Origin of the sequence: Vallicoccus soli (assembly GCF_003594885.1) — a bacterium.
Lineage (GTDB): Bacteria > Actinomycetota > Actinomycetes > Motilibacterales > Motilibacteraceae > Vallicoccus > Vallicoccus soli.
The window spans coordinates 1-52534 of record NZ_QZEZ01000014.1; the positions used below are offsets into that span (position 1 = coordinate 1).

Consider the following 52534-nt stretch of genomic DNA (forward strand, 5'->3'; position numbering starts at 1 on the left):
TCCGGGTCGTCCGGGTCGTCCGGGTCGTCCGGGTCGTCCGGGTCGTCCGGGTCGTCCGGGTCGGGCAACCCGTGGGTGCGCTCGTGAGCGACCACTCGGACGACACCGCCCGTTGGGCCGAGGCCGACGAGCTAGCGGATCGGGCCGGGGCGTTGGACGACGTCGAGGAACTGGTCGAGGTCGACCTGGACGGCCCCGACGACTACCCGGACCCGGACGGCGACCCGTACGGACCTACGTCGGCGAGGACCGGGAGCATCGGCGCCGAGGCCGGGGGAGAGGAGCCGCAGCTCTACTACCCGACGCTCGACGTGTTCGTGCGCGAGCTGTTGGCCCCCACGTACCGGCGGGTGATCGACGGCCGCCACCGCAGCTGGTGCCCGCAATGGTGGCGCCACGGCGAAGCGATCGCCCGCCTCGAGGCGCTGTGGCGAGCCTGGGAGCACCTGCGCCACGACCCGGCTATCGGGGCGTCGTCGTGGTTCCGCGATCACGCCGACCCTCACATGGCCGTCCTGTTCGACCCCGACGCCGGCCCGTTCAAGTACTGCACCAGCGAGCAGGGACACAGCCCTCGCCTGCAGCCACTTCCACTCGATGCGCCCCCCGAGGGGCTCTTCCAACTACCTACACCATGAGTTTAGGCGGACTGGAGTCAGACGCACGACGTGTACCACAGTAGTTGATTGCGAGCGCGGGGAACTCAGACTGGTGTGGAACCCTCGCACACAGTGGCCGTTCTCCCAACGTTTCACTCTTGCGACCTCCATCTCGTCACGAAGGCTCCCGACATGCCGCGTGGATCCCCTTACCGGCAGATCGTGCCGTAGTGGGCGTGCTCGGACCGCTATGCCTACGGCACGGACGACCATCGCTTCGCCTTGGCCAACGCACTTGCCGCCGGAGTGGACCAGATGACGCAATGGCGCGTACGGCTGCCGGAGGTTGCGGCACACTCGCAGTGCTAGCTTTGCGCCCTTTGGAGGGGGAGCAGTGATTGATAGGGCGACGACCGTTGTTCTAGGCACGGCGCTGATCGCTACGGCCTCGGCGGCGCTCGCCTTAACTACACAGGGAGGCGACGCAGCCTCAGTTTCTTCGCCTCCTGCGACTGACGGTCGGGCAACCGCCCTGGCTCCCGAGGAGATCCTATTCAGAGCCACCACCGGCGTTAGCTATCTGTTCGGCGGGGACGACTTTGGGTCGCAGAAGGAGCCGGACCCCGCGTCGCTACTCGTACTCACGCGGGGATGTCCACCGAGCGATGCACACCTGACAGCCTTCGACGGCCGCGGCTCTATGGGCGACGCCACGAACGGCCAGGACAGAGTCCTCGTTGACGTAAAAGGCGCCACCCTATTATTGAGGCCCAGCACGGAGAAGGAGTTAACACCTGAGGAGCGAAGCAACGGCATCTGCTCCGTCACCCTTGAGCCACGCGAGCGCCTTGTGAGCCTTCAAGCAGCGGGCAAAGGGCTAGTACTACTTAGCGATAGTGCGCCGGCGGACGCCGCCGCAGCTAAGGCCGTTCTGTGGAAGTACAGGACACAGGTCACCTCCACACCGCAGGTCTTCTTTCTGGCGCTACTTGTTGGCTTAGGGCTCCCGCCCCTCGTCCTCATTGCCGGCGAGATAGGTGCGAACAGGGGATTCAAGTGGCTCAAGACCGCGAAGGAGAACCCGGAGGTAGGGACGCAGGAAGCTGATGGCCTTTTCCAGGGGGAGAACGCCCCGTTGGCCGCCCTCAGCGCGTTGGCGGCCCTGGGCGTCGTGCTCTTTAATGAAGGCGGGCTCTTCCGTAGGGCGTCCAGCCCGTATGACGTCACCGGTGCCCTCGTCCTTGTGGCAGTTGCGACCGCACTTGGCGCCGCCGCTCTTCTTGTCGTTGCGGCCAAGCGACGACACCGAAGCGGTGGGATTGCCTATCGCTGGCTACTAGTCGGGGGGTGGCTGCACGTCAGCGGCGCCGCTGTTTCGGCTTTCGCCCTGACTATAGTCGTTGCTCATATGGTGCGAGCTGAGGACCGCCAACCAGTCCCATGGTGGGCGCTTGTTGCTGTGATAGTTCTGTGCTGGCTCGGTGGTCGACCGCTGACGAGAGTGATTGAACAGCCGAGCCCTGAGACTACGACGCGCATCCGCGCCTTGCAAGAGGCGATTTCACAGGCAGATGAAGCGGCACATGAGGCAAGCATGGCTGAAGCGGCAACGACCCGTGCGCGTAGCCTTTTTCGCGCGCGTGTCGACAATGGCAAGGTCACCGGAGAGATCGCCCTTGTAAGGAGTGCGGCGACGAGGGCGGTGGGGTGTGCCGAGGACAGCGCGAGGTCAGCAACAAAGGTTCTGGAACCCAAGCGGAAGGCTGAACTGGCACAAATGCTTGACCTCGCCCGTCAGGCAGCAGGCGAGGCAGACAAGGCGCGCGTTGCCGCCCTGGGCCTTGACTTGTTTGACGGCAGGCAGCTTAACCGGGCGACCCTCCAACAGGCAGTCGGGGAGGCAAGATCCGCGACAAGCGAGGCGGGTGGTCTCCTGCAGAAGGCTGCGACCAAGATCGAGCGGCTGCCCGGGTTCGGTTCCAGCCAGTTACCACGGGCACTCAGCGCAGTCACTGCTGCAAGGGACTCCGCGTTCTCTGCGATGGCCGACGCCGAAGAAATCTGTGGTGCCCTAGACGAAGAGGCCCCGCTTCCTGATGATGCGGTCGAGGAGCACATTGGGGAACTCTCGGAGAAGCTTACGGAGCTCGTGCGGGGGACCGACGAGGCTATCGCGCAGATACGTCGCTATTGGCCGGTACTTTCTGATCCGAAGCTGGAGCGCGCAATCTCGTACGCTCAAGAGGCTGCGAGGGAGTCGGGGCTGGCCGATCAGGCAGCAAGGGAAGCGGAGCAGCGGCTGCGGGCGCGGGAGGGTGTGGATGAGAGTTTGCGCTCCGCACACTGGAGAGCAACGAGGGCGGGCAGATTCGCCCGAGAAGTCGGCGAGTCCCTCAGACAAGATTGAGCAGGCAGGGCGCGGGACTTGGGGCCGGGGGTTTGCGCAGGAGGCAGGGGTTCGCGGCCGAAAGCATCTCGTCGTCGCCGTCGCTCAGCCGCGCGCCGACCAGGGTGACCCTCCGTGCGTTCAGATCCGCGAACTGCGCGTCCACCCGCCGAGCTTGGGGGGTATCGCTTGGGCATGATGTTGAACCCTTGAAGCGAGGCCGCAGTCTCATAGGCGGAGAAGTCAACTCAACTTTGGGCAGTCCCAGTGCCCCATGGCGACTCCCTCCCTGAGGCGAGCTTCTGGACCCTCTCCACCCGACTCCCTTGAAAGACGGTTCGCCCACTGGACAGTTGGGTGCCGCGGGTGGCCCCGCGGTCGGGGGCTCACGCCAGCAACGCGGGCAGCAGCGAGCTCGCCTGCTTCCGGCGAGGGGCTTGACCATCGCTAGGTAGGGCTTAGTTGGTGTAGCAGGCGACGGCACAGCGGGCAGCCCGCCAGTTGAAGGCGCGGCTGACCATCACGTCAATGCGACCGGCTGTTCGGTTCCGTGGTTCTACTTCGCGACCAACGCAGAGAGGAGCGCTTGCAGTCTTGTCCTGCCAAGTTGACCCCTAGCGAGCCCGTGCTTCCGCATCTCGCCGATAATTTGTCTTATGTCAGGCTAAACTCTTCCTGCCTGCCCTCGCCGCCGGCATCGCTGCGCCCTCCTCCGACCGCGCCGGCCGGCCGGGCTGGTCCGCGCTGCTGGAGCCCGGTCGAGCAGTTGGTGGAGCGCTCGGCGGTATCCGCTCTCGTCTGCTCACCTCGGTCGAGCGGCGAGGACGCCGCTCAGGTGGCGGATCTGCGCGACGCGCTCGGTGGCGGCGGCCCCGGACCGCAGCGCCAGCACCTCCTCGCCGGCCTTTAGGAACATCCACCCGTCCGAGGACCACACTGGGCGAGTGGGACCGCCCGTGGGTCCGGGCAGGAGCTCGAGCGGGGTTCCGCCGCCGATCCGCGCGAGGTACGTGCGGCCCGCGGTGCCGTCCTGAGCTGCCCGCAGGGTCTGCGTGAACGCGACGACCGTCCGGCAGTCCGCGGACGCGAACAACCCACCGGGCAGGATCAGCCCCTCAGGGAGCGGCACCCGGCCCAGCGGCTTCCCGCTGTCGGCGTCGACGACCTCGATCGGGTCGACCGGACCGCGGCTGTAGTCCCGCCCGGGCGGCGAGCCGGTCGTCACCAAGCAGCCGTCGCCCACTGCTGCGACCTCCCGCCCGCGCGGGAGCATCCGCCGCGCCCGCGGCGTCGTGAGGACCGCTCCCCCACGTTGGTCGTCATACATGTGGAGCGTGCGCCCGTCGGCCGACGCCGAGTCGCCAGCCGCGCCCGGGTCGGTCCGAGACTGCGCCAGTGCCTCCTCGTCATCGAGGACCGGGCCGAGCCGCCCCGAGTCCACGTCGTACCAGCGGTGGTCGGCGATGTCGTAGTCGTTGCCGGTCGAGATCGCCACGAGAAGGCGGTGGTGCGTGGGCACGGCCGGGCGCACGGGCTCCTCCTGCACCCAGACCCAGCCGGCGACAACGACCGCGACCAGCACCGCGCCGGAAGCCCTGAGCGCCGAGCGTCCTCGGTGTCGGTCTCTGGCTCCCGACTCCCCGCTGGCGCTCATCACCCGGCGACCATAGCCGGGGGTGTCTCCCGCCGTCCCGACGCCGGACCGACCCGTTACACCCCAGACGGCGGGGCGCCTGCGCCGTGCGAGTGAGGCTCAGCCAGTCCGACGTCGCACTCGGACAGGGAGCAACCATCCTGCGTCGCGTCCCAGCCCATCGTGAAGATCCACGTTCCGCTCGGAACTAGCTCCGGCACCTGTGGCATGGACGACGCGACGGGAGCTTGGACGAACTGGACGAGGTGACGCCTCACGGATCGCAGTTCAGGAGAGGCGGCAGGACGGCGGCTTCGGAGCGAAGCGCCAAGACGCACCCTCGCTCCGAGTCGCCGCCCCTCCAAACCCTAGAAGAGGTCGAAACCCTCACCGTCAAGCTCGGCGGCGCCTCGGGCAGCTCGAGCCACTTCCTGGTGCGGGTAATCGGCTACTTCACCAAGACCGGCACCACCGGCGGGCAGAACAGCGACGCCGCGGCGGTGCAGTACCCGGTGCTGGCGGACCCGACGGTGCGCGGCGCCGGCAGCAGCGACCCGCAGGGCGGCGCTGGGCAGGTCACCGGCGAGGGCGCCTCGTCCAGCGCCGGCGGTGGGGGCGTGTTCGGGTGCGGCGCGGCGTTGCACGAGGTGGACAACTCCACGTGCCAGGGCGGGTCGGTGAACTCGCTTTCCGGGGAGTTCGTGCTCACCGACGTCGACCTGACCCGCCCTGGTCGCGGTCTGGGCTTCGGGTTCAGCCGCGCGTACCGCTCCGGGCGCACCACGGCCGGGCCGATGGGCCCGGGCTGGACCCACTCGTACAACACCCGGATGAACCGCTCGAGCACCGGCGACGTCAGCGTGGACTCCGGCGACGGGCAGTCGCTGAAGTTCACCAAGACCGGCACGACCACCTTCTCCGCGCCGGCCGAGGCCCGCTCCACGATGCGGATCAGCGACTCCTTCTGGGAGCTCACCCAGCGCAACCAGGTCGTGTCCCGCTTCAACGCGCGGCAGTGTCTCCTTGCGCGTATCCCGAACGCCGCGCGTCGAAGGTTATCAGCGTACCTACCGACCTCAATTAGTTGGCTGACAGCTGACATGGATGATATGCGAATGGCGCATTTCTTGCTAGGATGACTCGTATGTCTTCCCTTGGGCCTCGTGGCACTCTTGTAACACGCACTGTCCTGTACGGCTCGATCGCCGCAGCGTTCGGTGGAGTACTCCTCTTTCGATCGAATGACGGGTTCGATTGGCCGCCGAGCGCGGGTGAAGTGCTTACTCTTGTCGTGGTAGCGCTGCTTGTTGGATTTGTCGGCGCCGCCGGGGAATCGTGGGGTCGAACCTCGGGAAAACGGTAAGCCACTCTTTCGCCTCGCGCCGCACCCACAGCCCGCGGCGCGAGGTGCGAGGTGCGAGGTGCGGGGTGCGAGGTGCGCGAGCGTCCTCGAGTAGCTGTATATAGTCGCGGACAGGGTGGCTGGCTCGATCTCTGAATCGCCGGCTGGCGCAAACGTGCCAAGTCGAGCAGCGCGGTCTGTGGCAGGTTCAGGGACCGAGCGTCTCGCTGCGTTGTCTTGCCCTGGCGGCTCCAGACCGGCTCCCCTTGCGGGCCCGGGGAGCCTCTGCGGGCGCCTGAGCCACCGCATCACAAGGCGGCCGGGCCTGGAAGGTGTCAGCCAGCACCCGGGCCTGCACCACCTCCGCTTGGGCGACACCCTTCAGCGACGCCGACAAGCCGCGGCGGCGCTCCGCGGTGTCGTACGCCGCGTCACCGGCCGGCTGGAGTGACCCCGCGCGCTCCTGCTCCCCCGCACCCTCGGCGCTGTCGGCGCGGTCGGCGTCGACGAGCAGTCGGGCCGCCTCGCTCTCCTCGCGGCCGACCTGCCGGCGCTGGGTGCCGACCTCGCCCTCGGCGATCCCGCGCCGTGCCAGCGCCTCGCGCACTGCGGCCGGGTCGGCGCCGGGGGCGTCGACGCCGACGCCGTACCGCTCGTGAACCTCCTGGCGGATGCGTTCGGCGGCGCGGTGCGCGTCGGGGTCGATCCGCTCCCACGCCCGGGCGGTCTCCCACGCCTGGGCGACGTCCTGCGGCTGGGCGCGGTCCCACCACTCCGAGCGCTGCACCGGAGCCAGCTGGGCCCGGGCCGCGGAGCGCTCCGCGGCGAGGCGCGCGGCGAGCTCGCGGGCCTGCTGCTCGCTGGCGGCGCGGGCCTCCTGGGCGGCCTGCTCCCGCGCCCGGGCAATGACCTCAGCTACCCGGCCTGCTGCGGTCAGCCCCACTCGCAGCATGTCGTCGAACGTCTCGCCCATGCCGTCGCTCTCACCAGACCACTCGGCCACGATCCCTCCTCCCGCGCGCGTGCGCGCTCATCGCCCTGCTCATCGCTCGGTCTCGTTGCCCCGGTCGGCCCTTCGCCCGGGTGCTCCGGGTCGGCCGGGGCGCTGGCCCGCCCCGAGCCGCGCAGCCGGTTGGGGCGGCCACAGCCGGTTCGGGATCGGCGCACCGGACTCTCTCTGCTTCCCGGATTCGTCGGTTGGCTCGAGCGGCACCCGGCTCCCCATCGGGACCTGCCCGGCCCGCGCCACCCGCAGCGCCTCGGCGGCCTCCTCGTCGACGCCCAGCCGCAGCCCTTCCCCGTCCCGGCGGGCAGCCGCGGCCGCTGGCTGGTCGACGGCTCGGCCGCTGGGCTGGTGGGTCGGCACCGGGGGGAGCGCGTCGCGGACCTGCACCAGCTGGTGGCTGAGCACGGACACGAGCTCCTGCGCCCGGGTCGCCTCCTGCATGGCGGTGTGCGCCTGCCGGACCGCGATCGCGGTGTGTGCCAGCTGGCGCAACATCACCGCCTGTGCGACGGTGCCGCGCCCGCCACGCGCCGCGGAGGCGAACAGCAGCGCGGCGCCCTTCGCCGACGGCAGCGGGGCGGTCCCGAGCTGTGGTCCCTGCCGCACCTGGTGCGCGGGCAGCTGCGCGGACTTCGCCAGCGCGTCCGCCGTGGCGGCCAGCGGCCCCGGAGTGGCTTCGACCGCGGTCGACCAGGCGGCGAACGCCCCGGAGGTCTCCCGCGCGACGTGCGCCCAGGTGACCCGGTCGTGCGCGGGGACGTCGGCGAGGCGCTGGCGCAGCTCGGCGACCTCGCGGGCGTAGCGGCGCCACAGCTGCGGGTCCGGCTCGGACGCTTCCCGGCCCGGCTGCACGACCCGCCGCCCGCGCTTAGCGGCGTTCCACTCCGCCGCCGCCGCCGTGGCGTACTGCGGGCTGTCCGGCCAATCCACGCGCAGCCGCGGCAGAGTCAGGTCGCGGGCCAGGTGCCCGCCGCCGTACCAGATCGGCCGCTCTCTCAGGCCCACTCCTGCCGACGTCCGGGCCGGGCCGGCGGGTCGCTGGGCGACGGAGTAGCCCACCACGACGTCGGCGCGGCCGGAGGCGTACCGGGGGCGGGCGAGCAGCCCGGCGCGGCGCAGCCGGCGCACGAACTCCGCCTCATCGCCCGCGGCGGCGGCGCAGCCGCGCACCGTGCGGGCCAGCGACGCGCGCACCGGCTCCGGTGCGCCGGTGCGCTGGGCCTTGGCCAGCTCCGCCGGCTTCGCCCCCCGCGTAGCGTGCCCGGCGCCGCGGCTCTCCAGCACCTGCAGTCCGTGCTTGCGCTCGAGCTCCCCGGCCAGGCGCTGCGCGCTCGGCCGGTCGTTCCACACGCTGGCCTTGGTGCCGTCCTCCCGCACCAGCGACACCGCGACGTGCACGTGGTCGTTGCCGTTGGACGACAGGCCGTGGCGCACCGCGACCCACCGGCACGGCGCCTTCCCCTGCCCCGACGTGCCCCATCCGGTGTCGCCGGTGAAGCCCATGCCGTCGACGAAGTCGTGCGCGATCGCGGCCCACTGCTCGTCGCTGAGCTGCCCCTCCTCAGCGCGCAGGCTCAGCGAGCAGTGCCACACCGAACCCCCGGGCACGTCGACGTCGTACATGCGCCGCGGCGCGTCCAACTCCCGCGCGATCCGCAGCGCGTCCTCGCGGCTGAGCTCGGTGTCGTCGTGCCACGCCATCACCGCCGGGTCACCGGCGACCAGGTGCGGCTCGGTGTGCTCGTTGTGCCGTCCCGGGCCGGCCAGGTACACCAGCAGACCGCTCATCCGCTCACCGCGGGTGATGTTCGGCATCACGACCGAACCACCCCGCACACGCCCCATGCCGAGCCCCAGGCACCCGCCGCTGTCATACCTTCGCGACCTTCTCCATGGCGTCGTCGAGGCGCTCGACGACCCGGCGCACCGCCTGCAACGTGGCGTGCGCGTCAGCCGGGAACTCCTCGCCGGCGTTGGCGTGCCGGGCGATCTGGTTGACGTTGTTCGACACCGCCGCGAGCAGCCGCCGGATCGCGAACATCTCCGCCAACGCGTCCCGCCGCTGCGTCGGCGTGACCACTCCCCCAGCCGCCAGTCCGGCCGCCCCAGTCGCCCCAGCCGCGCCGACGGCTCCGCCAACACCTGCGCTGGTGTGCAGCGTCAACGCCGCCTCGATCAACAGCCGCGGCACCGTCACCCGCTGCGCCTCCGCCGCCTGCACCAGCCGCGCCTCCTCCTCCGGAGTCACCAACACCCGGTGACTGTGCCGCCGCCCACCGGCCACATTCGCGCGCCGCCGACGACCGAACCGGCTCCGCTTCGGCGTCCCGACATCAGCACCGTCAGGGGCGCCAGCGGGGGCATCGGCAGGGGCATCCGCCGGCGTCTCGTCGGACACGACACCACCCTCCCGCCCAGTGCTGTTCCCCGCCCGGGCACGTCTCAGCCCAGCGCAGCGACCCCGCCTCCGCGCGGGGACTCACACGCCAGTGTGCCCGGCCTCGACACCCTGTGTCGAGGCCGGCCTACGTTTACGGCATGTAAATGCATAGCTTGCTCTGCCAAGAGGCCGCCAGGGTTTCGCGCCGGTAGGCGCGGGGTCCGGGTCGGCGCCGCTGCGCGGCGCTACACGACACTTGGTACTTCCATGCCACCAAGCTGCCGCAACTACGCTGCTGCCATGACGACGAACCTCTCCCCCGACGCGGTCGCCGACGCCGCCCAGCGACTACTCAACGACCGCATCAACGCGGTGCGCGCCCTCGCCGAGGCCCGCCAGGCGCGCAACGACGCCCGGGCCCAGCTCGACGAGGCCGAGCGCGCCGACGCCGCCGCCTACGCCGCCGCACAGCGCGCCGGCTGGAGCACCGATGAGCTGCGTAAGGTCGGCTTCGACGAGCCCACCCGCAAGGCCCCCGGTCGCCCCCGCCGCCAGCGCACAACCCGCTCGACGTCGGCCACCAGCGACCCGGCGAGCGAGCAGGACTGACCGTGTCCGAGCACATGGACCCGCGACTGGTTCCACTGCAGCTCGGCGGCCTCCTCCTCGCCCTCCTCGGCACCGTGGTGACGATCCTGGAAGACACGGCCCTCTCGCCTGGATCGGCGTGGCGGCGCGGGCGCTCGGGGTCCTGACGCTCCTCGGCGCGTCGCTCTGGCTCGCCCGGACGCAGCGGCGCGACAGCCGGCTGACCCCGCTGCCCTGCAGCCCTACTACGGCCCTGCAGCCCTACTCGGCCCTGCGGGCCGTCCCCGAGCCGGCTTACGCCGGCACTGAGAGCGTCTCTCTTCTCCCCCTCCCGGCCGCACAAGTCTGCGGGCGCGGCGGCTCCAGGCAAGGTCGTACGTCCTCGCTGCGCTGCGGGCGCTCCACCTTGCCCTCCACCACCTCAACCGCCCGCGGACGCCTTGCTTGCCGGGAGGGGGCGAAGAACGGTCGGCCACCCATACCACCGTCGATTCTGAGATCGGTCATGTCCACATCGGCCAGGTGAGCGCGAGCACGCCCACGAGCCAGACGACGTTGACCACCCACCTGTCCGGACGCCCGAGCTCCCGCACCACCGCCACCAAGAACTCCCACATCCGGGGGCCCCACCCTTCTCCAGCTTCGGCTCCTCAGCGACCAGGGACTCCCCCTTTATCGCCCGACATCTGCTGTAACTCCAAGAGGCGGGAACTGGTTACGCGCAGGGCTCTGCCCGCTTGCCAGAGCGGTCCGCTGGGCCGCTGCGACAGCTATCGCGCCACGACTAGCAGGGCGACGTGCTCGTCGACGACGGCTCGGAGCAGGCGGTGGAACGGCCGCGCGGCGCGTGCGGCCAGCAGCGGCGCTACGCCCTAGGGCTGCCTGACCGGCCAGGTGATCAGGCCCGACTTCAGCGCGAACCCGCATCGACCGGTCTGGCCGCAACGAAGGCCCTACAGTTCACGACGTGCCGCTTCGCGTGCGTGACGGTCGTAGCCCGAACGCTCCGTGGAGGGCTGCCGTCGAGCGAGGCGTGCGAGCACTCGGCAGCCCGGCCCTGGAAGTGGTGGCCGCCGACGACTTCGACGGCGCCGTCCGCGAGCTCACCGGCTCCACCACCTACTCAGCTGACCGCGGCACCGGCACCGTGGGCGCAAAGACCCTCGTCACGGCTGACGGTCCCGTGATCGTCGTCAACACCAAGGTGCTGACGGACGCGGACCTCACGCTCGTAGAGCGGGCGCTCGCCCACGAGACCGGGCACGCGCTGATCAACGGCCGCGGCGAGGTAGTCGAGGGGCGCCGTGCCCTGGCCAGCTCGGACTGGGCGTGGCACCTGCTCTGCATCGCAGGGTCCGCGATGCAGGAGGTCAGGTGCGAACGAGCCGTCGGGGAGCTCGGCTACTCCGCCACCGACAGTGCGACCGCCGAGCACATCGTCGAGGTACTCCACGCGACGACGGTGGAACTCCTTCAGGCCATCCAAGACCCCGCCTCCCAGGACCCGTGGGTCTTCATGCAGGCCGTGATGCAGCTGCTCGACCGCCTGACGAAGGTCCTGGCGTACGCCGCCGCTGAGTCGCTGCGCATCGGCGAGCCCCCCGCGATCGCGGCGGAGGGCGCCCTCGCACTCGACGCGTGGCAGGAGTACGTCGCGCCCACGTGGGAGCGCCGGCTCGCGCTCTACGAGGGCCTGCCGCCGGCAACCGCTGCGATGTCGGAGGCCAACTGGCACCAGTCCCTGGTCGAGGGTGCGTTGCTCGAGCACGACCTCCTGCGCTGCCTCGGTTTCGAGTTTGAGGACTCTGTTGGCGGCGGTTACGGCTTCTACCGCCGCATCGACGACGACCGTCTCGCCAAGTGGGTCCGACGCGGACTCGCGCAGGAAGCCCTCTACGAGCAGCGGGAGTCGGCCACGGGCTGAGCGCCGGCAGGGCAGCACAGCTCAGAAGTCATCCCACAACCACGTCCCGCTCGGCACGTACGCCGGCGCAGCTGCTCTGCTGCAGCCACGCCTGGACCTCGTCGCGGTACCAGCCGCGAATGCCCGCGATGACCAGCGCGGGGACGGGAAACGGGCCGCAGTAGCGCTGGCGGCAACGCCCGCGGGTGCACAGCTCGAGCCGCTCGACCGCGACGTCGAGGCCCTCGGCGAGCTCGAGGACCCCGATGAGCTGCAACAGCGCCCGCTCACTGTCCTCCTCCCGCTCCTGCCCCAGCCGCACGTCGACGGGTGCGACCCTGGCCGGCTGCAGCAGGGCCCCCCCCCCCCCGCGGCGACAGGCCGGCCTCGACGAGCCGGCCCGGCCAGCGGCGCTCCACCCACCCAGCTACTTCGTCGCGGCGCCACCGCCGCTCACCGTGCCCGCCAGCCGCGAGCTCCTCGCGCAGCTGACCCGAGCTGACCGACCCGACCCCGATCGCGTCGGACATGCCGAGCAGGCCGTCGAGGTCGTCACGAGTCGCCGAACGGATCTCCACCCCACCTGACTAGCCGTAGCTCTGGTGCGACGGCAAGCGAGATCCGGGACCCCTCCTGCAATGCGTGAAAGGGCTCGGGGCCGACGACTCCTCCTGCAGCGTCCTGAGCACCCGCGGCCACCGCTACTGCGCGGCGCCCTGTTCGCCTGTTTTGGAGAGAGTCAAGAGTGAGGCGCGAGCCGAGCAGCTTGCGACCAGCGCCAGAGATTCGACGGCTTCCTAGTACTCGAACGGCTCGCGCAGCTCCACGTCTCGGGCGTAGCTGATCTCGACCACTGCGGGACGCGCGAAGATCGTGTCCGTGTCGATCTCCTCGATCGCGGCCATGATCTTTTCTTCCAACTGCTCCATGCCGCTATCAGTGATCTTCCTGCCTCCCTTGACCGGCAGCGTGACCAGGACGCGGACAGCTCGGGTCCCCATCGTTCGGCCGGTCGCCTTCTTCTTCACTCGCGCCATGTGGCAACCTCCGGTGAACGTGCAAGTGGGTAATCTGCTCGCGTACCCTGCCGCCGGGCGGCCCCCGCATCGAGGGGCGACGATGGGCGTTGGTAGCGACGTCTAGCAGCTAAGCGCAGTCTCGACCACAATGTCTTATAAAGAGGGGGATGGTGAGCAGGAGGGACACTCCATAGACGAGATGATGTGGGTCGTGATGTGACGGGTGACCAACGGACCTTCGAGCCGGCCAAGGATCAGGGGATCACGCAGGGCTCGGTCGACGAAGGCGCCATTCGCATCGGTGGCAACAGCCACGGCTCCTGCGCTGTCCCATAACGCGAGGGCTTCGCCTCCTTCGTAGCCGGAGCGGTACCGAACGCCGTTAACGGGCGCGCCGGTGGGCTGGTCCTCGTAGATCGCCCGTGCCCACTGCTGGGTGAGGTCGCGCGCGTAGTGGCCGTCGGCCAGGGCGGGCAGCGCGCCGATGGTCTGGGCCGCGCCGGGGGCGGTCAGGTCGAACAGGACGAGCGGACGCACCGGACGAAGAACCGCGACCCGCCAGTTGGGGCACAACAGAGCCTCCTTGCTTTCCCCGAAGACCTCGCACGCGCTGGTGAGTAGGTTCTCGCCCACATAGAGCACGCTCCGTCCTTGCGGGTCGACGGCAGGCGCCGTGTGCGGTGGGGTGTGGGGGTCAAGGCGCGCCAGGGGCCCGAACACCCTGGCGCTGGCACCGCTGGGGGCGTGAGGTCCCTTGTGGTAGACCCGGGACCACCCCCAGGTACTGGTGGGCGCAGGGAGAGACCACGTCCATGTCAAAGTCGCGGAGCAGGACGGCAGTGGCCGCGACGGCGGGTCAAGCGGCCTTACCACCCTGCGGCGGAGAGGGACCGGGCGACGGACACAACGCGGTCGACAGCACCTCGGGCGAGCGCTTGCGCGGGTGTGTGCCCGTCGAGGTCGGGACTTGCTGTCGTTGCCCAGGAGGAGAGCGCAACGAGCCCACCCGGGAAGTGGGCCGCGACCCGGTCTAGCCCGGGAAGCACGCCGCGCTCGGTTTCCGCGTTCAATTGCCAGGCTGGGATGAGCCAGCGTCGGCCCTGCTTGAGGCCGAGCAGCCGGCGAGCCTCGAGCAGGTCCGTCACGGCTTGCTCTGAGGTGCCGAGCAGGGCTGCGGCGTCCGACCGCGTCAGTGAGGCCAGCTCCACGGCGCGACGGGCTTTGAACTGGAGTTGCAGGTTCGCCAGGACTCCCGCTGCTGTTTCCTCCCGGCGCGGCTGCGGACCCCAATAGGAGTCATAGGCCGACCCGTCCGCCCTTGGAGCTTGCGCAGCCTCGAGCAGGCGGGTTGCGGCGGTTGCGGAAGCATGCTCGAGAAGGTCGGCGACAGCGTCAAGCGCCTCGCGGACTTGTGGCGATCCCTTCGCGGCCTTCGATCGGCTTGGCCCGCGCTGCCGCGTTGATGTGCCGGTACCTGCGGTTGACCTGCCTCCCTTGGGAGCCATGGGATCCTGGTTGGGAGTCGCTGCCACCTCAGCCACGCCGGCCCGAGCGCGTGGACCGCGCCGCAGCACGTCGGCCTCCTTGGCTCCTACCTTCGCAGCCTTGCTCCACCTAACCCTTGACCTACTGACCCGCTTGACCTGGGAGTACTTCGCCCTGGGGAGGGCCACGGCCCGACGAGTGGAAGTAGTAAGACCTGGCATCGCCTCACACTACGCGTCCCGACCCGCGCTCGCAAGATACGCAAGCAACGCAGCACGCAGGGCTGCACCGGTACCTGCAGCACTGAAGCGCCGCGGCACCCGGCACGGCGAGGCACGGCACGGCACGGCACCGTGCCGAGCTGCTGCCGTCGTCCGAGGCGGGGGCGCGAACGGTTCGTCGAGGCTGAGTAGCAGCAGCGCCTGGGGCTCGGCGCGGGCTGCGCGCCAAGTGCAAGCCCAGGGCACAGCAGCGAGACGGCTAGCACCAGGTACACCGCCCAGCGCAGAAGGTGCACGCGGCGCCGCGCACCAACCCATAACGGCGGCCGAGGCGAGCAGCACCGTCCACATCACGGCACCGCCCCTGACCGGCGGCGCTACCGGCCCGCGCGGCGCTCATTCTCGTACTCCCAGATCAAGACGCGCCTGAATCACCGACTGGGCCACCGCGGGTCCAGCGATCAACTCCCCGACCATCGGTTCGAGGTTGGCCCCAACGTAGCGAACACGCTCGAGGTCCGGCCGGCGACCGCCGTGAACTAACGAGTGCCGCATCTTGAACGCTTCTGCGACCAGAGCAGTGGGTTCCTCGGCGTGCGAGCCAGCGTTTACCTGCTGGGCGAGAGTCTTCGCGCCCTTGGTGGTTGACTCATATGCCAGGCTACGCAGGGCGTTCGACAGCGCTTCGCGCTCCGAGGCCTCCAGAGCACTGTTCCTCGAGGTGCGCTCAACCAGTTCCGTGAGGTACTTGACCGTCGCTTGAGGCCGCTGACGTCGCTCGATCAGACATTCTACGGCCATTACGAGCAGGACGACTCGGACGTCGGCTAGATGGGAACTTCGCAGCGAGGCGGTGAACAGATCGAAAGCAACTTCGTCCACCTCGTTAAGCGAGTCTCCGCCCATAGCCGCCGCGACCGAGGCCCGCAGCACGGTCTCCCCGACCACGATGTGGCCACTCGCAGTTGCGGAGCTGAACTGGGGACTTGGCTCCGACGGGAAAACCATAATGTCCCAAGAGTCCCGGTACACAGGGATGCCCGTCTCTCGCGTGATCTGCTCTAAAATGACGTCGGTGAAACCCCCCATATTGGGATTGCGTAGCCCGAAGTTGGCTCCGAGTTTAACTCCGGCCAACGCTTTCTGCATCCCGTTGCGCCATTGCTCGCCAGCCGCCCTGGCCAACGATTCACTCAGATAGCCGCTGCCCAATATGCACATCATGCTCGCTTCAGAAAGGGGCTTATCCTCCAGGCTTCTCAGTTGAATCGAGGTGCTATCGTCCTCGAATAGCAGAACAGTCGGTTCCGAGAAGGGGAGTCGCCCGCCAGGCGCCAACTCGAACCGCTGGCGAAAATTGAAGCGCTTAGCCATGCCGAGCCGCCGAACTACCGCACTGGTCGCGGCAAACCCAGCCCGCCCGATCGCCTGTGGCGGCGAAAAGCCTGGCCCAACTGTTCGAACGGGTTAGTGAATGCAACGACGGCCGCCTCTCGATGCACGGAGATGTGGACGTGGTCATAGTGCCCGCCGGCGATGTCGCCGGGGCTGTAGACGCCGCCGGAGTACGGGCACCAGCCCTCGTCGGCGCGCTGAACGTTCCAGGTCTGACCGAACCACACAAGTAGGAGATGCCGTACCTCCCGGCCTGCCTGATCTGCAGCGCCGCGAGAGCGTCTCCCTGGGCTTTGCCGACGGCCGAAGGGAGTTACTCGCCGGGACCGAAGAGCGCTCGCAGCGCGACCGCGGGCACGACCCTGCTAGCCACCTCGAGGAAAAGGTGCGAGGTGGCGGTGTCAGAGGGCACTGTTGCTGGTGGCGGAACGGCCCGCGAGCCCAACGAGAAGCAAGCCCGCCAGTTGGACGACGGAGAAGGAGGCCGACCGGCCGCCGGCAGGCCGGCGCCACGGCCACGGCACGGCCACGGCACGACCGCGAACCTGCCCACGGGGGGAAGCAGGGGGCCGAGGGGAAAGGTGCGTGCGCCCGGTCACGATGCTCGACTACCTGCACCGGCTGCGGATCAAGTCCAACTTCCTGGACGACGAGGCACCGATCCCGCGGCCCGGGGCCCGGCCCGCATCATCCGACGAGTAAGGCCCATGCCAGGCGGCGTTCTGGACCCGCCGCTGCCTGGTTCGCCTCGGTCGGGATCACCGTCGACCGGGCGCTGACCGACCACGGCGCCTGCTACCGCTCCGGCCCGTTCGCGCCGCGCTCCGGCACCATGGAGCAGGTGCACGGTGCAGTGACGAGGACGAGGGGCCCGGACCTCGGGCTGGAGGTCTCCCGCCCGAGGTCCGGGCTTCCGACTGGCTAGCGGTGCTCTGCCCCCGGCTGGTCGTCCGTCGAGATGACGACGACGTCACGGGGTTGAGGTGACCGGGTCGCTGGTCGGAGTGCGTTGAGGGCGCGCTCAGCCGCCCTGCTGACTTGGGTGAGGTTCTCGGCGGTGCGGTCGTGGTACTGCGGCGGCACCTGGTGAATGACGGACTTCAGGTCGAGCAGCTCCGTGACCATCTTGGCCAGGGCGACGTTGCCCCTGATGGCCCTCTCGGCCAGCCTGGAGAGGATCTCCGGAGCCGCGAGCTGGGCCTTGGCGTCGGCCTCCTGGATGCGCTGGTAGGTCCGCGCCTTGACCAGCTCCTCGTCCTCGACGGCCCGCGCAGCCGCAGCGACGCGGCGGCTCCGCGTCTTCGACCGGTCGATGACGGCGGCCCTCACCTGCGGGTCGCGGAGCAGCTCCTCGGCCCTCTCCACCTTCGTGCGGAGCTTGTTCGGCAGGCCGCCGGCCATCTCCTCGTCGAGCAGGGCGCTGACGCGGTCCGGGCGGTTCGCCACCGTGGAGTGCTTGGAGTGGGAGATGCCGAGCAGACGGGCGCCGGGCGGCCAGGCCTGCGACGTCCGGTAGCAGTCCTTCAGCAGGCCCAGCGACAGGCCGGTCTCCCCGGAGAAGAGCTCCAGGCGTCGCTGGGCCGCCGACTTCTCCGCCCTCGTTCTCCCGGGCGGGATCGCCTCGACGGCGAGGTCGCCGATGGCCCACCGGTCGAGGGGGTCCGCCTGGGCCAGGCGGACCCCCTCGGCCACGCAGGCCTCCCAGGACAGGGAGGTCAAGAGTGCTAGCCCTTCGCGTGGCCCGACACGATGGCCTTCGCCGGCTTGGTCGCCGGACTCGCGTCGAGGGCGGCGAAGTCCGGGGCGGCGACCTGCATCAGACGACCCACCGCCGTGGTCACGTGCGAGCCGAGCTCGCGCTTCATCCGCTCGCTGATGCCCTCGAACGTCATGCCGACCATGGTGCAGTCGTCGCGGACGCCGCCGCTGACCTTGACCAGCTGGTCCCCGCGAGGGCGGACGTAGAACTCAATGATGAGGTCCTGGGCGTCCGTGGCGGCCTTCACCGTCACAGGGGCGCCGTCCCGGGTGGTCTTGGCCTCGATGAGCAGGAGGCTCCTCTGCACGATCAGCGCCTGCACTGCACCGGCGCGGCTGGTCTTGCCCAGCGTGCCCCACAGCAGTGCGGACACCTCGCTGATCGCCTTGTCCCGCTCCTCGAGCTCGGGGTGGTCCTTCGGGTGCTTCTTGAGCAGCGTCCGCTCCTCGTCGGAGAGCTCGTACTTCTCCCGGAAGCCAGGAAGCACCTTGTCGAGGACCTGCTGCTTGGTGAGCCCCGCCTGGAAAAGCGTCGTCTTCTTGTCGAGCACGTCCTGTGCCGACGACCGGACGGGGTTGCGCAGGAACACGTCGCGCAGTGACAGCGCGAGTGTGTTCTGCTCGAGGGTCCTGGTGTCCTCGTCCCAGTAGCCCTGCACGGCGAGGGCCTCGAGAGCCAGGTCGTTGTCGCGCCAGCTCATGGCTGATCCAATCCCTCGTGCGGGTCGGCTCCCCAGTGGAGCGTTGCCGGTCAGAGGAGGCAAAGACTAGCAGCCGAGTGCGCGTCCAGCGCGGCTTCCGACGGTTCAGTTGGTCTTCGGGCTCGGCAGGTGCCGGCCGAGGTAGCCGACGTAGACCATGCCGGTGCCCCGAGTGTCGTCGTGGAAGTGGAGCCGAGGCGCGGGGTCCCTGTTGTCGACCTTGTAGTGGGCCCACATCGTCACCCTGCCCTCAGGGGCGACGTCGGTCGGGACGGGGAAGGTGCGCGCCTCGCGCATGGTGGGGTTGGTCCGCACGGTGTCGTGCTCGGTCATGCCCAGCGCGTTCGCCGAGACGACGCGGGCGCCGGTCGGGCAGTCGCGGCACCACTGCTCGAAGTTGCCTTCGAACTCCCCCTTGACCCGGGCCTCGGCGTAGGACTGCAGGGCGAGCAGGGCATCCCATGCCTTCGCCGCCCAGGTCAGGGACCGGGTGTGGTCGTCGAGGTCGCGGCTGGCGGCGGTTCTGGGTCCGAGCTCGAGGAGGGGGAGGTGCGCCTCGGCCGCGTCGAGGAGCTCGTCGAAGGACCCCGGTACCGCAGGGACAGGTGGCGCTGTCAGCTCCCAGGGGCGCACGTCTGCCTTGAGCAGCTCCTTCTCGAGGAACTGGACGCGGCTCAGCGTCGCAGAGAGCTCTGCGGCCTGGGTAGCTGCCTCCAGGACGGCGCCGTCTCGGTCGTGCTCGGCCTGCGCACGGGCTGCGCGCTCGTCGGCGAGGCTGCGCTCGGCCTCCTCCACGAGCTCGACGAGCTCGTGCTCGACCTGGGCGGCCGTGGCGAGCCGTGCCTGGGCGCCCTCGTCGGGAGCCGACTCGCGACGGGTGACGCGCTCGGCGGAGCGGAACCCCGGCAGGTCGGCGACGTGGTCGCGCAGCAGCACGGGCAGCGGCTTGGCGAGCGCGTCGCTGCGGAAGGAGCCGGCGACGACGCGCATCGCCCGGTGCGCGTCCGCCTGCAGCGTCTCGGGAGAGAGCGCCCGGTGGCGGCGCGGGTCGTCGTCGGGCTCGCCCAGACCGGGCCAGTAGGTGCGCCAGGCGCCGCGGCGCAGGCGGTAGCCCGGGCCGACGTTGGCGTTGAAGGCGGCGGCGGCCGGCGCCACGAGGTGAACCACGAGCGCCACCCCGGCGACTGCGGCGGCGAGCCGGTCCACGACACCGGGCGTGTCGTGCGCCACGACGACCGGCACGTCGCGCTCGGGGGCGCGCAGGAAGCTCAGGACCACCGCTGCGTCCTCGACACGGCTCACCAGGACCGGAGCCGCGCGCAGGGGGAAGCCGGCCGGGCTGGACGTCGCAGGCCCCAGGAGGGCGCCCACCAGCCTCGGCGCGAACGGGACCGGCGGCGGTCCGTCACCGGTGCGCTCAAGGTCGAGGACCACGTGCCAGGGGCCGGTGTCCTGCCGGACGGCGGTGAGGGTGGTCCGCCAGGTCTCCTGGGGGCGGGGCTCCTGTAGCGCCAGGCGGAGCGCCTCGAGGCCGTCGGCGGCGACGCTGGCCCGGTAGACCTGCTGGCCTCCGGGCAGGACCCGCGCCCCGGAGGTCGGGACGCCGGTAGGGAGGTCCTTGCTGTCGAGCCAGGCCGCGAAGGCCTCCTCGAGGTGCTCCTGCCCGTCGGCGTGGGCCGACTCGTACACGGAGCGGTAAATCAGCGCCATGGTTCCTCCTCTGTTGGCGGGTGGTGGGCAGCGCCCGAAGGCCTCGGGTCGGAGTGCGCTGGCGTCGCCCTCCGACCCGAGGCGTGTCAGGCCGGCACGCCGTTCCAGGCCCAGTCCGTGATCACCTCGGTGAGGTGCTTGATGTTCTGCGACCGCGCCTGGGGCCCGTAGGCGCCGCGGGTGAAGTCCGGGACGCCGCCGCGGTTGGGGTCGAAGTCCTGAGCGGTCAGCCACACCGACGTCGGCGCGACGGGCGCCTCCATGTGCGGGGCGAGCTGGCCGAAGAACTCGGCGACCTGCTCCGGGGTCCAGGTCTCGTCCTCGTCGTCGCTGGCGAGCACGAGGTTGTGGAAGACGCCGGCGAGGACCCGGAGCATGGTCAGGGAGCCGGTCAGGCTGCGCGTGCGCAGCGTCGGCGGGGTGAGCGTGCCGTCGGCGACCGCCGCGAGGTCCGGGAAGCCGTCGACCAGGCTGTCCAGGAAGGCCATCGCGTTCTCCACCGTCGACTCGTCGTCGAGCTCGGCCTCCCGCTTCTTGGTGATCCGGCCCATGACGCCGACGTTCACCGAGCGGACGATCTCGATGACGTGCTTGGCGCCGAGCAGGTTCTGGTTGCCGCCGGTGATGCGGTCCTGCTCGACGTCGACGCGGCCCTGCAGCAGCTTGTGCTTGGCGACCGGGTCGAAGGTGCGGTTGATCAGCTTGCGGTTGTCGAAGCGGACCTTGACGGCCTGGCGGATGCCGAGGGCGTTGTCGGCGACGTCGAAGAACATCTGCTCGTAGGCGTCCGGCGAGCCCTCCTCGTACACGTACACACCGAGGTGCTCAGTGGCGAAGCGCTCCTTGTCGGCGGCCAGCTCCGCGAGCTTCTCGTCGAGCTCGCTGGTGTCGGCGCCGCGCCCCTTGGCCCGCGCGAGCTGCTCGAGCAGCTCGTCCTCCTCCCGGCTGATGGCCGCGGTGGCGTCGTGCAGGCCGAGGACGCGGTGCTGACCATCGACGATCTTCAGCACGGCCCCGTGCGGCACCTCGAGAATCCCCACCTCGATGCCGCCGGGCAGCTCCAGCTGCTTGGTGAACGTGCACTTGCCGTTGTCGCGCACGAGCAGCGGCGGCGCGACCCACTCGGGGTGCCGGCGCACGTACTTGCCGAAGTCCGTGGCGTGCTTGGCGTCGACCTTGCGGTTGCCCGGGGTGGGGTGCTGCGGGTCGGGCACGGGCAGCACCCGGCTGACGTCCTCCAGGGGCAGCTGGACGGCGTACACGGTGCGGGCGCCCTGCTTGAGACGGACGGCAACGAAGCTGTCGCTGCGCCGGACGCCGGTGACGGTGGAGGTGTTGAGCGCGTTGAGGGAGGCGGTGAGGGACGACACGATGGGCTTCCTAACTGTTGTAGGACCGGTACAGCAGGTTGCTGACCTGGAGTAAAAGTTAGCAGCCAGCCAGCTTCCGTGTCAAGAGTTGCAGCCGACCTCAATATTTTGTCGAGCCCCTCGACCTGACGTCGCGCCCGGCGTGGCGCCGCCGCACTGTTCAATCGCAGCTGTAGCGTCGCCGAGGTGCACCTCCCTTCGCCCGACCTCGACGGTCTGCCTGACGGTCTTGCGCCGCTGGCGCCGCTGGGGGAGGCGCTCGCCGACGGCACCCGCCGACGTGTGCTGACGATCCTGGTGAGGGACGGCAGGGCCTACCCGTCGGTCATGGCCCGCGAGCTCGGGGTGTCGCGCACGGCTCTGTCTCATCACCTGAACGAGCTGCGCAGCAACGGCCTGGTCGTGAGCACCCGCGAGGGCAGGCGGCAGCGACAGGAACTGTCGTCGCTGGAGCTGCGCCGCGCCCTGCACGACCTCGTGTCCGTCGACGGGTCGACCGCCGGCCACGGGCAGCTTCAGGCCCAGGACCCCCTCACGAGGGCGGAGTCCCCGATCGGCTCGATCTCGCCGGCCGACGAGCCCCACGACCCACGCCCGGTCCTGCTCGTGCCCTCCCGGATCGCGAGCACCCACCCTCACCATGAGCCCCGGGCCCTGACCGCGGAGCAGCGGGCGGCGTTCCGACAGATCGCCCGGCTCTCCCGGTCGACGAAGGCTGCCGCGCTGGCCGGCACGGGTGCCCGGCCGCTGCACGAGGTGAACCAGCCTGCGCTCCGACCGGTGGACCTCATGCCCGAGACACCTCGACGAGGGCTGCAGGCGCTGTCCCTCTTCTCCGGTGGCGGCGGCCTCGACCTCGGCTTCCACCGGGCCGGGTTCGCGCACGTCGCCTCGTTCGAGCTCCTGCAGGACGCCGCTGCCACGCTGCAGAAGGCCCACCCCGACTGGCAGGTGTTCGGCGGCGCCGCAGGGGACGTCGGCGAGGTGGACTGGCGGTCATGGCGCGACCAGGTCGACGTGCTGCACGGCGGGCCGCCGTGCCAGCCGTTCTCGGTCGCTGGTCGCCAGCGCGGTCAGCTCGACCCGCGGGACGGCTGGCCGGCCTTTGTTCGCGCGGTGCGGGCGGTGCGGCCGCTGGCGTTCGTCGCCGAGAACGTCCCGGCGCTGACCTCCCGCAAGTTCGCCGCCTACGTCGAGCAGGTGATCACCGGACCCCTCTCGCGGGACTACACGATCACCCGGATGCTGCTGCGCAGCGAGGACTTCGGCGTGCCGCAGACCCGGCGCCGCGTGGTGTGGGTCGGGTTCCGACGTCGCCGCCAGGCAGCTCGGTACACCCCTCCCTCGCCCACCCACGCCTGGACGCCGCCGGGCGAGCCTCCCTCCGGCCTGCCGCGCACCATGGGAGTGCGCGAGGCGCTCGGCCTGCCGGACATCGGGTTCGACTGCCTGTCCCCCACGATCCGCAGCACCCTCACCGGGCCTCGGCACACGACCTCGATCCTGAACAGCACCGCCGCTCAGCGGGTGTTCGAGCGCCTGCAGGTGTGGCCGAACGGTGTCGCCCCGGACCGGGAGCGAGCCAGGGCCTTCGTTGCGGCGAACGGGCACTTCAGGCTCGCCGTGCCGGACGTGGCGCTGCTGCAGGGCTTCCCGGAGGACTGGCCGTTCCAGGGCGCCACGTACATGCAGCTCGGGCAGATCGGCAACGCCGTGCCGCCGCCCATGGCCTACGCCGTCGCCCAGTCGATGGCGGCCGCCCTGACCTGACCTGATCGCACCAGCACAGCAGGTCAGGTCAGGGACGAAACGGCGCGCCGTAACCCTCAGGGCGCACCGGCAGCCCGGCGTGTGCGAGAGGGTGCTCTGCCATGGCGTTCAACCAGGACGACGCCCGGGAGCGGGCGATGGTCGACAAGCTCAACTTGGCCCAACGGGAGGGTCGAGCACGTGACGAGGCCGACGGGCACACCGATGTGCTCGTCGGCGGCGTCGAGCACCGTGTGCTCTTCGAGTGCAAGAGCGCACCGCAGGACGGTGACTTCGGCACCGGTCGCGACACCGGCATGCGCCAGCTGCAGCGCTGGTCGACCATGCACTTCGCCTTCGGCTGGTTCGCACCGCGCGACGACCGGCCGTACCGGCTCTGGTACGGCTCGCCCCGGATGATGCGGCCCTGGAACCAGGCCGAGCAGGAGTACCTGCGCCACGACCTGACGCTGCTGGAGGTGGTGCCCGGGGCCGTCGATGACGAGGTCGCGACCCGGGTGCTGGGCGACAAGGACGTGTACACCTACCAGGACATGCGCACGCTGCTGAAGAACCAGTGGAACGCCGACGGCGCGAACGACCAACCGAACCTGTACCGCGAGCGGGCCGACGTACGCCGCGGACCCCGTGCAACCGACCATCTGTACAGCCGGGAAGTCGCCGTCCAGGCGGTGCGGGACCGCGTCAGGTACCTCCTGGCTCGAGGAGGCACCGTCAACAACCGGAAGATCAGTGCGAGCTACGTGATGGGGCACTGCGTCGAGCTGCACCCGCCGCGCTTCGCCAACCAGCTGGAGCGGGCCCTGCGCGAGGAGCTGGAGCTCGAACCACCGCGGGTCAGCTCAGGGGGGTGACGTCCGATCCCGCAGAAGAGCGCAAGGACCGGCGGCGCGGGCCCGCCGGTCCCACCAGCCAGCTCGGCCTCGGTGCAAGCACGTTTCCGCCGCCAGAAGCGTCGTGACACCGCCCCGGAGCTGGCGCTGCGCCGCCTCCTGCACCGCCGCGGCCTGCGCTACCTCGTCGACGCGCGGCCACTACCCGAGCTGCGCCGTCGCGCCGACCTGGTCTTTCCCGCTGCGAGGATCGCGGTCTTCGTGGACGGGTGCTTCTGGCACCGCTGCCCCGAGCACGGCACCGAACCCCGACACAACGCCGAGTGGTGGAAGGACAAGCTGGCCCGCAACGTCACCCGCGACCGCGAGACCGACAGATCGCTCCTCGACGCGGGCTGGCTGCCACTCCGGTTCTGGGAGCACCAGCCAAGCGCGGACGCCGCCGACGTCGTCGCCGCCGCCTGGGCCGCTCGACGCCCTGGACGCTGTAGCGGGGGACAGCGCCGGAGCCAAGCCTCCAGCCGGGTCACCGTCTCGAAGACGGCGCCGGCTGTCGACGGGCCGGAGGCGCTGACCTAGGAGCCGCTGCACGAGCGGCAAGAGCGCCTCCGACGAGCACACAGTTCGGCTGCACGCCATGGCAGGACAGTCAAGCCAGATCGAGAAAGAGAAAGGGCATGCGTGACTTCAGCGTCAGTACCAGCCCGAGGGTGGGTCGTCAGGCGGGAGCTCAAGGGCAAATCCTCCGTCGCTGGTGGTGACGTCGTATGCGCGCATCCTGTCTGTGGAACGATTTAGCAGCGTCGCGAGGTCGGGCGCGACCGGCCCGATCTCGTCGGCCTCCCAGCGGACGATCCACACTCGGCCGCCGGGGTCGACACAATCCACTGCGAGCACCTCGGCTCCGTGAAGTCGCAGAAGCGGGAACCACGATCTGCGCCACATCCTGCCGTCGTCACCCTCGTCCTGCGCCACCCTGCGGAGGCTCTGGCCCTGCTTGAGCGAGGCAGCCAAGCCCGGGAACTCCGCCTCCGGCACTAGCCGGGGGGGGGACGCGAGGTTTGTCGTACCAGCGCTGTCGGTCCACGCCGTCGGCGAGGCGGTACAGCTCAACGACGTCGGGGTGCAGCGCCAGTCCGAACTGCTTCTCGGCCTGCCTCAGGTCGCGTTCAGTGGCCGGAGGGCGCAGGTAGTCAGGCACCCGGGAGCCAATCTTCCGGTGCAGGTCCACGAGGCGGCGGAAGGCGGCGGCGACGTCGGTGCCCGTCAGGGACGGCCACGGTGAAGTGGCAGCGGCACTGGTCGTGGTGGGCCCGACCGAGCGACTCCGGGAGCGGGTGAACGACACGGTCGTGGCCCTGCGTCGCACGGCCGACGACGTCGTCGACAAGCTCCGAGCCGCGGGCACGCTCGCGTAGCACCAGGGACAGCCGCCCGGGCACCGCCGAGGACCGCACCTCGTGACTCCGGCGACTCCTCGATGCAGGACCTCGCTGCAGATCGCCCGAGTCCGCACGCAGCAGCGCTCCCCCCTCGGACCTGCGGGAGCGCGGCCACCGAGCAGGGCGAATCCCCTGTGAGAGGCACCGGAACACCTGCCCGCACTCACCGTCGGATAGTTTGCTCGAGGGGGTTGACGGCTATCCCGCAGCGTGTCACCATAGTTGAACAGGCAGGGTCGCACGGGTAAGTGCGAGCCTGAGATCCAACTATCGCGGAGGCCGCATGCTGCACATCACCCTGGGCGACCGTCGCCCCGTCGACCCCGTCGAGGACGAGCTCGGGCGCAACCACGTCGGCTTCGCCGCCGACATGTCGCAGGCGGACCTCTACGCCGTGAACCGCGGCTGCTGGGTCCTGGGAGAGCGGGCCGACACCGAACGCTACGCGCTGTTCAGCTACAAGGGGATCGTCCGCATGGCCCTCGCCATCGACGCCATCGAGCCCACCTCCAGCAACCGTCGCGCGCTCGTCGGCAGGATCCTGCAGCCCGGCGACCGCGTCCACGACGTCTACGTCGGCGGGCCGGCGCCCATCGTGGGCGCGCGCAACCCGATCACCTACGTGCCCGACCCTCGCTTCGACCTGCGTGTCTGCTCCTGCGGCTGCGGCGAGCCGATCCCGCGGGGCGACTGGGTGCCCGGCCACGACCAGAAGGCGCTGCACAAGCGGATCGCGCAGATCGGCACGGTCAAGCAGTTCATCGAGTGGTTCGACGCCAACGCCCCTCAGGCGGCTCGCGCCGGGCACTGACCTGCACCGTCACAGGGGGGTCGCGGCGTCGTCGCTGCGACCCCCGCTGTGTGGGAGGCCGACGCACCCCTTGTTCGCCAGACCCGAGCTGGGCCGCTAGGACGCGGCGGCGGCGACGAAGTCGGTGAGAGGGGTGAGGTCGTGCTCCCAGAGCAGCACGACGCCGTTGGCGGGGCTGCTCCCCTGAGCCGTCACGAGGCAGGAGAGGTCGAACACGCCGGCCAGGACGACGGCGGTGAGGACCTGGCTGCCGAAGGCCTGCCGCCAGGTCTCCGCCTTGCCGCCGACCTCGCGGTTGACCCGCTTCCAGCTGTTCTTCGGACCGTTGGACACCTTGCACTCGACGGCGAAGAGCCGTCCGTCGAGCAGGCGCACGGGCACGTCGCACTTGGCCGGCTTCTCCGCACCTCCGGGTCCCGCGGCGATCTTGCGCTCGCGGCTGTAGGTGCCGCGGGGCAGCTCGTCGAGGACCCGCAGTGTCCGTCGGCTGGGCTCGAGCTGGTACCCGGCCGCAGCCAGCGCCGCGGCCGTCGCGTCCTCTTGGCGAAGCGACGCCTCCCCGCGGCGGCTGGTGCCCAGCATCTGCGCGGCATGCAGGACTGTCGTGGCGAGCACCGCAGCGCGGCGCTCGTGCTCGGTGGGCGCACGTCCGTCGGCGACCCAGGGGAAGCGGACGTTGTCCACGACCAGCCGCAGCGCCGCGGCGGTGGCGTCGGCGTACTGCGGAGGAACCCTCTTGAACCGAGGTCCTCCGACGAGGGTCCACAGGTCCTCCTGACTGATCGGGGGACCGCACACGTAGCGGAAGACCTGCCAGGCGCCGGGGTCGTCGCGGAACACCTTCCCGGTGAGCTCACGCAGGTCGTCGGAGGCGGCGAGGGCCGCCTCGACTCTCGGCCGGACGTCCGCGCAGGCGTCGGCGAAGGCGTTGGGCCCCTCGTCTCGGCGTTGCTGGGCGAACCGCGCCTCGGAGAGGTCGCGGGCGGCCTTGAGCTCCTGCGCGCTCCAGCGAGGCGGGTCGACGAAGCCTGGGGGCACGACCGGCAGTGTGCCGTCGACTGCGCCTCGTCGACCCGTGGCGCACCCCGCGTGTCGCTACGCCTCGACTGCCGGACTGGTCGCGCCGCTCGCGCCGGCTTGGCCGGCTGCCCGCACCCGCACGCGATGGGCCCCGTTCACCCGGTGTTCCATGGCGGTGTAGCGGGTGCGCCGCAGAAGCTGCGCCGGCCACGGCGGGCTGACCGGCGGGACCGCGGCGGGACCACGGCGCAGGGACTGCAGGAGCACCTCTCCGAGGGCCTGGGCGACGTCGACCTGCACTGCGTTGCCGACCTGCCGAAAGCGCGACGCCGCGCCTCCCTGCAGGGGCCAGTCGGCCGGGAACCCCTGCAGCACCGCGCACTCGCGGACCGTGAGCCGGCGCAGTCGGCCGTCGGACTCGCGCACCCAGTCCGGGGTGCTCGCGGCACGGATGGTCCGCGAGGGCAGTGACGGGTCGGCGAGGAAGCTGTCCTGCCGGTAGCCCCAGTGCCCGCCCGGACGGTTGGCCTCGACCCTCCCACCGGTGCGCAGCCCCTGCCCGGGCTCGAGAGCCTCCAGCGCGGCCGCACGCGGCCCGGCAGGGCGCACCACCTCGGCCTCCTCGGGGGCGGGCAGCGCGTCCAGGGTCTCGCCGAGAGTGACCCAGGGCTTGACCTCCGGGCCGAAGGGGAGGCCCTGCGGGCCGGAGGGAAGGCGCGCGTGCGTCGGGGCCGGGAACTCCGGCAGCTCGTACTCCGCGGAGGCGAGCAGCAGAAGGCGCACTCGACGCTGCGCTGCGCCGTAGTCCGCGGCGTTGAGAGTCGCGACCCGGCTCGCGTAGCCGAGCGCGGCGAGGTCGGCCTGGATGGACTCCAGGACCTCGCCCGGGCGACCAGTCGGCCCCAGCGCCGTGACCAGGCCACGGACGTTCTCGAACAGCACGAACCGCGGACGCAGCTCGCCGACGAGGCGGAGCATGTGCGCGAGCAGCTGTCCTCGGGGGTCCTCGAGTCCCCGCTGGTGTCCCGCGGAGGACCAGGGCTGGCACGGCGGTCCGCCGGCCAGGAGGTCGGGCCGCCAGTCGGCGCGAGCTCGCTCCGGGCGCAGGTCGGCCGCGCTGAGCGTGCGCACGTCCTGCAGCAGCAGCCGGGCTCCCTGAAGGTGCCGGTGCGAGGTTCGCCCTCGAACGGGCAGTGCGGCCCGCTGCGCCGCGCAAAGGGTGCGCACGCAGTCCGCGTCGACGTCGGTCGCCACGGTCGTCGACCAGCCCGCACGCTCCAGGCCGACGTCGAGCCCTCCCGCGCCGGAGAACAAGCTCACGAGCTGAGCTTCGCCTCGCGCGCCGGCTCCCGGAGCCGCTCTGCGTGGCGTGCGCCGCGCCGACGTCGCCGGGTCCAGGGTCGCGCTCACCGACGCACCTGCGGGAGCTCGCCGCGTGCAGGGGTCCCGTGGCCGCTCCTGCCGGGGTCGTCGAGTTGCAGGCCTTGCGCGATGAGCCGACCGGCCGTCTCGGACAGCGAAAGGCGCTGGTCGCGCGCCACGTCGCGCAGCCGCGCGTCCAGCGACACCGGCAGTCGGACGAGCACGGCGCGACGCTCGCCTCTCCACTGCGGTCGGCGCCGTCGCGGCGGCGCCGACGGGTGCTCTGGGACGTCCGGGTCTGCGCGGTCGAGGGGCGCGGACGGCTTCGCGCCGACCAGGGCAGCGGCGACCTCGGTCGTGGCGGCTACTCGAGCATCGGGCAGGTGTGGCACTGCTGAATCCTGATACAGGATCGCCCCGGCGTAAGGCAGGGGCTTACCCCACGGCGTGTCGCGGCACGCGACGACCGGCTGCCCGAGGGGAACGTCCGCCTGTCCCGTCAGGCGCGCGGCGCCCCGTCGCGACGGTCAGAGACCGGTCCGGTGCCGCAGCAGCTGCTCGACGACCAGCAGCAGCGCCTGCAGGGAACTGCCGGCAGTGCTGTGGAAGGCGAGGGGCCCGTCGTCGTACTCGCTGCCGGGCCGGTACAGCCCCACGCCCCAGCCGGCGTGCTCGTCGCGGTCCCAGGACAGCGACTCCTCCTCGTCGGTGACGAGCAGGGTGTGCCCGTCGTCGAGGCGGACCTCGAGCGCGGCGTGCGAGCCGCCGGTCTGCGTGAAGGCCGTGGGCAGGCCAAGCGTGTTCAGCGCGTCGATGACGTCTCGATAGCCGTCCTGGCCCGCTCGAGCACTGCCGCCGTGGTCGAGCATCCGTAACTCCTCGTGCAGGACTGGAGCGGGCTGCGGGGCGCTGCTCGCCACCACCGAGACTTGCACGCTTCTCTGCACTCTGTCAATCTCCCGATGTAGAGGTTCTAGAGAACTGGAGTGTGGAGTGATGCGGCGGATCGAGATCGACGACGAGGTGTACGCAGCGCTCGCGGAGCATGCAGTCGGCTTCCAGCAGCCCAACGACGTGCTCCGGGCGCTCCTCGGGCTGGCGGCGGACGCGAGCCCGACGACCACGGCAGCAGCCGTCCGTTCCGGCCGGCTGGCCCCGCTGTTGGCCGTGGGCCTGCTCAAGCCAGGTGACGAGCTCGTGCACAGGCAGGTGCGCAAGGGGCAGGCCTTCACAGGGAGGGTGGAGGCCGACGGCTGGATCCGCACTGACCGCGGCCGGTACGCGGAGCCGTCACCGGCGTTGCGCGACCTCGTGGGCAGCCAGATCGACGGGTGGAGGCACTGGTGGCACCTGGCGTCCGGGAAGAGCCTGCGGCAGCTTCGCGCCGAGTCCGGAGGGCGACCACGAGGCCGTGCAGGCTGAGGACGCGACGTGCGACTGGATCACCGTGACTCTCAGGGGCCGTGGAGCGTCAGGCGACCGCGCAGAATGCAGTTCGTCCCGTCCCCGCCCGTGGCCCTTCGCCTCGCGCTCGTGCTCAGCCTCGACGTGCGGCGACGCCGGTCGTCGCCGCAGTTCTGCAACAGGCCCGGCTTCCCTCAGTTCGGGTCAAGGGGGTGCCGATGGGGTGCCGATGGGGGCGGTGATGTGGGCGTGGAGTCGGTGCTTCGGCGGCCGCGGGCTGGGCGATACGCCCAGGCGCGCTACGGGCAGCTGCGCCGGCACTGGCGCCGGCGGGTCCTGCCTCGTGTCGCGCTGGTGCTGGTCCCGCTCACGGTCGGCGTGTTGGCGTTGTCCCTGCTCGCCGAGGGTGCGTGGGCGTGGGTAGGGGCGGTGTGGTTCGGCGTCGTGCTGGGCTTCTGGTTCTACGCCGTGGACGCGGTCCCGAAGCACATTGAGAACTGGGCGAGCGGCGCGGAGGGTGAGCGGCGCACTGAGCGTGTCCTGCGTCCCCTCGAGCGCACGGGGTGGCACGTGGTGCACGACCTGAAGCATCCCGGCGCCGGGAACGTCGACCACCTGGTGCTCGGTCCCGGCGGGTTGTTCGTGTTGGACAGCAAGGTGTGGGGCGGCGTGGTCAGTGTCGACGGCACCGGCGCCACGGTGACTCCCCGCGACAACCCGGACGCGGCGTGGACAGCTCGCGGGCTGCACCGCGCCCACACCCGCACGGCGGCCGTGGTCGCACGCTGCCTGGCCGCGCGCTCGTCACGGGCGGTGCCCGCCCCGCGTTCGGTGGTCGTCGTGTGGGCGCCGTTCCCTGCGCGGGTCGTCGTCAGCGGCGCCGTCACCTACGTCGTCGGCGAGCACCTGGCCGACTGGCTGCTGGCCCACCCCCGTCAGCTGCACCGCGAGCACCTGCAGGCCCTGCAGGCCGCGGCCCGACCCGACCTCCTGACCGACCTAGCGGACGGCCCGCGCCGCGCCGCGCCAGGCGACCCGCCGGCTGCGGGGCTCGCCGGTCCTGCCGGGCCCCCCGCACCGGCTGTCCGAGCGGTGGGGGCTCCGTGATGGCGTACCCGTCGCGTCCGGTGCGCCGGGCGTTGCCGGAGTTCGCCGGCACGGCCACGTCGCGCCCGTCGCCGGAGCTGCTCGAGCGGCTGTCGAAGTTTGTGGTCGCCGAGTACGCCGCCGGCCGGTCGCTGCGCGAGATCGCCGAGCTGACGGACCGGTCCTTCTCCGCCGTGCGCAACGTCCTGGACCGCGCCGGGGTGCGCCGCCGAGGGGTGGGCGCAGTGATCGCGCGCTCGGACTCCCCGCAGGACGCCGTCTGACCCCGGCGGCACTGTCTTGCCGCGTCCGTCCCTCCTCGCCGGGCGGCTCTTCACCGGCAGTCCAGGGACGGACGGCAGCCGCCCCACCTCGTGCAGCGCAACGGGCACGACCCTGCCAGCGAGGCCTCGAGCGCGAACGTGAGCGGAGGTCCGGGCCAGCCGTAGCGCTGAGTAGGGCACTCCCGCTGACGTCGCTATCGCGCACCAACCCGTTCCTGCCGGTCGGTCCCTCCAGCGGATGGCTCCTGCACCTGTGGGGTGAGAAGCGCTCGAGCCGGTACCAGCCGGGGTGTTTATGGGTGGGCGTTCCGGAGGTCGAGAGGCGCTGTTGTGCGGCGGTGGGCGGCGGTGACGGCGCTGCGCTCTTGCTCGAGCAGGGGGGCGATGGTGTGCAGGGGCAGGTGGTCTGCGGCCTGGGCGAGGCGTACGGCGGCTTGCTGGACGCGGCGGCGGTAGGAGTGCTCGAGCACGATCCGGGCGTAGTGCTCGGCGTTGCCCAGTACCGGGGCTGCCTCGCACAGCTCGAGGAGCAGCACGGCGGTGTCCTTGCTGGCGGTGCGCGCGTTCTCGCTGCCGTGGCGGCGCAGCTGGCCCAGCACGGTGACCGGGTCCACCGGCTGGCCGCGCTCGAGCAGGATCCGCGCGGCCGCGGCGACGTGGCGGTGCTGCGGCACGGTCCAGTCTTGCTCGCCCAGCGCGTCCAGCAGAGCCCGGGCGATCACGGGGGTGGCTCGCAGCAGGCAGCCCAGCACCGCCGCCTCAGCCCACGGCGCCCCGAGCAGCTCCCACTCCCCCAGCACCGACTCCGCTGGTACCGCCTCTCTTGGCATCGCGTCTCCCGGCACCACCGTCCCCCGCACCAGGTCGGCCTCTGGCGCGACGAGCTCCTCGAGACCCGGCTGCTGCGGATGCGTGACCCGGCTGGCAGCGGCTGCACCCGCCCGACCCCCGCCCTGCTCATTTCGGTCACTAGCGCTGCCGTGGCCGTCGCGGCTGTCGGTAGGGCTGTTGTCGTTGCTGTCGTGCTCGTGCTGGCTCATCGCGGACTTCCCCTTCGCGCACGCTCAGGGTGGGGTGGTCGTCCAGGTGGCCAACCGTTCTTCGCCCCCTCCCGGCAAGCAAGGTGTCCGCGGGCGTAGTAGGTGGTGGAGGGCAAGGTGGAGCGCCCGCAGCGCAGCGAGGACGTACGACCTTGCCTGCAGGCGCCGCGCCCGCAGACTCTTGCGGCCGGGAGGGGGAGAAGATCCAGCGTGTTCACGCCGGCGCAGCCGGCTCCGCTCGACAACGCCGAGAACCTGCGTGAGGCGTTCGCTCCGTACCTCGGTGCTGCCCGCAAGGTCGGCGGTCCGGGCCGGACCCGGCGCAGCACCCGCGGCAGGTCGACCCGTGAGCGCGGCGGCGCGGACACCGGGCCGACCCCGCAGACGGTCCGCGCATGGGCGGCGGAGCACGGCATCGAGCTCAAGTCACGAGGGCGTGTACCCGCCGACGCGATCGCAAAGTACGAGGCCGCGCAGGGCTGACGGCAGCACGTCGTGGTGCCGCCTTCGGCCAACCCATGCAGCACCACGACGCAGCCAGCACACGAGCCCAAACGGGGCTTGAAGTGCCAGAGGCGTTGTTGGGGTACCAGTGCGGCCGGGCCTCCTTTCAGCGTCGGCGACGGCCGGGCCCTGTGGTGCGGACTGCCTGGGCTTCGAGGTGCTGCTTAACCTGCTCGGGGGTCATATCGTCCATGAGGCGTCGAAGGGCGAGACGCATGACGGCGCTGCGCGAGACGTCGACCTTGGGTCGGGAGGTCAGACCTGCCACTCGGGCGGCTTCCATGAACTCGTCGGTGGAGCGGTCTACGTAGAGCGTGACCTTGAAGGTCGCCCCGATCTCCTCAGGAGACGGGCTCGGCGTGGGAGGGGTGGGCTCGGCTCCCGCGGTCTTCTCGGGAGCGGCCGCGGCCTTCAGCGCGACATCTGGGGCAGGCTGCTGTGTCTCGCGCTTGAGTGGCGCCGCCGGCTCGGGCAGTTCGCTGTCCGGGTCGTGAGGCATCGGCGAGGATGGGTCGGCTGTCGCCTCGCGAACCCGGGGGTGGCGCGGCGGTGGCATAGCGCGGCGGGCCCTCTCCCGCTTGGCGGTGAGGGAGGCCAGGCCGTTGGGCCGGGCGGTGACCTTGGCGTCGGGCTGACTGTCGCTCATGCGCTCTGGACCTTCACGAAGCCGGCCAGGCTGTGCAGGCTGGCGACGAAGCCCTGGTAGGCCTTGGGGGTGGGGTCGTCGGATGTGATCGCGACGCGCTTCTTTCGGGTCTCGATGCCGCGTACGTACGGGACGGGCTCGGCGACGGGGATGGGGGTGCCCTCCACGATTCGCGCGACGCGGCTGATCTCGGCGGCGCTGGGCACGCGCGGGATCATGGTGGGGACGATGACCAGCGGGTAGTCGGGCATCTCCCGCACCATGCCTTCGGTGGCGTTGAGGTCCTTCGTTTTGAGCGGAACGGGCACAACCACCAGGGAGGCAGCGGCGATCGCGCCGTCGCCGGACGCCGACCCTCCGCCGTGCGTGTCCACGACCACGAAGTCTCGGTCCCACTCCCCCGCCCACTGCAGGAGCGCGTCAGCCATGGCATCCGGCTCTGGCTGATTGAGCTCGAAGTCCGGGTGGCACGGGACTAGGTCCGGCTTGTGGTAGCCGCTCAGCAGGCGTGGGCCGCGTCCTGACTCCAGAGCGTCGAGCAGTGGCGCGCGGAGGCGGGCCTCGTGTCGGTAGCCCCAGGTCCGCGTCGCAGACCCCTCGTCCCACTCGAGGTCGACAAGGGGTGCGTTCAGCAGCCATGCAAGTTCGTACGCCAGGGTCGTCTTGCCCACGCCGCCCTTCCGAGCCGCGACAGTCACGATCTTGGTCATGCCCGCGATTCTGACGTCATAACGGCGCGACGTTGAGGAGGCGCGCCGGCAGAGAGTTGCTCTCTCGCCGTTGCAACCGTCCGCCGTTGCAACCGTCCGCCGTCGCAACCGTCCGCCGTCGCAACCGTCCGGTGACCCTCTCAACCGCACAATATCCGGCGGCCCCAACGTTGGGACGCTGCAGCGTTTGGCAGGTCCCGGGTTGTAATGGTGGCACGTTGAAACGTTGGGCGGTTGGGGCGTTGCAATAGGCTCAAGGGTTGCGCGCCGAGGCAGCCTGTCGCGACTCGCCAGCCGTGGCAGCGAGGGTGCCGGCGTCGAACAGGACGAGCTCATCAGCGTCGGGGACGGCGCGCCGGGTTAACTGGCACATCGCTACGTTGTGTTCAGCCGACGAGTCACCCACCGCCAGGGGAGTCTCTGCAGGCCACCTCTGCCATCTCGAAGAGCGTCGTCGGTGGTGGGGGAGTGCCCAGCGGGCTCGGTGTTCTGCCCAGGCTGCGGCGAGCTGCTGCTGCTCGTGGGCGGAGCGTCTGGCGTACGCGGCGGCGCGAGTGGTGCTGCGGTTGGTGAGGTCCGTGGGGGAGAGGTGGTTGAGCCAGTCGGTGTAGCGGGTGGCTTCGTGCTCGCCGGCCGCTGCACGCGCCTCGGCAAGCTGCTGCTTGCGCCGGGCCTGGTCGGCGGGGGACAAGGCGTTGAAGGCCTCTGCCAGGGCTGTGCGGCGGCGCTGCCGCTCGGCGGGCTCCAGGGTGCTCCACCAGGCCTTCTGGCGGGCTCTGGCGGCCTTGGCGGCCCGGGCCAGGGCCGCTTCGCGCTGCTGCTGCCAGCGGGCGCGGCGCCGTTGCGGGTCGAGGCGGTCCCGGAACGCGGCCCGCTCGGCGGCGATCTGCTCGCGCACGGCGGCGTCGCGGTCCTGACCAGGTTCCTGGACTCGATCGAGGAGTGCTGCCCGATCGCTCAACACGGCGGGCTCGGTACCTCGCACGGGCAGCCCGGCGGAGTCCGGGCAGTCGGCGGTGTCAGGAGCATCAGCAGAACCGACGATGTCCCGGATGTCGCCGGCGTCGACGACGTCGGAGGCATCCACAGCGGGCCAGGGGACGGCATGCCAGTTGCCGTGCTCGTCAACGGTGGCCAGGCCGTGCGCGGCGAGGGTCCGCAGGTGCTCCCGCAGCGTCCGTAGCTGACGGGCGGTCGGGCCGTGCTGCCCCGGCTCAAGCAGACCCGCGACGTACGCCAACTCAGCCAGGCTCGTCAATCGGTGAACCCCCGAGGTGCCTGCCTCAGTGCCCACCTGACTGCCTGCCTGAGTGTGCTGCTCAGTCTTCGGTGGGGGGAGATGGCGCAGGACTGAACAGGTGGGCAGGCCGAGCCCGCGCCGCAGGGGGAGGGGTAGGCGAGGGGAGGCGGGTGGGGCGGGCGGGACGCAGCCGGCGGGCAGGGGGGGTTGACACCTAGATGGGCCAGTGAGCGACACAGCGCTGCCCCGTGGCTGCTCCTGCGGTTTCTCCAGCGAGGCCTGCGAGGTCTGCGAGGTCCCGTGCGCGGCCTCGTGCGTGGTCCGGTCGGGCTGGTGCGCGTCGATGAGGTGCTGCCGGTGGGCGAACTGCTCGGGCAGGGCGAGGGTGTGGGCGGTGTCGGTGGTGCCGAGCTGGTAGGTCGGCACCACCTGCAGCAGCCCGGCGCCCTGCAGCCGGGCGAGCGCGGCCCGCACGGTGGTGCGCGAGGCGACCGCGCAGTCCAGGACGAGGTCGCGCTGCGGGATGGGCACCGCGCAGCTACCGACGCGGTCCATCCGCTCGAGCACCGTGGTCAGGACCTCGACGTCGGTGTGCCGGGTACGCACCGGCCAGGACCGCCACACCGCCTCTAGCGCGGCCCTGACCCGCTGCGTGGCCTCCAACAGCCCACCAGCAGCCCCAGCCGCCCCTGGACGAGCGGGACGGTCCGCGACCGTGACGCCGGTGCCCCCCGTGACGCCGGCGCCGCCGGCGGTGCCGGCGCTACCGGTGCTGCTGCTGGCGGCGGTGGCGCGGCGGTCGCGCAGCCACCCGTCGGCGTCGAGCACGCACCGGTTCCAGACCGTCCACCACCACCGGCGGCCCCGGGCGCGGGCCTTGGCGAACGCCGAGGGGTGCGCGGCGGTGATCGCCGCCCACGCCTCGGGCTCGGTGTAGCCGGCGAGCACCAGCGCCCAGGTCGCCTCGAGCTCGACCTGAGAACGGGTCGACGGGTCCCGGTCCAGCCCGGGGTCCAGCCGGGCCGCCGCGGCCCGGCCCCGCTCCAGGTAAGCCGCCCACGCCGCCGGCAGGTTCCGTCGCGGCCGCGGCAGCGGCGTCAACGCCGACCCCGGCCCACCCGCACCAGCCGCACCGCCGGTACCGCGCTGCCGCGGCACACCAGCCGCCGCTCCCGCGCTCAACCCAGCCGGTTGGCCCAGCCCGCCGGGCCCGGTGGGCCTAGATGGCCCGGAGGAGGAGGCTTCCTCGCGGCGGACGCGAACCCGCTCCGGCAGCGGCTCCAGCACCCGCCGCAGGTCCGCCAGAACTTCGTCGAGCAGGAGACTTGCCGGCGCGCAGGACGCACCAGGCGCGCCGGTGCGCCGGTGCGGTGCGCTCAGCGGCCGCAGCTGGGTACGCACGTCCAGCAGCCGGCTGCCCAGACGCAGCTCGCGGCGCAGCGCATCGACGTGCGCCCGCAGGGCGCCGTCGTGCACACCGGGCACCACGAACAGGTGCCAGCGCCCGGGCCCGCCGCCAGAAGGACGTAGCAGGTGCCACAGCCCGCGGGCCGCGCACCAGTCGCGCAGCGCCTCCGCCGCGGTGTCACCCAAGGCGCCGGCCGCGTCGACGTCGACACCGACCACGCCGGGGCGCAGCTGCCCCACCACGGTCGCCACTGCACCTCGGCCGACCAGAGCGAGGGCCTGCTCCAGCGTGCCGGGCGTGACCCCGGGGACCTTGCGGTTGCCCGCGTCGATCGCGAACCAGCCCGCCGGCGCGAACAGCAGCGCGTCGAGTGCACGGCAGAGCGGGGCGACGCCGTCACCAGAGGTGGGAGTCGAGCGTCGCCCCTGCGGGAACGACGCCGGGACGGTCACCGCCTCAGGCGGCGCCGGCCACGCGCGATCGACGGGCAAGGGTCACCAGGGCACGCCAAAGACACGGCGCGCCGCAGGTGACCGCCCGGTCCGGGCGGGGTAATGTCTCCTCCTGAAGGTCAGTACGGAGCCCTACACCCATCAGCACCGGCCAAAGTGACTTCGGGTGTGGGGCTTCGTCATGTCCGGCTCGCCTAGTGGCGAGCCGGTTGCCGCTAGGCGCTCAGCTCCATCGGTAGCTGGTCGCAGTTCGGTGCTGGCTCAGCCCAGACAGGGCGCCCGTCGCGGTCGACCTCGTCGCGCCGGACAAGCTCGACCAAGTAGTCATTCATAGTGAGCCCAGCGGCATCCGCGCGAGCCTTGACGACCTGTCGCTCTTCCTCGGTCCAGCGCACGACGAAGCCGCGCCGAGGTCCCTTGTGTGGTCGAGCCATGGGCCAGATCCAACACCGAGAAGGGCCGGCGGGCCGGTATCCGATATCGGCGTGTCGCGTACGGCCTGGCTCCGACATGCGGCTGAGCTCCTTCCGTTGATGACGATGAGGGCTCGGGGCAGACCCCACTGAGGAAGGGGGCATCTGGGACTCAGCCAAGGGGTGCACCCCGCTGGGCCATGAAGGGCTCGGGGTCGACGAAGCCGTCGCCGACGCGAACCTCGTAGTGCAGGTGGCAGCCGGTGGAGTTGCCGTTGCTGCCGACACGGCCGATCTGCTGCCCGGCGGTGACCTGGTCGCCGACGCGGGCCAGGACGCCGTTGTTGTACATGTGGGTGTAGCGGGAGGTGATCGCGCCGCCGTGGTCGACGGTGATCAAGGTCCCGTAGCCGCTGGCCGGGCCGGCGTCGACCACGACCCCGTTCGCGGCGGCGTAGATCGGCGCGTCGCAGGGGGCGCCGACGTCGGTGCCGGAGTGCAGCTTGTAGACCCCGGTGACCGGGTTGACCCGCATCCCGTAGGAGCTGGTGACCGGCCCGACGGCCGGCTTGGTCCAGCCCTCGGCGGAGGCACCGGTGGGGCTCTGCCCGGTGCAGGGCAACCCACCGGTACCGGTCGCCTCGGTCAGTCCGGTGCTGCCGGTGGTGCCGGCGCTGCCGGTGGTGCCGGCGCTGCCGGTGGTGCCGGCGCTGCCGGTGCTGTCCGCGCTGCCGGTCGCGCCGGCGCTGCTGCTCGTGTCGCTGGTGTCGGTGTCGCTGGCGGCGCCGGCCAGAGCGGAGACGACGGCGACGGCAGAGTCCCAGTACCGCTCGTAGTGGTACGGGTCGGCGTTGCGCTGGGTGCGGTGCGCCGCGATCGTCGGCGCCAGCGTCTGCCAACCCTCGACCCGAATCAGCGCCTTGAAGAAGTTCGTCGACGAGACGTACGGGTCCATTCGGTCCGCGTACGAGCCCCACGCACCGTTGGCGCGCTGTTGGAACAGCCCTCGCGAGTCCGGTCCCACGGCGTCGCCGCGGTCCAACACGCGCAGCGAAGACTCGCCCATGGCGGTCATCACCCCGATGGTCTGCGCCCGCTGGTCCAGCCCAAGAGCTGCGCCCGCCTGCAGCACGTAGGCGGCGTTGACCAGCTGCTCACCCCGGTACCCGGCCACCGGGCCGGCCGGGACGCTGCCCAGGTCGACCTGCACACCCGGCCCGGACGGCCCGCACACCGCGGCCTGCGACTCCTCAACAGCGCCGAGCAACAAGACCGAGCCCATGCAACCGCCCACCAGCAGCGCAGGCGCGAGGACGAACGCTGCCAGCCGCGTCGTGCTGCTCACCGGGGCAGCCCACCCCTCCGACTCACGGCCCGACTCACGGCTTGCTCACGGCCCGACTCACGGCTTGGCTCACGGCCCGGCTCACGGCCCGACCGTCGCCGGCGGGATGATCCGCTCGGCCCGCCACGGCTCCCCAGCCCCCTCGCGGGCGAGCAGCACCACGTAGGGGCCGACGTCGGTCGGGACCGTGACCTGCGCGAGGTACGGGCTGGGAGAGGTGACCCGGGTCGGTGCGGCGGTCACCATGCGGACCGGGACGTTGCCCGGGTCGGTGAACTCGTAGGCGGTCGCCGCGGCCGGGGTGAGCAGCGGCTGCAGCTGCGCCCACCACGTCGCGGGGTCCAGGTCTGGGCGGGCGAGGGCTCGCATCACCCGAGCGGCCACATGCGAAGCGGTGGTCTGGGACTGTGCGTCCCAGGTCGGAGCCGGCTTGGGCGGCTCGTGCTCGGCGTCCTCGTCGGTGTGCCCGTCGACGGTAGCTACCAGCGGTGGCGGCGCAGCCGCCGTCGTGCTCGGGGTGGCCGGTGCGTCCGAAGCTGGCTCGGCGCTGGCCCCGGCACAGCCAGAGGCGGCCAGCAGGACGGCGAGCACAGCGGCGCAGGCCGTCGGTCCCCGCACTACTGTCCTCGTGGGTGGACACTGCATGAGTGCATGTCTACAGCACGAGGACACTGATGGACAGTCGCCAGTCCGCCCGGTTTGCGCCGCGTTGCACCGCTAAGCCCGGGGCAGCACCACTCAACCCGTGGAGATGCGACACAGGGAGTTAGCCTGCAGGCAGGGCTAGTGAGCGCGAAGAGGCGACGTTGAGCGGTTGGTCTGTGTCTGGCGGGTGGGCGCCCAGCTGGGGCCTGCGGCGGCGGTGCCGCGCGGCACTTGCCGGGCTCGAGCTCCCCTTGGTCGGCGTCGACATCCAGACAGTTCGTCGCTGCCTGGAGGCCGAGCGAGGTCGACAGATCGAGCTGACCCCTGTGGCCGGGTCGAGGCTCACCCACGGGCTCTGGGCGAGCACGGACGACGTCGAGTTCGTGCAGTACGAGCGGCACACGACGGTCTGGCACCAGTGGCTCATCGTGTGCCACGAGTTCGCGCACATGATGCTCGGGCACGACGCGGACGCAGCGCTGTCGACCGAGGACCGGGCGGTCCTAATGCCCGACCTGCCCGGCGTCGACGTCAACTTCGTCCTGCGGCGTGAGGTCTACGACAGCCACCAGGAGCAGGAGGCGGAGTACCTGGCGACCCTGCTGATGCAGAGGATCGACAGGGTGGCTGCGCTCCCGGGCGTCACGGCGCGGGCCGACGCTGCTGCGGTGGCACGCCTGATGCAGTCGCTCGGCGACGTCGGCTGAGCTGGCCGAGTTGACTGAGTCGGTTGAGTTGGCCGGAGGAAGCTGCCCGTGATGTACGTCGGCGTGGCGCTCGTCTGGCTGGTGCTGCTCGTCAAGGTCCCCGCTGTGCTGCGTGGGTGGCGTGACCGGGGCCGCCGGACGTACTGGCTGGCGATCTTCTGCCTCATGGTGTGCCTGACCGTGGACCGCACGCCCATCTACTGGGCGACCTCCCGCTTCACCGGCATTCCCAACCTCGCTCACGGCATCTCCTACGGGGCGGCCATCGTCGGCGGCTTCCTGGCCCAGCTCTTCCTGCTCTACTCCTACGACCGTCGCCGCCTCGACCGAGAGCTCCCGTGGCGGCGGGTCTTCCTGGGCGTCGGCCTGGTGCTGTATGCGGCGCTGTTCGTGGCCGGGCCGGCGCAGCTGCCGACCGACCCTGACGTGCCACACGTAGCGGCCACCGGCCCGGGCCTGGCCGCGTTCCGGCTCGTCCTCGCGGCGATGGTCTGCTGGTCGATGGCCGAGATCTCGTGGTTGGCCTGGCGGTTCTCCGCCCTTTCCGCGCAGGCATCTCTGAGGCGTGGCATGCGCGTGGTGTCGTTGGGCTGCGCGCTGGTGGCCGTTCGCGTCGGCATCGAGTACGGGGTCTTCCCGTTGTGGTCGGCTGCCTCGGGGTGGACCGAGTCGTGGTCCTACTCCGGTGCCCTGTACGGCCTCAACCTCGTCGCGATGGGCGGCGCAGCGCTGATGGCGCTGGGCACGGCGCTGCCGGCGCTGAGTCGACGGCGGGAGGGGTTGCGTGCGTCAGCACGGCACCGCGAGGAGTGCAGGACGCTGCTGCCGCTGTGGGAACAGCTGCGGTCGGTCACCCCAGCGCTGTCCAACGTTCGAGGCGCCGCTCCTCGTCGTGGAGCCGGCCGGTGGGCGCCGCTGGACGGGCTGTACCGGATGGTCGCAGAGATCCGGGACGGCTACGTCGCCTTGTGGCCGTACCGCGACTTGGTGGTGGAGCAGGACCTTCGGCGCCGGGGAGCCGCTGCCGGGCTCCGGGACCTCGACCTTGACGCCTACGTCGAGGCGGGGTCCCTGCGCGGCGCGATGGACGCTCGAGCGACGTCCCAGCTAGCCGCGCAGCCGATCAGCCCGCCCTCGTTGACCGGGGGTTCCTTCGACGCCGAGGTGGACTACCTGCTGCGCGTGGCGCGCTGGTGGGAAACGCCGGACGCCGGCGCCGCCCTCGCGGATCGAACCGAGAGCGGGACGTCAGCACGACCGTGAGGCCGCGAGGACGGCGAAAGTTTGCGGCGGCCGGCTCTGTTAGCGACTTCCCGCTGGTGCCAGGTCCCGCACGATGGTGCTCGCTGCCCGTCGACCCTCGGGAACCGGGGCCAGCACGTACACGTGGAAGGCACCCTTGGCCACTTCCAGCCGTACCGGGACCCCGGCAGCCTCCAGCCGGTCCCGCAGCTTCACGGCATCGGGGTGGAGGATGTCTCGGGTGCCGACGTAGATGGCGACCGGCGGCAGCCCCGCCAGGGGGCCGTTGAGCGGGCTGAGCCGGAAGTCGGTGGGGTCGTCGCCGCCGGACCACGCCTTCGCGACCTCTAGCAAGCCCACCCGGCTCAGCCAGGGGTCGCGGCGCTGCACCCGCAGGATGTCTGGGTTGGACAGCGTGAGGTCCAGCCATGGAGAGAGCAGGACGAGCTGGCGTGGCTGGGGCAGCCGCGCTGCCTGCAGGCTCTGGGCGAAGCCCAGCGCCAGGCCGGCCCCGGCGGAGTCACCGACGACGCTGACGCCCACGCCGTCCGAGCCCCCCGCGCGGGCTTCCGCGTCATCGCTGCCGAGGTCGCCCAGGAGGTCGCGGTACACGTCGATGAGCAGCGGATAGGCCTCGCGGTAGGTGTGTTGCGGTGCGAGCCCGTAGATCGGGACCTCGGCCCGCGCCCCGGCTTCTACCAGCCGGGCGATGAAGGACCAGTGCTGCGAGGTGATCTCGTTGATGTACGACCCGCCGTGTAGGTACAGCACCGCGTGCGTGAAGTCCCCACCGGGGGGAGCGACGGTGTAGCAGGTGAAGTCCCCGACGCGTCGCTCCGAGACGGCGTACCTCGAGGTGATCTCCTCCGGCGGCACGGAGGGTCCCTTGGGCCTAGCCATGCGCTGGCGAGCGCGCTCGGCCGTCGCCATCCTCGGCTTCCTGGTCGCCCGCAGCAGTAGCGCCAGGGTCTGCATCTGCCAGCTAGCCATGGTCCCGGTCCTTCCGCTCACCGCCGGGGCGGCTCGTCTCGATGCCCGCGGCGAGAGGGGCGGAGCCGGGGCACTGGAAGGTTGTCACGGAGACGGGGGAGGCTCGTCGACACCCTCGATCTGACGGGTCCGGTCGACGAGCTCCTTGATCATGTCGATCGCGCCCGGTGAAAGCTCCTTGGCCCGCAGGGCGATGTGACGGATCCCGGCGTCCCGCATGGCCTCGAGGAGCTCGAGCTGCGCGTCGATCTTCGCGGCAAGCTCGTCGTCGAAGAAGTAGGCAGGGCTGACCCCGAAGAACTGAGCGATGCCTTCGAGGTGCCGCTTCGTGGGGTTGTCCTTGACCCCGGTACGCAAGGCGTGCAGGTAGCTGGCCGAGACGGTGGGGCCGCCGTTGTCCTCGATCGCCTTGGAGACCTCGCGGTAACTGAACTCGTCCCGGCCACGCGGGTGCACCGTCCGGAAGAGCCGGTCGATCTTCCTGGCGAGCTCGCCTGGATCGTCGCTGTCGGCCACCGTCCACCTCTCCCCGGAAGCCGGACTCTAGCGGCACGCGTCCTGGGCGGCGTGGCAACCCGCCTCGCTCACCCCGCTCTCAACCTCTCGTCGCGGAGGCTCAGCGCCAGGGCTGCCCGCCACGGAACGGCCCAAGTTGCTAGCGCTCAGTTACTGTCCTCTGGTGAGGACAGGAGTTAGGGTGATGTCCTCCGCTCGCCCAGAGCCCTCGTTCGCCGAGGCAGCTACCAGGAGGTCGACCGCATGTCACAGCCGCGGCCCGACTCGAGGCAGCCGACGAGCCTTGCGCGTCCTGCTACCAGTCCGTGGATTCGCGACCGTTGCGCGTCGGGCCGACTCGTCGCGGACACCAGCCGCGGCGCGTCACTACCTGCGGCTTCAGGTCCCTTGGCGCCGCAGCCCCATGTCCCGACGCCGGACACCATCCATCAGCTCCCTCGCCATCCGACGCGGGAGACAGCGGCACCCTGGTGGCTCGGAGTGCACGGAGGCGCCGGTGAGACGACACTCGCGCGGCTGCTGCCCGGCTCCGCCGCCGCCGGACACGCGTGGCCGCAACCCGCGCCAGGTCTCGATGCTGCGGCTGACGCCGAACTGGCGGGTGCCGCGGCGCGCGGTGCTGCAGCACCAGCGCCGATGCCCGTGGTGCTCGTCGCGCGCAGCCACTGGACCGGCCTGCGAGCCGCTCAACTCGCCGCTACCGACTGGGCTTCCGGACAAGTCAGCGGCGTCGACCTCCTCGGGCTCGCAATCCTCGCGGACGCGCCCGGCAAGCGACCGCGGGCGCTCAAAGACCTCGTAGCCCTCGTCGCCGGCGCGGTGCCTCGCACCTGGCACCTGCCCTGGGTCGAGACCTGGCGCATCGCCGAGGGGACCAGCGAGGCGGCTGCACCGAAAGAGGTCCGTCGCCTGCTCACGGACGTTCGGACGCTCCTTACCGCCACACCCAACGCGCTCATGGCGCAGGACCGAAAGAGGTAGGAACGTGATCTCTGCTCAGTTCCCACACGCGCCGATGCTCATCGCCGGCGTCCCCGACCCGGGCACCGGTGTCGCCCCTCCGGGGTCGGAGGGCTTCCTGACGATCCTGCAGTGGGCAGCGAACATCGGTCTGGGCCTCGGCGTCCTCGGCGTCATCGTGGCCGGCGCCATGATGGCCGTCGCCTCCCGCCGAGGCGAGGGCCAGGAGCACGGCTCCCGTCTGATGTGGGTCCTCGCCGGTTGCATCGTCATCGGCTCCGCGTCGGGGCTTGTCACCGCGGTCGCCTGACCGCATCCCATCAGCACCTACCTAGCCAGCGGGGAGGCAGTCCCACATGAGCGACAGCACCGTGGACACGGAGGAGCGCCGAAGCCCCTGGACGAAGCGGGGCTACATCGCCTCCGCAGTGGTCGTCGCGCTGATCGCGGTGCTCGCGGTGGTCCTTCTCCTGACGCGCCCCTCCAAAGAAGACACGGCCGCGCCGCCTCCCGCCACGACGTCGACGCCGTCCGATTCGACGACGCCCACCGCTGACGACGCCGACGCCAGCGTGTGCGGGTTGCCTGCGGGCGCTCAGGACGTCCCCACGTCGCCGCCCCCAGGCACGGCGTGGGAACTCGTGGGAGGCGTGGCTACGCCTACCGCACCTGAGATTCACGGTCCCGGAAACGTGAACGCTGGCCTGCGCAGCTGCTTCGCAGAGTCGCCGGTCGGCGCGCTCTACGCCGCAGTCAACTTCGTCGCTTCGGCCAGCGACCCCGAGCTTCGGGCCCAGGCCGTCAGCGAGCTCACTGCGCCCGGAGAGGGCCGGGACCGCGCCGTCGCCCAGGTGCAAGGCCCGCAGCCCTCGTCGGGCAACCGGATCCAGCTGGTCGGCTTCACCTTCCTCAACTACAGCCAGGACGCGACCACCATCGACTTGGCGTTCCGGAGCGGCAACGGGGGCCTGGCGCACCTGCCCCTCTCGCTGCAGTGGGTCGAGGGCGACTGGAAGGTGGACCTGCCGGCCAGCGGCGAAGTCTTTCCGGGGATCGGGCCGATCCCGGACCTGACCGGCTACGTCCCGTGGGGCGGCGCCTGATGCTGCCCGATTGCGGTCTCGATCCCACCTGCTACATCGGCGACGCCGCGGCGAGCGTGGTGGGCGACGCGATCCAGAACATGGCTGACGCGGTCCTTGAGGGCGTAGGTACGGCGCTGGCGTCGCTGGGGTCGGTGTGGGTGAACGTCGGGACGCCGAACCTGACGACGTTGACGGGGGGTTCTCGGCCGACGGATGCGGTGGCGTTCCTGCAGGAGTCGCTGTGGTGGTACATGGCCGCGGCCGCGGTGCTGGCCGTGGTCGTGGGTGGGGCGCGGATGGCGTGGGAGCAGCGCGGCTCGGCGGGGCGCGAGCTGGTCAAGGGGCTGATGACGCTGAGCGTGGTGTCCGGCGCCGGGCTGACCGGTATCGCCCTGGCGGTCACGGCGGCGGACGGGTTCTCCACCTGGATCCTGGAGCGGTCGACGACCGGCACCGACTTCGGTTCGAACATCGTGGCGATGATCGGGCTGAGCGCCGCGGCCGCGCCGACGCTGGGGCCGCTGATCGTGATCATCCTGGGGTTGGTCGCGATCGTGGCCTCGTTCGTGCAGGTCATGCTGATGGTGGTGCGCGGCGGGATGCTGGTGATCCTGGCCGGCGTCTTCCCGCTCTCGGCGTCGTTCACCTCGACCGAGATGGGCCGGGCCTGGTTCAAGCGGTGCCTGGGGTGGCTGCTGGCGTTCATCCTCTACAAGCCCGCGGCCGCGGTGGTGTACGCGACCGCGTTCCGGCTCACCGGCTCGGACGTGTTCGGCGACGACGGGCTGACCAACGTGCTGACCGGCGTGGTGCTGATGATCCTGGCGCTGGTGGCGCTGCCGGCGCTGATGCGGTTCGTGACGCCGATGGTGGCCGCGACCGCCGGCGGCAGCGCCGGCGCGGTCGTCGCGGCCGGCGCGATGGCCGCGATGCCCACCGGCGCACTGCCGATCGGCGCCCGCTCGAGCAGCGGTGCTGGTGGCGGTGCAGGTTCGGGGGGCGGGTCGGTCCCGCGGCAGAGCGGCGGACCCGGCGGCTCGGGCCCGTCCGGGCCGTCCGGGTCAGCTGGTTCGGGTGGGCCCTCGGGCGCCGACAGCTCGACCGGCACCGGCTCGGGTTCTGCCCGCGGTGCGGGCCGCACCAGCCCGTCCGGGTCCTCGAGCACCCCGTCCGGCAGCGCGCCCAGCACCGCTGTAGCCAGCGCCTCGGGCTCTGGGGCCGGCGCCACAGCCGGCGGCGGGGGTGCTGCCGGCGGCGCTGCTCCTGGTGGGGCTGCTGCCGGTGGGGTTGCTGCTGGTGGGGCTGCGGTGGCCGCGGGACCTGTCGGTGCGGCGGTGCTCGCTGCGGGCGCGGCGCGGGGAGTTGGGGGAGCCGGCCTGGCAGCGGCTCAGAGCGGCGTGGCGGTGGCGCGGGCCGCCGCTGAGGACTCGACGGGGAACGCGACCGGAGCGGTGCGCTCGGTGGGGGAGGGGGGCCCGAGTGGCAGTCGTTGATCAGGTGGGGCAGAGGGCGGGAGGTCGGGTTCCGCGGACGTACGGGAACTGGCGTCGGCCGCAGACCGCGGGCCTGGGCGCGTTGGGGATGCTTGGCACGCTGATCCTGCTGGTGGGGATGGTCGTGGTGATCCTCACGATGATGGTCGTCGGCTGGGTGCAGGCCCTGGCCGTGGCCCTCGTGCTGCTGGGGTTCCTCGGGCTGTTGGTGTTCAAGGACCGGCACGGGCGTTCCGGGCTGGTCCGGATCGCCGGGCGGGTGGCGGCGTGGCGGGTGCGCTCGGCGGGGGCGCACCTGTACCGGTCGGGGCCGCTGTCCCGGGTGCCGTGGGGCACGTTCCAGCTGCCCGGCCTGCTGGCGGCGTCCCGGCTCAGTGAGTGGCGCGACTCGTACGGACGCCCGTTCGCGCTGCTGCACGTGCCGGCGACGAACCACTACTCGGTCGTGCTCGCGACGGAGCCGGACGGGGCGGCGCTGGTCGACCCCGAGCAGGTCGACGCCTGGGTCGCCGCGTGGGGGGCCTGGCTGAACAGCCTGGGCAGCGAGCCCGGCCTGGTCGCGGCGGCGGTGACGGTGGAGTCCGCGCCGGACTCCGGTGCCCGGCTGCGCCGTGAGGTGGCGATGAACGCCGACCCGCAGGCGCCGGCGCTGGCCCAGGCGATGCTCCGCGAGGTCGTCGAGGTCTACCCGGAGGGCTCGGCCACCGTCCGCGCGTGGATCGCGCTGACGTTCACCGGCGCCAACCGCAGCACCGGGCGGCGCAAGGACGACCGGCAGATGGGCCTCGAGCTCGCCTCCCGGCTGCCGGGGCTGACCCACGCCCTGCACGCCACCGGCGCCGGCGCCGCGCGCCCGGCCTCGGCGCAGGAGCTGTGCGAGGCGGTGCGCATCGCCTACGACCCGCCCGCCGCCCGGCTGATCGACGCCGCGCACGCCGCCGGCGAGACGACCGAGCTGGGCGAGCGGCTGCGCTGGGCCGACGCCGGGCCGGTGTTCGCCGAGGCGCACCGCGACTGCTACCTGCACGACGCGGCGGTGTCGGTGACCTGGACGATGACCGGCGCCCCCCGGGGCGTGGTGCAGTCCGGGGTCCTCGCGCAGCTGCTGGCGCCGCACCGCGAGCTGGACCGCAAGCGGGTCACCCTGCTGTACCGGCCGTTCGACCCGGCCCGCTCCGCGCGGATCGCCGAGCAGGACAAGCGCAACGCCGAGTTCAAGACCACCGCCACCAACCGCCCCTCCGCCCGAGTCGTGGCGGAGCTGCGCTCCACCACCGCCACCGCCGAGGAGGAGGCCCGCGGGCACAACCTGATCAACTTCGGGCTGCTGGTCACCGCCACCGTCGCCGACGTCTACCGGCTGCCTGAGGCCACCGCCGCGGTCGACAACCTCTCGGCCACCGCCCGGCTGCAGCTGCGCCCCGCCTACGGCTCGCAGGACTCCGCGTTCGCCGCCGCCCTGCCCCTCGGGCTGGTCCTGCCCGCTCACTCCAAGGTGCCCGCCGAGATCAGGGAGTCGCTATGAGGATGTGGGAAGGCGCAATCCAAGCCAGCAGCCACCCCCGCGACACCACCGTCATCAGCACGAGCACCAGCACCACCGGAGGCGTTCCCGACCCCTCGCCAGCGCAGCAACTGGCCCGCCGCCTTAGCCGCCCCGTCGGCGGCGAGGACGACGCACGGGACGCCGCGCGGAACGACGCCCGCGCAACTCGTCGGGTCCGCCGACGCGCGGGCTCTGATGCGGGCGGCATAAGCAACGCGACCTCGCGTCCGGCTCCGCGTCCGGCTCCGCGTCCGGGGCCTCGTGGGTGGCCGGGGCGGGGGCGCGGGAGCTCCCCGTACGTGCAGACCGTGGACGAGTGGCGCGGCACGACCGCGCAGGTGTGCGGGCTGTGGCCGTTCGCCGCCGGCACCGGCTCGCCGATGGTGGGGGTGCCGATCGGCACCACCCTCACGTCGGGGGCGACGCTGTGCTGCGACCCGATCTCCTGGTTCCAGCGCGCGAAGCTGATCTCCAACCCGTCCGCGTTCGTGCTCGGCAAGCCCGGCCTGGGCAAGTCCACGGTCGTGCGCCGCATGGCGCTCGGGCTGATCGGCTACGGCGTGCAGCCCCTCGTGCTCGGCGACCTGCGCCCGGACTACGTCGAGCTGATCCGCGCCGTCGGCGGGCAGGTCATCACCCTCGGGCGGGGCCGCGGGCACCTCAACGTCCTCGACCCCGGCGAGGCCACCGCCGCCGCCCGCCGCCTGACCGGCACCGCCCGCCAGGCGGTGCTCGCCGACGCCCACGGTCGCCGGCACGCCATGGTCTCCTCGCTCATCACGATTACCCGCTCCGCGCCGCCGTCGGACCGGGAGGAGACGATCCTCGACCGCGCCCTGCGCGTCCTCGACGCCCGCCACCCCTCGAGTTCCGGCGGCACCGGGGCACGGGGTGTGCCGGTGCTGGCGGACCTGCTGCGAGTGGTGCAGGAGGCGCCGGAGGACGTGCGTCAGGTCGCTTTGGACCGGGGCAGCCTGTCGCGGTACCAGGAGATCACCGAGGGCCTGGAGGCCACCCTGATGGGCCTGGTCGGCGGCGGCCGGTTCGGGACGATCTTCTCCGAACCGACCAGCGTGCCGATGCGCCGCGACCGCCCCGTCGTCTTCGACGTCAGCAGCATCGACGACTCCGAGATGGACTTGCAGGCCGCGTTGCTGCTCGCGTGCTGGTCCGCCGGGTTCGGCGCGCTGAACATCGCCAACGTCCTCGCTGACGCGGGGCTGGAGCCGCGCCGGCACTACTTCGTCATCCTCGACGAGCTGTGGCGCGCGCTGCGCGCCGGGAAGGGCATCGTCGACCGGGTCGACGCCCTGACCCGGCTCAACCGCGGCCGCGGCGTCGGCATGGCGATGATCACTCACACCATGAGCGACCTGCTCGCCCTCCCGACGGAGGCGGACCGGATGAAGGCCCGCGGGTTCGTCGAGCGCTCCGGCATGGTGATCTGTGGCGGGCTGCCCTCGGCGGAGATGCCGATGCTCAACTCCGCGGTGCCGTTCTCCCGCGCCGAGCAGGACCTGCTCGTCGGCTGGACCGCCCCACCAGCGTTCGACGCCGTCGCCGGGCAGGAGACCGACCCGCCCGGCCTCGGCAACTTCCTGGTCAAGGTCGGCGGCCGCCCCGGCATCCCCGTCCACGTCGCCCTCACTTCGGTAGAGCAGCACCTCAACGACACCAACCGCCTCTGGCACCAGGCCTCGCGCTCGGCACCGGTGAGCGAGTCCGGCGAGTCCGGCGAGTCCGGCGAGTCCGACGCCAGCGCCGAGGGCACGAGCGGTGGCGCGGCCAGCGAGCAGCACGTCAGGCAGGACCAGGCCCTGCACCCTCTGGCCGAGGTGATCGACGACGTCGCCCGTGAGGACGGTCTGCCCGACGTCAACTCCGAATCCGCTGCCGGTCTCACTGCCCAGCCGGAGCAGCAGGCGCGGCTCGTTGCCGACGTGCGCGACGCCCGCCGCCTTCGCGACGGCGCCGGCGGCGCCGGCGGCGCCGGCGGCGCGGGCAGCGCCGGCGGCGCGGGCAGCGCAGACAGCCGGGGGAGCAGGGCGTGAGCTCGACGTCGAAGCGTTCGGGTGCGGGCTGGAACCCGCAGACGCAGCTGCTGGCCTGCGGACTGGCGCTGCTGGCGGTCACCGTCGGCCCGCTCACCCTGGCCGCGCATCTGAGCAACCGCCTCGAGGCGGACCCGCAGGCCCGCCAGGACCTGCCGGGCAACCCCGCCGAGCTCGTCACCGGCCTGGCCCGCAGCACCATCGCCTGGCCCGCGGCGGCCACGGAGGTGCTTGCCGCCCTCGCCGCCGGGGTGCTCGTCCTGGGGGTCCTCGCCGCGGTGCTCCTCACCCGGGCCCGGCGGACCCGCTCGAGGGTGGACGTCGCGGCCCGGTACATGGGCCGCGGCCGCGACCTCGGCGACCTGGCCGGCAAGGCCGCCACCGCCAAGGCCGCCCGCCTCCGCGTCACCAACCCCAGCGGCTCTGCCGGCCCCGCCGGCACGGCAGCCGCCCCCGGCCTGGCGGTCGCCCGCACGATCGCCGGTGGGCAGACCCTGTACCAGGGGTGGGAGGACGTCGCGGTCGATATCTGGGGCCCGCGCACCGGCAAGACCACCTCCCGCGCCGTCCCGGCGCTGCTCGCCGCCCCCGGCGCCGCGGTGGCCACCTCGAACAAGCGCGACCTCGTTGACGCCACGAGGGACCTGCGCGCCGCCCACGCTGGGGGAGCGGGGGAGGTGTGGGTCTTCGACCCACAGGACGTCATCGGCGAAGCAGGATCTGCAGGGGGAGCGGGGCCGTCGTGGTGGTGGAACCCCCTGTCGTATGTGGTCGACGAGGTCAAGGCGGCGATGCTGGCCGGGGTGTTCACCGCTGCGGCGCGTGAGCCCGGCGCGCGGACCGACGCCTACTTCGACCCGCGCGGTGAGCAACTGCTCGCCGACCTGCTGCTCGCCGCGGCCCTGGCCGGGCGGGACCTGACCCAGGTGTACCTGTGGCTGACCCGACCCACCGACGACGAGCCCGCCGCGGTCCTGCGCGAGCACGGCTACCCGCTCAACGCCGCCAGCGTCGAGGAGGCGGTCAACATGTCGGAGAAGCAGCGCAGTGGCGTCTACGGCACCGCGCAGAAGACCGTCGCGTTCATGACCAACCGCCAGGCCATGCGCTGGGTCACCCCCAGCAGCACTGCCGGCGGCGGCAGGGGAGCAGCAGGGGAGCGGGCCTGCGCCAGTGACACCAGCCGGCGTCGGGAGTTCGACCCGGCCGCGTTCGTCCGCTCCGCCGGCACCCTGTACAGCCTGTCCAAGGAGGGCAGCGGCTCCGCCGGCCCGCTGGTCACCGCGCTGACCGTCGCCGTCTGCGAGGCCGCCGAGGACCTCGCCAAGCGGTCCCCTGGCGGCAGGCTGCCGGTGCCGATGGTGTGCGTGCTCGACGAGGCCGCGAATGTGTGCCGGTGGCGGGACTTGCCCAACCTCTACAGCCACTACGGCTCGCGCGGGATCGTGCTCATGACAATCCTGCAGTCCTGGTCCCAGGGCGTGCAGGTGTGGGGCCGCGAGGGGATGCGCAAGCTGTGGTCCGCGGCCAACGTAAAGGTGTACGGCGGTGGTGTGCACGAGCGGGAGTTCCTGTCCGAGCTGTCGGAGCTGATTGGGGACTTTGAGCTGGCTGCGACGTCCACGTCGCACAGCCGCTCCGGGCGCTCCACGAGCCGATCCAGCCGTCGTGAGCGGGTGCTGGACGTCGCCGACCTCGGCGCGCTGCCCAAGGGCCGCGCCGTGGTCATCGCCTCCGGCGCCCGGCCCACGCTGGGCCGCACGTTGCCGTGGATGGACGGCCCACATGCCGGGGCGGTCGCGGCATCTCTCCGGGCCCACGACCCGGCCGTCGAAGACACCCTGGCCGAGGCGATGGACTCCCTGCGCGACGTGGCCCACCGCGAGGCCACCGCATCCGTCGGCGTGTCCGTCGCCAGGTCGTCGAGGTCGTCCAGGCCTGTCAGGCCGTCTGGGTCGTCCGGGTCATTGGGGTCGTCCGGGTCGTCCGGGTCGTCCGGGTCGTCCGGGTCGTCCGGGTCGTCCGGGTCGTCC

General features: G+C 71.6%; 49 protein-coding genes and 1 pseudogene. 23 read left to right on the top strand and 27 right to left on the bottom strand.

Annotation, left to right across the window (positions count from 1 at the left end; genetic code table 11):
- Nucleotides 1–83: 83 nt before the first annotated feature.
- Together D5H78_RS18655 and D5H78_RS19115 are read left to right on the top strand one after the other, a co-directional pair.
- Nucleotides 84–638 (top strand): DUF4913 domain-containing protein, encoded by a 555-nt coding sequence (locus D5H78_RS18655; RefSeq protein WP_218566805.1) that lies wholly within the window; start codon nucleotides 84–86, stop codon nucleotides 636–638.
- Nucleotides 639–993: 355 nt separating this feature from the next.
- Nucleotides 994–3006 (top strand): coiled-coil domain-containing protein, encoded by a 2013-nt coding sequence (locus tag D5H78_RS19115; RefSeq protein WP_133412096.1) that lies wholly within the window; start codon nucleotides 994–996, stop codon nucleotides 3004–3006.
- Here D5H78_RS19115 and D5H78_RS19490 read toward each other — a convergent pair.
- On the bottom strand, nucleotides 2993–3151 hold the full coding sequence (locus D5H78_RS19490) for a hypothetical protein (protein WP_165865801.1): 159 nt from the start codon (nucleotides 3149–3151) through the stop codon (nucleotides 2993–2995). The two genes, D5H78_RS19115 and D5H78_RS19490, sit on opposite strands and share 14 nt — an antisense overlap.
- 636 nt (nucleotides 3152–3787) lie before the next feature.
- Nucleotides 3788–4567 carry a hypothetical protein gene (locus D5H78_RS18665; protein ID WP_119952025.1) on the bottom strand — a complete coding sequence of 260 codons (780 nt, stop codon included), beginning with the start codon at nucleotides 4565–4567 and terminating at the stop codon, nucleotides 3788–3790.
- A 485-nt stretch (nucleotides 4568–5052) separates the two neighbouring features.
- Here D5H78_RS18665 and D5H78_RS18670 point away from each other — a divergent pair, with 485 nt between their 5' ends.
- Nucleotides 5053–5757, top strand: coding sequence for a DUF6531 domain-containing protein (locus D5H78_RS18670; RefSeq protein WP_133412097.1), 705 nt, complete (start codon nucleotides 5053–5055; stop codon nucleotides 5755–5757).
- 411 nt (nucleotides 5758–6168) lie between these two features.
- Here the strand turns inward: D5H78_RS18670 and D5H78_RS18675 are convergent, their stop codons facing one another.
- The 3 genes from D5H78_RS18675 to D5H78_RS20375 all read right to left on the bottom strand — a co-directional run bounded on the left by D5H78_RS18675 (nucleotide 6169) and on the right by D5H78_RS20375 (nucleotide 9364).
- Nucleotides 6169–6963 (bottom strand): hypothetical protein, encoded by a 795-nt coding sequence (locus tag D5H78_RS18675; protein WP_218566806.1) that lies wholly within the window; start codon nucleotides 6961–6963, stop codon nucleotides 6169–6171.
- Nucleotides 6964–7002: 39 nt separating this feature from the next.
- On the bottom strand, nucleotides 7003–8754 hold the full coding sequence (locus tag D5H78_RS18680) for a relaxase/mobilization nuclease domain-containing protein (RefSeq protein ID WP_133412098.1): 1752 nt from the start codon (nucleotides 8752–8754) through the stop codon (nucleotides 7003–7005).
- Between the two features lie 82 nt (nucleotides 8755–8836).
- Nucleotides 8837–9364: a MobC family plasmid mobilization relaxosome protein gene (locus D5H78_RS20375; RefSeq protein WP_218566807.1), complete on the bottom strand. Its 528-nt coding sequence runs from the start codon at nucleotides 9362–9364 to the stop codon at nucleotides 8837–8839.
- Between the two features lie 282 nt (nucleotides 9365–9646).
- Between D5H78_RS20375 and D5H78_RS18690 the strand changes: the two genes are divergently transcribed.
- Both D5H78_RS18690 and D5H78_RS18695 read left to right on the top strand, forming a co-directional pair.
- Nucleotides 9647–9955, top strand: coding sequence for a hypothetical protein (locus D5H78_RS18690; RefSeq protein WP_119952029.1), 309 nt, complete (start codon nucleotides 9647–9649; stop codon nucleotides 9953–9955).
- A gap of 946 nt (nucleotides 9956–10901) precedes the next feature.
- The gene (locus D5H78_RS18695; protein WP_165865802.1) at nucleotides 10902–11858 is read left to right on the top strand and encodes a hypothetical protein; all 957 of its coding nucleotides are present in this window, start codon (nucleotides 10902–10904) and stop codon (nucleotides 11856–11858) included.
- 28 nt (nucleotides 11859–11886) lie between these two features.
- Here D5H78_RS18695 and D5H78_RS18700 read toward each other — a convergent pair whose 3' ends face one another.
- From D5H78_RS18700 to D5H78_RS18740, 8 genes are all read right to left on the bottom strand, one after another.
- Nucleotides 11887–12159 carry a hypothetical protein gene (locus D5H78_RS18700; protein WP_119952031.1) on the bottom strand — a complete coding sequence of 91 codons (273 nt, stop codon included), beginning with the start codon at nucleotides 12157–12159 and terminating at the stop codon, nucleotides 11887–11889.
- 475 nt (nucleotides 12160–12634) lie between these two features.
- The gene (locus D5H78_RS18705) at nucleotides 12635–12874 is read right to left on the bottom strand and encodes a hypothetical protein (RefSeq protein ID WP_119952032.1); all 240 of its coding nucleotides are present in this window, start codon (nucleotides 12872–12874) and stop codon (nucleotides 12635–12637) included.
- Between the two features lie 135 nt (nucleotides 12875–13009).
- The gene (locus tag D5H78_RS18710; protein ID WP_119952033.1) at nucleotides 13010–13576 is read right to left on the bottom strand and encodes an RES family NAD+ phosphorylase; all 567 of its coding nucleotides are present in this window, start codon (nucleotides 13574–13576) and stop codon (nucleotides 13010–13012) included.
- A 1382-nt stretch (nucleotides 13577–14958) separates the two neighbouring features.
- Entirely contained in the window at nucleotides 14959–15936 is a 978-nt protein-coding gene (locus tag D5H78_RS18720) for a hypothetical protein (RefSeq protein WP_119952035.1), read from the bottom strand.
- A gap of 942 nt (nucleotides 15937–16878) precedes the next feature.
- Nucleotides 16879–17649 carry a hypothetical protein gene (locus D5H78_RS18725; RefSeq protein ID WP_119952036.1) on the bottom strand — a complete coding sequence of 257 codons (771 nt, stop codon included), beginning with the start codon at nucleotides 17647–17649 and terminating at the stop codon, nucleotides 16879–16881.
- A 32-nt stretch (nucleotides 17650–17681) separates the two neighbouring features.
- Complete coding sequence (locus D5H78_RS18730) at nucleotides 17682–18416, bottom strand: hypothetical protein (RefSeq protein ID WP_119952037.1); 735 nt, start codon at nucleotides 18414–18416, stop codon at nucleotides 17682–17684.
- 105 nt (nucleotides 18417–18521) lie between these two features.
- Nucleotides 18522–20126, bottom strand: coding sequence for a hypothetical protein (locus D5H78_RS18735; protein ID WP_133412100.1), 1605 nt, complete (start codon nucleotides 20124–20126; stop codon nucleotides 18522–18524).
- Between the two features lie 86 nt (nucleotides 20127–20212).
- A complete protein-coding gene (locus D5H78_RS18740) occupies nucleotides 20213–21496 on the bottom strand; it encodes a DNA sulfur modification protein DndB (protein WP_119952039.1) in 1284 nt (427 codons plus the stop codon).
- A 186-nt stretch (nucleotides 21497–21682) separates the two neighbouring features.
- Here D5H78_RS18740 and dcm point away from each other — a divergent pair, with 186 nt between their 5' ends.
- The 3 genes from dcm (at nucleotide 21683) to vsr (ending at nucleotide 24678) form a co-directional block, all read left to right on the top strand.
- The gene (dcm, locus tag D5H78_RS18745; RefSeq protein ID WP_119952040.1) at nucleotides 21683–23266 is read left to right on the top strand and encodes a DNA (cytosine-5-)-methyltransferase; all 1584 of its coding nucleotides are present in this window, start codon (nucleotides 21683–21685) and stop codon (nucleotides 23264–23266) included.
- A gap of 101 nt (nucleotides 23267–23367) precedes the next feature.
- Nucleotides 23368–24120 carry a hypothetical protein gene (locus D5H78_RS18750; protein ID WP_119952041.1) on the top strand — a complete coding sequence of 251 codons (753 nt, stop codon included), beginning with the start codon at nucleotides 23368–23370 and terminating at the stop codon, nucleotides 24118–24120.
- Nucleotides 24121–24192: 72 nt separating this feature from the next.
- Nucleotides 24193–24678 (top strand): DNA mismatch endonuclease Vsr, encoded by a 486-nt coding sequence (gene vsr / locus D5H78_RS18755; RefSeq protein WP_119952042.1) that lies wholly within the window; start codon nucleotides 24193–24195, stop codon nucleotides 24676–24678.
- 114 nt (nucleotides 24679–24792) lie between these two features.
- On the opposite strand, the gene D5H78_RS18760 is transcribed toward vsr, so the two are convergent.
- The gene (locus D5H78_RS18760) at nucleotides 24793–25074 is read right to left on the bottom strand and encodes an SMI1/KNR4 family protein (protein WP_133412101.1); all 282 of its coding nucleotides are present in this window, start codon (nucleotides 25072–25074) and stop codon (nucleotides 24793–24795) included.
- 236 nt (nucleotides 25075–25310) lie between these two features.
- On the opposite strand from D5H78_RS18760, the gene D5H78_RS20380 reads away from it, so the two are divergent.
- Nucleotides 25311–25517, top strand: a complete 207-nt coding sequence (locus D5H78_RS20380) for an IclR family transcriptional regulator domain-containing protein (RefSeq protein ID WP_119952044.1) — start codon at nucleotides 25311–25313, stop codon at nucleotides 25515–25517.
- Nucleotides 25518–25824: 307 nt separating this feature from the next.
- The gene (locus tag D5H78_RS18770) at nucleotides 25825–26352 is read left to right on the top strand and encodes a hypothetical protein (protein ID WP_119952045.1); all 528 of its coding nucleotides are present in this window, start codon (nucleotides 25825–25827) and stop codon (nucleotides 26350–26352) included.
- Between the two features lie 96 nt (nucleotides 26353–26448).
- Here the strand turns inward: D5H78_RS18770 and D5H78_RS18775 are convergent, their stop codons facing one another.
- From D5H78_RS18775 to D5H78_RS18785, 4 genes are all read right to left on the bottom strand, one after another.
- Nucleotides 26449–27390 (bottom strand): XamI family restriction endonuclease, encoded by a 942-nt coding sequence (locus D5H78_RS18775; protein WP_165865804.1) that lies wholly within the window; start codon nucleotides 27388–27390, stop codon nucleotides 26449–26451.
- A gap of 57 nt (nucleotides 27391–27447) precedes the next feature.
- Nucleotides 27448–28782 carry a DNA cytosine methyltransferase gene (locus D5H78_RS18780; RefSeq protein WP_165865805.1) on the bottom strand — a complete coding sequence of 445 codons (1335 nt, stop codon included), beginning with the start codon at nucleotides 28780–28782 and terminating at the stop codon, nucleotides 27448–27450.
- Nucleotides 28779–28958, bottom strand: coding sequence for a hypothetical protein (locus D5H78_RS19500; RefSeq protein ID WP_165865806.1), 180 nt, complete (start codon nucleotides 28956–28958; stop codon nucleotides 28779–28781). The genes D5H78_RS18780 and D5H78_RS19500 overlap by 4 nt, the downstream gene beginning before the upstream one ends.
- A gap of 303 nt (nucleotides 28959–29261) precedes the next feature.
- On the bottom strand, nucleotides 29262–29603 hold the full coding sequence (locus tag D5H78_RS18785) for a hypothetical protein (protein WP_119952048.1): 342 nt from the start codon (nucleotides 29601–29603) through the stop codon (nucleotides 29262–29264).
- A gap of 127 nt (nucleotides 29604–29730) precedes the next feature.
- Between D5H78_RS18785 and D5H78_RS18790 the strand changes: the two genes are divergently transcribed.
- The 3 genes from D5H78_RS18790 to D5H78_RS18800 all read left to right on the top strand — a co-directional run bounded on the left by D5H78_RS18790 (nucleotide 29731) and on the right by D5H78_RS18800 (nucleotide 31508).
- Entirely contained in the window at nucleotides 29731–30156 is a 426-nt protein-coding gene (locus D5H78_RS18790) for a restriction system modified-DNA reader domain-containing protein (protein ID WP_245941716.1), read from the top strand.
- 336 nt (nucleotides 30157–30492) lie between these two features.
- Nucleotides 30493–31245, top strand: coding sequence for a nuclease-related domain-containing protein (locus D5H78_RS18795; protein ID WP_165865807.1), 753 nt, complete (start codon nucleotides 30493–30495; stop codon nucleotides 31243–31245).
- Nucleotides 31245–31508, top strand: a complete 264-nt coding sequence (locus D5H78_RS18800) for a helix-turn-helix domain-containing protein (RefSeq protein WP_119952069.1) — start codon at nucleotides 31245–31247, stop codon at nucleotides 31506–31508. Before D5H78_RS18795 ends, D5H78_RS18800 begins: the two co-directional genes overlap by 1 nt.
- A 293-nt stretch (nucleotides 31509–31801) precedes the next feature.
- Here the strand turns inward: D5H78_RS18800 and D5H78_RS18805 are convergent, their stop codons facing one another.
- Nucleotides 31802–32548, bottom strand: a complete 747-nt coding sequence (locus D5H78_RS18805) for a DnaB-like helicase N-terminal domain-containing protein (RefSeq protein ID WP_119952051.1) — start codon at nucleotides 32546–32548, stop codon at nucleotides 31802–31804.
- A 210-nt stretch (nucleotides 32549–32758) separates the two neighbouring features.
- On the opposite strand from D5H78_RS18805, the gene D5H78_RS18810 reads away from it, so the two are divergent.
- Nucleotides 32759–33031 carry an Lsr2 family DNA-binding protein gene (locus D5H78_RS18810; RefSeq protein WP_165865808.1) on the top strand — a complete coding sequence of 91 codons (273 nt, stop codon included), beginning with the start codon at nucleotides 32759–32761 and terminating at the stop codon, nucleotides 33029–33031.
- Between the two features lie 127 nt (nucleotides 33032–33158).
- On the opposite strand, the gene D5H78_RS18815 is transcribed toward D5H78_RS18810, so the two are convergent.
- The 6 genes from D5H78_RS18815 to D5H78_RS18840 all read right to left on the bottom strand — a co-directional run bounded on the left by D5H78_RS18815 (nucleotide 33159) and on the right by D5H78_RS18840 (nucleotide 39635).
- Nucleotides 33159–33698, bottom strand: coding sequence for a hypothetical protein (locus D5H78_RS18815; protein WP_119952053.1), 540 nt, complete (start codon nucleotides 33696–33698; stop codon nucleotides 33159–33161).
- A complete protein-coding gene (locus tag D5H78_RS18820) occupies nucleotides 33695–34408 on the bottom strand; it encodes a ParA family protein (RefSeq protein WP_119952054.1) in 714 nt (237 codons plus the stop codon). Before D5H78_RS18820 ends, D5H78_RS18815 begins: the two co-directional genes overlap by 4 nt.
- 253 nt (nucleotides 34409–34661) lie before the next feature.
- Complete coding sequence (locus D5H78_RS18825) at nucleotides 34662–37508, bottom strand: hypothetical protein (RefSeq protein WP_119952055.1); 2847 nt, start codon at nucleotides 37506–37508, stop codon at nucleotides 34662–34664.
- 215 nt (nucleotides 37509–37723) lie between these two features.
- Nucleotides 37724–38086 carry a plasmid mobilization protein gene (locus D5H78_RS20570; RefSeq protein WP_425472984.1) on the bottom strand — a complete coding sequence of 121 codons (363 nt, stop codon included), beginning with the start codon at nucleotides 38084–38086 and terminating at the stop codon, nucleotides 37724–37726.
- Nucleotides 38087–38093: 7 nt separating this feature from the next.
- Nucleotides 38094–39266 carry a M23 family metallopeptidase gene (locus tag D5H78_RS18835; RefSeq protein WP_119952057.1) on the bottom strand — a complete coding sequence of 391 codons (1173 nt, stop codon included), beginning with the start codon at nucleotides 39264–39266 and terminating at the stop codon, nucleotides 38094–38096.
- Between the two features lie 81 nt (nucleotides 39267–39347).
- A complete protein-coding gene (locus tag D5H78_RS18840; RefSeq protein ID WP_133412103.1) occupies nucleotides 39348–39635 on the bottom strand; it encodes a hypothetical protein in 288 nt (95 codons plus the stop codon).
- Nucleotides 39636–40237: 602 nt separating this feature from the next.
- Between D5H78_RS18840 and D5H78_RS18845 the strand changes: the two genes are divergently transcribed.
- Nucleotides 40238–40618 (top strand): hypothetical protein, encoded by a 381-nt coding sequence (locus D5H78_RS18845; RefSeq protein WP_133412104.1) that lies wholly within the window; start codon nucleotides 40238–40240, stop codon nucleotides 40616–40618.
- A 51-nt stretch (nucleotides 40619–40669) separates the two neighbouring features.
- The gene (locus tag D5H78_RS18850; protein ID WP_342782510.1) at nucleotides 40670–41881 is read left to right on the top strand and encodes an MAB_1171c family putative transporter; all 1212 of its coding nucleotides are present in this window, start codon (nucleotides 40670–40672) and stop codon (nucleotides 41879–41881) included.
- Nucleotides 41882–41920: 39 nt separating this feature from the next.
- Here D5H78_RS18850 and D5H78_RS18855 read toward each other — a convergent pair whose 3' ends face one another.
- Entirely contained in the window at nucleotides 41921–42736 is an 816-nt protein-coding gene (locus D5H78_RS18855) for an alpha/beta hydrolase (protein WP_218566809.1), read from the bottom strand.
- A 198-nt stretch (nucleotides 42737–42934) separates the two neighbouring features.
- Entirely contained in the window at nucleotides 42935–43366 is a 432-nt protein-coding gene (locus D5H78_RS18860; RefSeq protein WP_119952061.1) for an XRE family transcriptional regulator, read from the bottom strand.
- 636 nt (nucleotides 43367–44002) lie between these two features.
- On the opposite strand from D5H78_RS18860, the gene D5H78_RS18865 reads away from it, so the two are divergent.
- The 7 genes and pseudogenes from D5H78_RS18865 to D5H78_RS18895 all read left to right on the top strand — a co-directional run.
- On the top strand, nucleotides 44003–44347 hold the full coding sequence (locus D5H78_RS18865; protein ID WP_119952062.1) for a DUF6668 family protein: 345 nt from the start codon (nucleotides 44003–44005) through the stop codon (nucleotides 44345–44347).
- A 4-nt stretch (nucleotides 44348–44351) separates the two neighbouring features.
- Nucleotides 44352–44636 (top strand): hypothetical protein, encoded by a 285-nt coding sequence (locus D5H78_RS18870; RefSeq protein WP_218566810.1) that lies wholly within the window; start codon nucleotides 44352–44354, stop codon nucleotides 44634–44636.
- 46 nt (nucleotides 44637–44682) lie between these two features.
- On the top strand, nucleotides 44683–45429 hold the full coding sequence (locus tag D5H78_RS18875; protein WP_119952064.1) for a DUF8175 domain-containg protein: 747 nt from the start codon (nucleotides 44683–44685) through the stop codon (nucleotides 45427–45429).
- On the top strand, nucleotides 45414–46904 hold the full coding sequence (locus D5H78_RS18880; RefSeq protein ID WP_119952065.1) for a TrbL/VirB6 family protein: 1491 nt from the start codon (nucleotides 45414–45416) through the stop codon (nucleotides 46902–46904). Before D5H78_RS18875 ends, D5H78_RS18880 begins: the two co-directional genes overlap by 16 nt.
- The gene (locus D5H78_RS18885; RefSeq protein WP_425472983.1) at nucleotides 46891–48429 is read left to right on the top strand and encodes an SCO6880 family protein; all 1539 of its coding nucleotides are present in this window, start codon (nucleotides 46891–46893) and stop codon (nucleotides 48427–48429) included. The genes D5H78_RS18880 and D5H78_RS18885 overlap by 14 nt, the downstream gene beginning before the upstream one ends.
- A gap of 227 nt (nucleotides 48430–48656) precedes the next feature.
- Nucleotides 48657–50153: pseudogene (locus D5H78_RS18890) on the top strand (ATP/GTP-binding protein); the annotation flags it as partial.
- Nucleotides 50154–50497: 344 nt separating this feature from the next.
- A partial coding sequence (locus tag D5H78_RS18895; protein ID WP_218566812.1) for a type IV secretory system conjugative DNA transfer family protein occupies nucleotides 50498–52534 on the top strand: 2037 nt, incomplete at its 3' end.

Coding starts and splice junctions, on each gene's coding strand:
- D5H78_RS18680 (WP_133412098.1), bottom strand. CDS start 8,754: ATGAGCGGTCTGCTGGTGTACCTGGCCGGCCCGGGACGGCACAACGAG.
- D5H78_RS18690 (WP_119952029.1), top strand. CDS start 9,647: ATGACGACGAACCTCTCCCCCGACGCGGTCGCCGACGCCGCCCAGCGA.
- D5H78_RS18705 (WP_119952032.1), bottom strand. CDS start 12,874: ATGGCGCGAGTGAAGAAGAAGGCGACCGGCCGAACGATGGGGACCCGA.
- D5H78_RS18720 (WP_119952035.1), bottom strand. CDS start 15,936: ATGGCTAAGCGCTTCAATTTTCGCCAGCGGTTCGAGTTGGCGCCTGGC.
- D5H78_RS18730 (WP_119952037.1), bottom strand. CDS start 18,416: ATGAGCTGGCGCGACAACGACCTGGCTCTCGAGGCCCTCGCCGTGCAG.
- D5H78_RS18735 (WP_133412100.1), bottom strand. CDS start 20,126: ATGGCGCTGATTTACCGCTCCGTGTACGAGTCGGCCCACGCCGACGGG.
- D5H78_RS18750 (WP_119952041.1), top strand. CDS start 23,368: ATGGCGTTCAACCAGGACGACGCCCGGGAGCGGGCGATGGTCGACAAG.
- D5H78_RS18770 (WP_119952045.1), top strand. CDS start 25,825: ATGCTGCACATCACCCTGGGCGACCGTCGCCCCGTCGACCCCGTCGAG.
- D5H78_RS18785 (WP_119952048.1), bottom strand. CDS start 29,603: ATGCTCGACCACGGCGGCAGTGCTCGAGCGGGCCAGGACGGCTATCGA.
- D5H78_RS18790 (WP_245941716.1), top strand. CDS start 29,731: ATGCGGCGGATCGAGATCGACGACGAGGTGTACGCAGCGCTCGCGGAG.
- D5H78_RS18800 (WP_119952069.1), top strand. CDS start 31,245: ATGGCGTACCCGTCGCGTCCGGTGCGCCGGGCGTTGCCGGAGTTCGCC.
- D5H78_RS18805 (WP_119952051.1), bottom strand. CDS start 32,548: ATGAGCCAGCACGAGCACGACAGCAACGACAACAGCCCTACCGACAGC.
- D5H78_RS18815 (WP_119952053.1), bottom strand. CDS start 33,698: ATGAGCGACAGTCAGCCCGACGCCAAGGTCACCGCCCGGCCCAACGGC.
- D5H78_RS18820 (WP_119952054.1), bottom strand. CDS start 34,408: ATGACCAAGATCGTGACTGTCGCGGCTCGGAAGGGCGGCGTGGGCAAG.
- D5H78_RS20570 (WP_425472984.1), bottom strand. CDS start 38,086: ATGCCCCCTTCCTCAGTGGGGTCTGCCCCGAGCCCTCATCGTCATCAA.
- D5H78_RS18840 (WP_133412103.1), bottom strand. CDS start 39,635: ATGCGAGCCCTCGCCCGCCCAGACCTGGACCCCGCGACGTGGTGGGCG.
- D5H78_RS18850 (WP_342782510.1), top strand. CDS start 40,670: ATGTACGTCGGCGTGGCGCTCGTCTGGCTGGTGCTGCTCGTCAAGGTC.
- D5H78_RS18865 (WP_119952062.1), top strand. CDS start 44,003: ATGCCCGTGGTGCTCGTCGCGCGCAGCCACTGGACCGGCCTGCGAGCC.
- D5H78_RS18875 (WP_119952064.1), top strand. CDS start 44,683: ATGAGCGACAGCACCGTGGACACGGAGGAGCGCCGAAGCCCCTGGACG.